Origin of the sequence: Phycisphaera sp. (genome assembly GCA_025916675.1) — a bacterium.
Classification (GTDB): Bacteria; Planctomycetota; Phycisphaerae; order Phycisphaerales; family UBA1924; genus JAHCJI01.
The window spans coordinates 3,398,451-3,456,121 of record CP098402.1 but is presented as its reverse complement, the minus strand read 5'-3'; the positions used below and the strand labels follow the sequence as shown (position 1 = coordinate 3,456,121).

At 65.9% G+C, this 57,671-nt stretch carries 48 protein-coding genes, 3 tRNA genes and 1 pseudogene (2 of these 52 cut by a window edge); 33 read left to right on the top strand and 19 right to left on the bottom strand.

Annotation, left to right across the window (positions count from 1 at the left end; all coding sequences use genetic code 11):
- The 6 genes from dnaJ to groL (NCW75_14805) all read right to left on the bottom strand — a co-directional run.
- Positions 1 to 609, bottom strand: partial view of a molecular chaperone DnaJ gene (gene dnaJ, locus NCW75_14830; GenBank protein UYV12554.1) — the 5' portion only. It extends 543 nt beyond the left edge of the window; 609 of the gene's 1,152 nt are visible here — the first part of the coding sequence; the start codon lies at positions 607 to 609; its stop codon lies off the left edge, out of view.
- Positions 610 to 697: 88 nt separating this feature from the next.
- On the bottom strand, positions 698 to 1,096 hold the full coding sequence (locus tag NCW75_14825) for a GxxExxY protein (protein UYV12553.1): 399 nt from the start codon (positions 1,094 to 1,096) through the stop codon (positions 698 to 700).
- Positions 1,097 to 1,156: 60 nt separating this feature from the next.
- A complete protein-coding gene (gene groL / locus NCW75_14820) occupies positions 1,157 to 2,770 on the bottom strand; it encodes a chaperonin GroEL (GenBank protein ID UYV12552.1) in 1,614 nt (537 codons plus the stop codon).
- A 45-nt stretch (positions 2,771 to 2,815) separates the two neighbouring features.
- The gene (locus NCW75_14815; protein ID UYV12551.1) at positions 2,816 to 3,193 is read right to left on the bottom strand and encodes a four helix bundle protein; all 378 of its coding nucleotides are present in this window, start codon (positions 3,191 to 3,193) and stop codon (positions 2,816 to 2,818) included.
- Positions 3,194 to 3,234: 41 nt separating this feature from the next.
- Positions 3,235 to 3,525, bottom strand: a complete 291-nt coding sequence (locus NCW75_14810) for a co-chaperone GroES (GenBank protein UYV12550.1) — start codon at positions 3,523 to 3,525, stop codon at positions 3,235 to 3,237.
- 75 nt (positions 3,526 to 3,600) lie between these two features.
- The gene (gene groL / locus NCW75_14805; protein ID UYV12549.1) at positions 3,601 to 5,370 is read right to left on the bottom strand and encodes a chaperonin GroEL; all 1,770 of its coding nucleotides are present in this window, start codon (positions 5,368 to 5,370) and stop codon (positions 3,601 to 3,603) included.
- Between the two features lie 385 nt (positions 5,371 to 5,755).
- Between groL (NCW75_14805) and NCW75_14800 the strand changes: the two genes are divergently transcribed.
- The 14 genes and pseudogenes from NCW75_14800 (at position 5,756) to NCW75_14735 (ending at position 17,511) form a co-directional block, all read left to right on the top strand.
- The gene (locus tag NCW75_14800) at positions 5,756 to 6,070 is read left to right on the top strand and encodes an NADH-quinone oxidoreductase subunit A (GenBank protein UYV14202.1); all 315 of its coding nucleotides are present in this window, start codon (positions 5,756 to 5,758) and stop codon (positions 6,068 to 6,070) included.
- Between the two features lie 144 nt (positions 6,071 to 6,214).
- Entirely contained in the window at positions 6,215 to 7,651 is a 1,437-nt protein-coding gene (locus tag NCW75_14795; protein UYV12548.1) for a cell wall metabolism sensor histidine kinase WalK, read from the top strand.
- A 15-nt stretch (positions 7,652 to 7,666) separates the two neighbouring features.
- A complete protein-coding gene (locus tag NCW75_14790) occupies positions 7,667 to 8,002 on the top strand; it encodes an STAS domain-containing protein (protein ID UYV12547.1) in 336 nt (111 codons plus the stop codon).
- Complete coding sequence (gene tadA, locus NCW75_14785) at positions 7,999 to 9,780, top strand: Flp pilus assembly complex ATPase component TadA (protein UYV12546.1); 1,782 nt, start codon at positions 7,999 to 8,001, stop codon at positions 9,778 to 9,780. The genes NCW75_14790 and tadA overlap by 4 nt, the downstream gene beginning before the upstream one ends.
- Complete coding sequence (locus NCW75_14780; GenBank protein UYV12545.1) at positions 9,777 to 10,985, top strand: type II secretion system F family protein; 1,209 nt, start codon at positions 9,777 to 9,779, stop codon at positions 10,983 to 10,985. The genes tadA and NCW75_14780 overlap by 4 nt, the downstream gene beginning before the upstream one ends.
- A gap of 12 nt (positions 10,986 to 10,997) precedes the next feature.
- Positions 10,998 to 11,876 (top strand): hypothetical protein, encoded by an 879-nt coding sequence (locus NCW75_14775; GenBank protein ID UYV12544.1) that lies wholly within the window; start codon positions 10,998 to 11,000, stop codon positions 11,874 to 11,876.
- Complete coding sequence (locus NCW75_14770; GenBank protein UYV12543.1) at positions 11,873 to 12,424, top strand: hypothetical protein; 552 nt, start codon at positions 11,873 to 11,875, stop codon at positions 12,422 to 12,424. The genes NCW75_14775 and NCW75_14770 overlap by 4 nt, the downstream gene beginning before the upstream one ends.
- Entirely contained in the window at positions 12,421 to 13,026 is a 606-nt protein-coding gene (locus NCW75_14765; GenBank protein UYV12542.1) for a hypothetical protein, read from the top strand. The genes NCW75_14770 and NCW75_14765 overlap by 4 nt, the downstream gene beginning before the upstream one ends.
- Positions 13,027 to 13,034: 8 nt before the next feature.
- Positions 13,035 to 13,580 carry a hypothetical protein gene (locus NCW75_14760; GenBank protein ID UYV12541.1) on the top strand — a complete coding sequence of 182 codons (546 nt, stop codon included), beginning with the start codon at positions 13,035 to 13,037 and terminating at the stop codon, positions 13,578 to 13,580.
- A 147-nt stretch (positions 13,581 to 13,727) separates the two neighbouring features.
- Positions 13,728 to 13,820, top strand: a pseudogene (locus NCW75_14755) (prepilin-type N-terminal cleavage/methylation domain-containing protein).
- A 340-nt stretch (positions 13,821 to 14,160) separates the two neighbouring features.
- The gene (locus NCW75_14750) at positions 14,161 to 14,658 is read left to right on the top strand and encodes a prepilin-type N-terminal cleavage/methylation domain-containing protein (protein UYV12540.1); all 498 of its coding nucleotides are present in this window, start codon (positions 14,161 to 14,163) and stop codon (positions 14,656 to 14,658) included.
- Entirely contained in the window at positions 14,655 to 15,602 is a 948-nt protein-coding gene (locus tag NCW75_14745; protein ID UYV12539.1) for a prepilin-type N-terminal cleavage/methylation domain-containing protein, read from the top strand. Before NCW75_14750 ends, NCW75_14745 begins: the two co-directional genes overlap by 4 nt.
- Before the next feature lie 2 nt (positions 15,603 to 15,604).
- On the top strand, positions 15,605 to 16,234 hold the full coding sequence (locus NCW75_14740) for a hypothetical protein (GenBank protein ID UYV12538.1): 630 nt from the start codon (positions 15,605 to 15,607) through the stop codon (positions 16,232 to 16,234).
- Positions 16,231 to 17,511 (top strand): hypothetical protein, encoded by a 1,281-nt coding sequence (locus NCW75_14735; GenBank protein UYV12537.1) that lies wholly within the window; start codon positions 16,231 to 16,233, stop codon positions 17,509 to 17,511. Before NCW75_14740 ends, NCW75_14735 begins: the two co-directional genes overlap by 4 nt.
- A 12-nt stretch (positions 17,512 to 17,523) precedes the next feature.
- Here the strand turns inward: NCW75_14735 and NCW75_14730 are convergent, their stop codons facing one another.
- The gene (locus tag NCW75_14730) at positions 17,524 to 19,092 is read right to left on the bottom strand and encodes an HD domain-containing protein (GenBank protein ID UYV12536.1); all 1,569 of its coding nucleotides are present in this window, start codon (positions 19,090 to 19,092) and stop codon (positions 17,524 to 17,526) included.
- Positions 19,089 to 19,505 (bottom strand): response regulator, encoded by a 417-nt coding sequence (locus tag NCW75_14725; protein ID UYV12535.1) that lies wholly within the window; start codon positions 19,503 to 19,505, stop codon positions 19,089 to 19,091. Before NCW75_14725 ends, NCW75_14730 begins: the two co-directional genes overlap by 4 nt.
- Before the next feature lie 142 nt (positions 19,506 to 19,647).
- Between NCW75_14725 and NCW75_14720 the strand changes: the two genes are divergently transcribed.
- The 14 genes from NCW75_14720 to NCW75_14655 all read left to right on the top strand — a co-directional run bounded on the left by NCW75_14720 (position 19,648) and on the right by NCW75_14655 (position 36,702).
- A tRNA-Ser gene (locus tag NCW75_14720) sits at positions 19,648 to 19,734 on the top strand.
- 190 nt (positions 19,735 to 19,924) lie between these two features.
- Entirely contained in the window at positions 19,925 to 22,099 is a 2,175-nt protein-coding gene (locus NCW75_14715) for a hypothetical protein (protein UYV12534.1), read from the top strand.
- 42 nt (positions 22,100 to 22,141) lie between these two features.
- A complete protein-coding gene (locus tag NCW75_14710; protein ID UYV12533.1) occupies positions 22,142 to 24,319 on the top strand; it encodes a hypothetical protein in 2,178 nt (725 codons plus the stop codon).
- 69 nt (positions 24,320 to 24,388) lie between these two features.
- Complete coding sequence (locus tag NCW75_14705; GenBank protein ID UYV12532.1) at positions 24,389 to 24,820, top strand: PGPGW domain-containing protein; 432 nt, start codon at positions 24,389 to 24,391, stop codon at positions 24,818 to 24,820.
- Between the two features lie 76 nt (positions 24,821 to 24,896).
- Positions 24,897 to 25,202: an autorepressor SdpR family transcription factor gene (locus tag NCW75_14700; GenBank protein UYV12531.1), complete on the top strand. Its 306-nt coding sequence runs from the start codon at positions 24,897 to 24,899 to the stop codon at positions 25,200 to 25,202.
- Positions 25,199 to 25,894: a hypothetical protein gene (locus NCW75_14695; GenBank protein ID UYV12530.1), complete on the top strand. Its 696-nt coding sequence runs from the start codon at positions 25,199 to 25,201 to the stop codon at positions 25,892 to 25,894. The genes NCW75_14700 and NCW75_14695 overlap by 4 nt, the downstream gene beginning before the upstream one ends.
- Positions 25,895 to 25,908: 14 nt before the next feature.
- Positions 25,909 to 27,291 carry a lysophospholipase gene (locus NCW75_14690; GenBank protein UYV12529.1) on the top strand — a complete coding sequence of 461 codons (1,383 nt, stop codon included), beginning with the start codon at positions 25,909 to 25,911 and terminating at the stop codon, positions 27,289 to 27,291.
- A gap of 6 nt (positions 27,292 to 27,297) precedes the next feature.
- A complete protein-coding gene (locus tag NCW75_14685) occupies positions 27,298 to 27,657 on the top strand; it encodes a cupin domain-containing protein (protein ID UYV12528.1) in 360 nt (119 codons plus the stop codon).
- 257 nt (positions 27,658 to 27,914) lie between these two features.
- Positions 27,915 to 30,986 (top strand): tetratricopeptide repeat protein, encoded by a 3,072-nt coding sequence (locus tag NCW75_14680; GenBank protein ID UYV12527.1) that lies wholly within the window; start codon positions 27,915 to 27,917, stop codon positions 30,984 to 30,986.
- A 3-nt stretch (positions 30,987 to 30,989) separates the two neighbouring features.
- Entirely contained in the window at positions 30,990 to 31,724 is a 735-nt protein-coding gene (locus NCW75_14675; protein UYV12526.1) for a MotA/TolQ/ExbB proton channel family protein, read from the top strand.
- Positions 31,725 to 31,727: 3 nt separating this feature from the next.
- Complete coding sequence (locus NCW75_14670; protein UYV12525.1) at positions 31,728 to 32,141, top strand: biopolymer transporter ExbD; 414 nt, start codon at positions 31,728 to 31,730, stop codon at positions 32,139 to 32,141.
- 4 nt (positions 32,142 to 32,145) lie between these two features.
- A complete protein-coding gene (locus NCW75_14665; GenBank protein UYV12524.1) occupies positions 32,146 to 34,962 on the top strand; it encodes a hypothetical protein in 2,817 nt (938 codons plus the stop codon).
- Between the two features lie 65 nt (positions 34,963 to 35,027).
- Entirely contained in the window at positions 35,028 to 35,243 is a 216-nt protein-coding gene (locus NCW75_14660) for a hypothetical protein (GenBank protein UYV12523.1), read from the top strand.
- 337 nt (positions 35,244 to 35,580) lie between these two features.
- A complete protein-coding gene (locus NCW75_14655) occupies positions 35,581 to 36,702 on the top strand; it encodes a TIGR03067 domain-containing protein (protein UYV12522.1) in 1,122 nt (373 codons plus the stop codon).
- Between the two features lie 64 nt (positions 36,703 to 36,766).
- Here the strand turns inward: NCW75_14655 and NCW75_14650 are convergent.
- The 9 genes from NCW75_14650 to NCW75_14610 form a co-directional block, all read right to left on the bottom strand.
- Positions 36,767 to 36,841, bottom strand: a tRNA-Pro gene (locus tag NCW75_14650).
- Positions 36,842 to 37,069: 228 nt separating this feature from the next.
- A complete protein-coding gene (locus NCW75_14645; protein ID UYV12521.1) occupies positions 37,070 to 39,781 on the bottom strand; it encodes a hypothetical protein in 2,712 nt (903 codons plus the stop codon).
- Positions 39,782 to 40,203: 422 nt separating this feature from the next.
- The gene (locus tag NCW75_14640; protein ID UYV12520.1) at positions 40,204 to 43,323 is read right to left on the bottom strand and encodes a S8 family serine peptidase; all 3,120 of its coding nucleotides are present in this window, start codon (positions 43,321 to 43,323) and stop codon (positions 40,204 to 40,206) included.
- A 299-nt stretch (positions 43,324 to 43,622) separates the two neighbouring features.
- Positions 43,623 to 43,704: transfer RNA gene (locus NCW75_14635), tRNA-Tyr, on the bottom strand.
- A 40-nt stretch (positions 43,705 to 43,744) separates the two neighbouring features.
- Positions 43,745 to 44,554 (bottom strand): hypothetical protein, encoded by an 810-nt coding sequence (locus NCW75_14630; protein ID UYV12519.1) that lies wholly within the window; start codon positions 44,552 to 44,554, stop codon positions 43,745 to 43,747.
- A gap of 21 nt (positions 44,555 to 44,575) precedes the next feature.
- Positions 44,576 to 45,205, bottom strand: a complete 630-nt coding sequence (locus NCW75_14625; protein ID UYV12518.1) for a nucleoside monophosphate kinase — start codon at positions 45,203 to 45,205, stop codon at positions 44,576 to 44,578.
- 180 nt (positions 45,206 to 45,385) lie between these two features.
- Complete coding sequence (gene fusA, locus NCW75_14620) at positions 45,386 to 47,506, bottom strand: elongation factor G (GenBank protein ID UYV12517.1); 2,121 nt, start codon at positions 47,504 to 47,506, stop codon at positions 45,386 to 45,388.
- A 395-nt stretch (positions 47,507 to 47,901) separates the two neighbouring features.
- Entirely contained in the window at positions 47,902 to 50,184 is a 2,283-nt protein-coding gene (locus tag NCW75_14615) for an O-antigen ligase family protein (GenBank protein ID UYV12516.1), read from the bottom strand.
- A complete protein-coding gene (locus NCW75_14610; protein ID UYV12515.1) occupies positions 50,177 to 51,262 on the bottom strand; it encodes an undecaprenyl/decaprenyl-phosphate alpha-N-acetylglucosaminyl 1-phosphate transferase in 1,086 nt (361 codons plus the stop codon). The genes NCW75_14615 and NCW75_14610 overlap by 8 nt, the downstream gene beginning before the upstream one ends.
- A gap of 149 nt (positions 51,263 to 51,411) precedes the next feature.
- Here NCW75_14610 and NCW75_14605 point away from each other — a divergent pair, with 149 nt between their 5' ends.
- Both NCW75_14605 and NCW75_14600 read left to right on the top strand, forming a co-directional pair.
- Complete coding sequence (locus NCW75_14605) at positions 51,412 to 51,831, top strand: hypothetical protein (GenBank protein UYV12514.1); 420 nt, start codon at positions 51,412 to 51,414, stop codon at positions 51,829 to 51,831.
- Entirely contained in the window at positions 51,831 to 52,058 is a 228-nt protein-coding gene (locus tag NCW75_14600; protein UYV12513.1) for a helix-turn-helix transcriptional regulator, read from the top strand. Before NCW75_14605 ends, NCW75_14600 begins: the two co-directional genes overlap by 1 nt.
- Here the strand turns inward: NCW75_14600 and NCW75_14595 are convergent.
- Positions 52,055 to 52,630, bottom strand: coding sequence for a hypothetical protein (locus NCW75_14595; GenBank protein ID UYV12512.1), 576 nt, complete (start codon positions 52,628 to 52,630; stop codon positions 52,055 to 52,057). The genes NCW75_14600 and NCW75_14595 overlap by 4 nt on opposite strands.
- Positions 52,631 to 53,310: 680 nt before the next feature.
- Here NCW75_14595 and atpA point away from each other — a divergent pair.
- The 3 genes from atpA (at position 53,311) to NCW75_14580 (ending at position 57,518) form a co-directional block, all read left to right on the top strand.
- Entirely contained in the window at positions 53,311 to 54,882 is a 1,572-nt protein-coding gene (atpA, locus tag NCW75_14590; protein ID UYV14201.1) for a F0F1 ATP synthase subunit alpha, read from the top strand.
- Between the two features lie 171 nt (positions 54,883 to 55,053).
- Positions 55,054 to 56,232: a hypothetical protein gene (locus tag NCW75_14585; GenBank protein UYV12511.1), complete on the top strand. Its 1,179-nt coding sequence runs from the start codon at positions 55,054 to 55,056 to the stop codon at positions 56,230 to 56,232.
- 71 nt (positions 56,233 to 56,303) lie between these two features.
- Positions 56,304 to 57,518 carry a hypothetical protein gene (locus tag NCW75_14580; protein ID UYV12510.1) on the top strand — a complete coding sequence of 405 codons (1,215 nt, stop codon included), beginning with the start codon at positions 56,304 to 56,306 and terminating at the stop codon, positions 57,516 to 57,518.
- Here NCW75_14580 and NCW75_14575 read toward each other — a convergent pair.
- On the bottom strand, positions 57,515 to 57,671 hold the end of the coding sequence (locus tag NCW75_14575) for a hypothetical protein (GenBank protein UYV12509.1). The gene runs 266 nt beyond the window's last position; only the last 157 of its 423 coding nucleotides appear in the window; the start codon falls outside the window, past its right edge — the gene reads right to left on this strand; it ends in the stop codon at positions 57,515 to 57,517. The two genes, NCW75_14580 and NCW75_14575, sit on opposite strands and share 4 nt — an antisense overlap.

The following is a 57,671-nucleotide window of genomic DNA, read 5'->3' as shown; positions in this document are numbered from 1 at the left end:
GATGATCTTCCCCCGACCGCGACAGCTCGGGCACGCCGTCACCATACGGAACATGCCGCCCATGCCGGCCTGCTGCACCTTGCCCTGCCCATCGCAGGTCGGGCACGTCTGCGGCTCGCTGCCGGGCTTCGCGCCGCTGCCCGTACACGTGTCGCACACGTCCAGCCGCGTAAACTCAACGTCGCGCTCCGTGCCGGTCAGCACGTCCTTGAGCTCGATCTCGACCTCGGTCTCCAGGTCGTACCCGCGCGCCACGCGCTGGCGTCCGCCACGGCCGCCGCCCATGCCGCCGAAGCCGCCGCCGCCGAAGATGTCGCTGAACATCGAGAAGATGTCCTCGACGTTCATGTGGCTGAAGTCGTGAGACGCCCCGCCCTGGCCGCGCAGGCCCTCATGCCCGTACTGGTCGTAGCGGGCCTTCTTGTTCGCGTCGCCCAAGACCTCGTACGCCTCGGCCGCCTCCTTGAACTTCGTCTCCGCCTCGGCATCGTCCGGGTTGCGGTCCGGATGGAACTTTAGCGCCAGCCGCCGATACGCGCGCTTGATGTCGTCCTCCGACGCATCACGCTCGATACCGAGAATCTCGTAGTAGTCGCGGGTGGTGGGCATGGAGTCCTTTGTCAGAGGGGGAATAACCACAGAGGCACAGAGGCGCAGAGAAGAGAGTTGACTTGGGAAAAGCAAGAAGAGGTGAGGCTCATGACAAGACCTTCCGGATGATGCCGTCGCGAAGGTACGGCGTATTGAAGTTCAAGATGAGACCTGTTGAGAGCCCAGAGAGCTTGAGATACGTCAAGAGTTGGGCCTCATGGATCAGCAAGAGCTTCTCGATAGCCTTAAGTTCCACGATCACCCGGTCCTTCACCACCAAGTCCATCCGGTACCCGGCTTCGATGCTCCGTCCCTTGAACAACACAGGCAGTGGCACTTGGGCTTGGAACCGGATCCCTCGATCTTCCAACTCGGCGGCAAGGCATGCTTCGTACGCCGACTCCAGCAAGCCGGGACCGAGAGCCCTGTGGACCTCGATCGCCGCCCCAATGATCTCCCGCGTCAGTTCGTCCTTCTCGCCCTCGGCCCTCCAGCTCTCCCCCACATCTTCCCTCCTCTGTGCCTCTGCGCCTCTGTGGTGAGAATTCTCCTCTCCGAATCCGCCTTACGACACCGCCCCCACCACCGGCTCCGTCTCATCCTTGAGCTCGGTAATCAACACATCTGTCGTCAGCATCAACCCCGCCACCGACGCCGCATTCACCAGCGCCGTCCTGGGCACCAGCGCTGCATCGATGATGCCGGCCTTCACCAGATCGAGGTACTCGCCCGTCGCCGCGTCGAAGCCCTCGTTGGCCTTGCTCTCGCGCACGTTTTCGACGACCAGGTCGCCATCAAACCCGGCGTTCTCGGCGATCTGCTTCACGCAGCTCTCCACCGCATCATAAACGATGTCGTAGCCGATCTGCTCGTCGCCCTTGGCCTTCTTGCGGGCCGCCTCGATGGCGTCCTGCGTCCGCAGCAGCGCCACGCCGCCGCCGGCCACGTAGCCCTCCTTGGCCGCCGCCCGGGTCGCCGCCAGCGCGTCCTCGACGAGGTCCTTGCGCTGCTTCATCTCCATCTCGCTTGAGCCACCGACGTGGATAATGCACACGCCGCCGGTCAGCTTGGCGTGACGCTCCATCAGCTTCTCGCGGTCGTACTCGCTGGTCGACGCCTCGTGCTGGGCCTTGATCTGATCGGCCCGCGAAGTAATGTCCTTCTTCTTGCCCGAGCCCTCGATGATGGTCGTGTCGTCCTTGGTGATGACGACCTTCTTGGCCTTGCCGAGCTCGCTCAGCTCGATCGACTCCAGGCTGCGGCCCAGGTCCTCGGCGAAGAACGCGCCGCCGGTGAGGATGGCGATGTCCTGCATCATCGCCTTGCGACGATCGCCGAAGCCCGGCGCCTTGACGGCCGCGATCTTCAGCGAGCCGCGCAGGCGGTTGATCACCAGCGTCGCCAGCGCCTCGTTCTCCATGTCTTCGGCGATGATCAGCAGCGGTTTGCCGGCCGACACGGCCTTGTTCAGCAGCGGCAGCAGGTCGGTCAGGTTGGCGATCTTCTTTTCGTGGATGAGGATCAGGCAGTCCTCGAGCACGCACTCGGCGCTCTTGGGGTCGGTCATGAAGTACGGAGACATGTAGCCCTTGTCGAACTGCATGCCCTCGACGAACTCCAACTCGGTCTCGTTGCCGCGGCCTTCCTCGACCTCGACCACGCCCTCGGCCCCCACCTTGCTGATGGCCTCGGCGATGAGCTCGCCCACCGACGCGTCGTGGTTGGCCGACACGGTCGCCACCTTGCGGTAGTCGTCCTTGCCCTTGCACTTGACGGCGAAGCCCTCAATGGCCGCGCTCGCAGCCTGGGCTGCGGCGTTCACACCACGCTGCACCTGCACCGAGTTCGCACCAGCAACGATGTGCTTGAGCCCGGCGGTAAAGATCGCCTGGGCCAGCACCGTCGCGGTGGTCGTGCCGTCGCCGGCCTTGTCGTTGGTCTTCTTGGCGACCTGGTGCACCATCTTGGCGCCCATCGACTCGAACGGCTCGTGCAGCTCGACCTCGCGGGCCACGCTCACGCCGTCCTTGGTCACCTGCGGGCTGCCAAAGCTCTTCTGGATCACCACGTTGCGGCCGGCCGGCCCCATCGTGCACTTGACGGCGTTGGCCAACCGGTCGACACCCTGCTTCATCTCGTGCAGGGCATCGCTATCGAACATCACTTGCTTGTGGGACATCTGGGACTCCTTCGGAGAAGGGCATCGGGCACCAGGCATCGGGCATCAGGCCGGACTCTTGGTATCGACGCTCTTGATCAAGGCGGCGAGCATGCGCCCGCACTCCTTGAGTTGTTGTTCGACTTCGGCGCGCCCATCCTCGTTCAGAAATCCCAGCCGGGCGGCGATCAAGAGCTGGGTTTCAACTTCGTACAACGATCCACGAGCCACTCGCAAGAACCTCAGATAATCGCTTCGTGTCCCTCGTCCATAGCCCTCGGCGATGTTGGAGGGAATCGAAACCGCAGCCCTGCGAAGCTGACGGGTCAATCCAAAACGCTCGTCGGCCGGAAAAATCTTGGTCAGCCCATACACCGCGAGCGAGATCTCAACGGACGCCTGCCAGACACGCAAGTCTCGATACGACCGGATCTCTCCTGCCATCCGATCCTCCCAATGCCTGATGCCCGGTGCCCGATGCCTCTTCAGCCATCCAAAATGCCCAGCAGCTCGCTCTCGCGCAGGATCAGGTGCTCGTCGCCCTTCACCTCCACCTCGGTGCCGGCGTACTTGCCGAACACCACGGTGTCGCCCTTCTTCACGGTCGGCTTGGCATGCTCGCCGTTGTCCAGGCGCTTGCCCGGGCCAATAGCGATGACCTTGCCGGTCATGGGGCGCTCCTTGCTCGTCTCGGGCAAGAAGATGCCAGACTCGGTCTTGGTCTCTTGCGCCGAGGGGCGAACGACGATTCTGTCATCGAGGGGTTTGACGTTCATTGCTTGTGTGCTCCTGAGCTCAATGGCTCGTGATCAAGTCGTGTTGATTGGCAAACGCGTGCAGCGGGTGTTCGTTTAGAACCCCATCCCACCCATGCCAGGCATACCGCCCATGCCACCCATGCCCGGCATGCCGCCCATACCACCCATGCCGCCCATCGCGTCCATGTCGGGGGCACCGCCCGCGCTGTCGTCGCCGCCGGGCTTGTCGGTGATCAGGCAGTCGGCCGCCAGCAGCACGCCGGCCACGCTCGCGGCGTTCTGCAACGCCGAGCGGTCGACCTTCGCGGGCGTCATCACGCCGGCCTTCACCAGGTCCTCGTAGGTGTCGGTCAGGGCGTTGTACCCAAAGTTGGTCTTGGGGTCGCTCTCGATCTTCTCCTGGATCTTGGCGACCACGACCGAGCCCTTTACGCCCGCGTTGTCGGCGATGGTGCGGGCCGGCACGGTCAGCGCGTCGCGCACCATGTGCATGCCCGACGCCACGTCGTACTTCGCGTGGCCGATCTCGTCGGCCGACACGTCGCGGGCCTTGCCAAACACGGCCTTCCACTCCTTGAGCTTCTCGATGGCGGCGATGGCGTGGATGAAGCTTGTGCCGCCGCCGGGCACGATGCCCTCGGCCACGGCCGCCCGGGTCGCGTGCAGCGCGTCCTCGACGCGGGCCTTGCGCTCCTTCATCTCGGCCTCGCTCGCGGCACCAACCTTGATCTGCGCTACGCCGCCCACCAGCTTGGCCAGCCGCTCCTGCAGCTTCTCGCGGTCGTAATCGCTGCTGGCGTCGTCCACCTCGCGGCGGATCTGGGTCACACGCGCCTGGATATCGCTGGTCTTGCCCGCACCCTCGATGATCGTGGTGTTGTCGGCGTCGATCTCGACCTTCTTGGCCATACCCAGGTCGCCCAGGGTCACCTTCTCCAGGTCCATGCCCAGGTCCTTCATCACGGCGGTCGCGCCGGTCAGCACGGCGATGTCGCCCAGCATGGCCTTGCGCCGGTCGCCATACCCCGGTGCCTTGACGGCGGCGACCTGCAAAGTGCCGCGCAGCTTGTTGATCACCAGGGTCGACAGCGCCTCACCCGTGATATCCTCGGCGATGATCAGCAGCGGCTTCTTGGCGGCCATCACCTTCTCGAGCACGGGAACCAGCGTCTGCACGTTGTCGATCTTGTCCTCGTGGATCAGCACGAGCGCCTTGTCGAACTCGACCCGCATCGCGTCGGCGTCGGTCACGAAGTTGGGTGAGAGGTAGCCGCGGTCGAACTGCATGCCCTCGACCACGGTCACCTCGGTCTCCAGGCCGCGGCCTTCTTCGACGGTGATCACGCCGTCCTTACCGACCTTCTCGAAGGCGTCGGCCATGATCTTGCCGATCTCGCGGTCGTTGTTGGCGCTGATGGTGGCGACGTTCTGGATGTCGGCCTTGCCCTTGATCGGGGTGGCCAGATCATCGATCGCGCCGGTGGCCGCCTCAACCGCCAGACGCATGCCGCGCACAAGGGCGTTGGCATCGACGCCCGCGGCCACGTACCGCAGCCCCTGGCGGAAGATCGCCTCGGCCAGCACGGTGGCGGTGGTCGTGCCATCGCCCGCGTCGTCGCTGGTCTTGCTGGCGGCCTCCTTCACCAGGCGGGCGCCCATGTCCTCGGCAGGATCGCGCAGCTCGATCTCCTCGGCCACGGACACACCGTCCTTGGTCACGGTCGGCCCGCCCCAGGACTTGTCGAGCACCGCGTTTCGGCCCTTGGGGCCCAGGGTGCTCTTGACCGCGCGGGCAAGCTTTTCAACGCCGGCAAGCAGGGCCTGGCGTGCGTCGGTATCGAAGGTCAGCTCTTTGACGGCCATGGGTCGCAGTCTCCGTAGTCGGGGTCGTCGGTCTATCGAACAGCCCGCCGCGGTCGCGGTCGGGACCATCTCTCGCCCCAGTCCTTACAACCCGCGCGCCAACCCCCACCACGTGCACAACACCGCCAAGGCGTCCCAAGAACCTGCCCACCACCCGCCTCGTGCGCGCCAGACCGCCAAAGTGGCACCCGGCAAGCTCCGAACCGAGCCGCGGGCGTGAGCACGCGGCCTTCTGAAGATCGACTGAGGCCGCGTGCTCACGCCCGCGGCTCGGAAAGACGCACCTCACCCCGCCTATCCTCGGCCCATGCTCCTCGGCATCACTGATCCCATCGCTTACCTGCCTTTGGCGGTCATCCTCATGGCCGTCGTTGGCTTCTCGGTGATGAACCTGGTGCTCACTCGTATTCTCGGACCCAACCGAGCCGGCGAGACCAAGGCCCTCACCTACGAGAGCGGCATGGAGCCGATGGGCACGGCCCGCAAACGCTTCAACATCCGCTTCTACCTGATCGCCATGGTGTTCCTGGTGTTCGACGTCGAGGTGGTCTTCCTCTACCCCTGGGCCACCACCTTCGCCAACCTCGAAATGGACTCGACCGACCGCCTTCTCTGGCTCGGTCGCATCTTCTTCTTCCTCTTCACCACGGTCGTGGCCTTCCTCTATGGGCTGCGCAAGGGTGTCTTCCGGTTCGACTGATTCGGCACCCCCTTCTAAAAACCTATCGAAACTGGCGGCCTAGGTTGCCTTGAGTGACCAATCCCCCCTGCCGATACACCTGCTATGGCGTTTCGCCTTGGAAGAATGTACGTCCCAAGTTGGGGCCTGGCAGGGGTTTAGACCATGGGCTGGAAGCTACTACAGCCCCGAGAACGCACGATCCTGGGCTTCGGCCTGGCCACCGTGGGCATCGTCTCGGGTGTTATCGGAGCTTTTATCTGGCTCTTCCTCGATGCGTTGGGTCTGCCGCTTCCCCCCGAAACGTGGATCGCGCTGGGTGCCGTCCCGGCAGGTGCCGGCCTTTGCTTGGTACTCGCTCTCCGCTGGGTGCGCAAACGCATGCTCTCGATGGCCGCACTCCGTGAGGCCGTCATCGCGTCCGAGAACACCAATGCCATGGTCCAAGAACTCGTGCTGGCCGACCAGTTCGGGCGAGAGGCCAAGGCCTGGAATGCCTTGCTCGACCGGTTGACGAGCGGATCCAAGGACGCGACCGACCCCGCGAGCGTGGGCACCGGGGCATCCGCGGCCGATGCCCGGCTGGCCCTCTCAGTGTGCTCCGCGCTGTGGCAGGGCCTCTTGGTGGTCGGGCCCAAGCTCGACATCCGCTACGCCAACCCGGCAGCGGCCATGCTGCTTGGTCTGGACGGGGCCGCCCTGGTCGGCAAGACCGTCACCGAATTGCTTGACATGGCCCCCCTGCTCGACGACACGACCGGCCAGACTCCCAGCCTGCGCCGCGGCACGCTCGAGGTCGACCGCGAGATCGGCGAGGCCACAGCGCACCTCCGCCTGTCCGTTCGAAGCGGGCGCGAGGGAGACGGCAGCGTCGTGGTCATCGAGGACGTCACCCAACTGCGCGCGGCCGAAGATGCGCGTGCGAACTTCATCGCCCACGCCACGCATGAGCTACGCACGCCGTTGACGAACATGCGTCTGTACGCCGAGACCGCACTGGGTGACGATTGCGACGAGGCCATGCTCGGCACCTGCCTGAATGTCATCAACCAGGAAGTCCGCCGCCTCGAGCGCGTGGTCTCGGACATGCTCAGCGTGAGCGAGATGGAAGCTGGCGCGCTGTCGATCCAGGAGGGTGAGGCCCGGCTCGACCAGCTCTTCGAGGAGTTGAAGCAGGAGTTCGAATCCCAGGCCAAGGCCAAGGGCGTCACGCTTAAGTTCACGCTGCCTGGCAAGCTGCCGGTGATCAAGGGCGACCGCGACAAGCTGCTCCAGGCCTACCACAACGTGCTGGGCAACGCCATCAAGTACACACCCGAGGGTGGCCAGGTCACCCTCAGCGCCGACCAGAGCGACGAGGGCCTGACCGTGAGCGTGCGCGACACGGGCGTGGGCATCTCCGAGGCCGACCGCCAGCGTATCTTCGAGCGCTTCTACCGCACCGACGATGTGCGGGCGTCGGGCACGCAAGGGACCGGGCTGGGCCTCACGCTGGCCAAAGAGATCATGTTGTGCCACGAGGGCGTCATCGACGTCGACTCCCAGCCGGGCAAGGGCAGCGTTTTCACGCTGTCGCTGCCCAGCGGACGCCTGGTGGCCTGAGAAGGGAGCGGCACGATGCGCATCGACGAGCAAGTGCGTGGCGCCGTGACGTTCCTCCGGCCCGACGGCGCGATCGCACAGCAGGACTCGGCCGTGTTTCGCACGAAGGTCGTCGAGGCCGCGCGTCGGTCGATGGGCCGCTGTGTTGTCGACGCGACGGCCGTTCCCTTTATGGATAGCAAGGCGCTCGAAGCGTTGCTGGACGCCACCGAAGAACTCAGCTCGGCCGGTCGCGTGCTCAAGCTCTGCGGCCTGAGCGAGACGGTGCGTGAGTGCCTGGAGCTGACGGGCCTGGCCGGACGCTTTGACATCTATGCCGACGGCGTGTCGGCCGCCAGGAGCTTCTTGTGAGCGATGGCAAGGCCGACAACCCCGAGACCCCGCCGGTGCCACCACCCGTGACACGAATCGGTGACGTGCTGCTGCAGAGCGGTGCGATCACCGAGGAGCAGCTCGGTGTCGCGCTCGACCGCCAGCAGGCCGAGGGCACGCTGCTGGGCGAGATCCTCGTCGAAGAGGGCATCATCTCGCCGGCCACGCTGGTCCACACGCTGGGCCAGCACCTGGGCCTCCGCTCGTGCGTGCTGCGGCACGGGCTTGTCGACCCCGAGCTCCTCAAGCTGATCTCCGCCGACGTCGCGCACGAGCTGGGCGTGATGCCCATGTTCAAGATCCGCGACGAGATGACCGTCGCGATGGCCGAGCCCCAGTCGTTGCCCACGATCGACCGGCTGACCGCGATGACCGACTGCCGCATCCGGCCCGTGCTGGCGTTGCGTGGGAACATCGACGAATTCATCGACAAGTACGCCCAGAACCAGGCCGACCTGACGGCCTTCCTCTCGCAGCTCCGCGAGTCGGACGTCGAGGTCTTCGACAGCGAGAAGGTGGACGAGGAGGAAGGCGAGAGCGATCTCGCCAAGATCATCGCGGGCAGCCCGATCGTGAACCTGGTCAACATGGCGGTGCTCACCGCCATCCGAGATCGGGCCAGCGACATCCACATCGAGCCGAGCCACAAGGGCACGCGCATCCGCTATCGCATCGACGGCACCCTCCGAGACCTCATGCGCCCGCCCCAGGGCATGCACTCAGCCATCGCGTCTCGCGTGAAGATCCTGGCTAAGCTGGACATCGCCGAGAAGCGCATGCCCCAGGAGGGCCGCATCCGCATCATGGCCGAGGGGCGCGAGGTGTCGCTTCGCGTGTCCAGCATCCCCACGCTGTTGGGCGAGAAGCTGGTGGTCCGCATCCTCGATCGCGACAACCTGAACTCGAGCCTGGCCGATTTGGGCATCCGCCCGGAGCTGATGCTGACCATCACCAACATGCTGCGCAAGCCGTACGGCCTGTCGCTGGTCACCGGCCCCACGGGCAGCGGCAAGTCGACCACGCTGTACTCGGCACTCGAACTGCTCAGCAGCCCCGAGCGCAACATCGTGACCGTCGAAGACCCCGTCGAGTACCAGATCGATCTGATCAACCAGATCCAGGTGCAAGACTCTCTAGGCTTGAGCTTCGCCCGAGCGCTGCGCAGCATCTTGCGGCAAGACCCCGACGTGATCATGGTCGGCGAGATCCGCGACCAGGACACCGCGCGCGTCGCGACCCAGGCGGCCATCACCGGGCATGTGGTTTTGGCCACCCTGCACACCAACGACGCGCCGGGTGCCGTGGAGCGCTTGCTCGACATGGGCATCGAGCCCTACCTGCTCAGTGGTGCCATCAACGGCGTGATCGCCCAGCGCCTGGCGCGCACCATCTGCCAGCACTGCGCCACGCGGTACTACCCCGATGACAACCTGCTGGCCGAGGCGGGCATCCTCGACGAGCAACGCGCACCGTTCCGGCGCGGCCTTGGCTGCCAGCACTGCCACGACACCGGATTCCAGGGGCGCCTGGGCATCTACGAGGTAATGGAGGTCACCCCCGCTATCAGGCGGCTGGTCCACGCGGGCGCGTCGTCGATGGAACTACGCGAGACGTTCCACAAGGGCGGTGGACTCTCGCTGCGCGAGGAAGCGGTGCTGGTGGCCAAGCGGGGCTCGACCAGCCTGGAAGAAGCCCTGCGCGTGACGCGCAGCGATGACGACCTCGATCAGGCCGAGCCCAAGGAGGCCGCGGCATGAAGTGGCGATTCAAGGGCTATGACACCGCGGGCGGAGCCAAGAACGGCGTGCTCGAAGCGGCCACCGAGGAGGCGGCCCGCGACACGCTGCGCCAGGGCGGCGTGATCGTGCTCGACATTGCCGAGGACACCGGAAGCACACGACCAAAGCGCATCAAGGGACCCAAGGGCAAGCTGGGCGACATCTCGCAGTTCATGCGGCACATGTCGGTGCTCATCGCGTCGGGCACGCCGCTATCCGAGGGCGTCGAAGCCATGGAGGCCCAGACACGCGACGAGAAGTTCCAGAAGGTGCTCAACCGTTTGCGAGGTGAGATCGAATCGGGCATCCCGCTCTCCGAGGCCATGGCCGCCCATCCGGGCTACTTCGATGATGTCTGCCGGGCGATGGTGGCCGCGGGCGAGAGCAGCGGCAAATTGGGGGACATGCTCGAACGCATCGCCTCGCTCATGCGCCAGAAGCTGGCGATGCGCCGGGCGATCGTTGGCGCGATGATCTACCCCGCCATCCTCATCAGCATTGGCTTCATCGTGGTGCTTGTGATGCTCGTCATGGTCTTCCCCCGTTTCGAGGAGATGTTCGAGACTCTCGACACGCCCATCCCGCCCAGCACGCAGATGTTCTTGTGGCTCAGCACGATGTTGCGGCAGTGGTGGTGGGCGTTGCTGGCGGGGGTCGTGCCCGCGGCGTTCATCGTGCGGTTCGCACTGCATCAGCCGGCGGCGGTGAGGGCGATGGAACGCGGCCTGCTCCGCGCGCCGAAGGTGGGCGAGATTGCACAGTCGATCACCAGCGCAAGGCTCGCCCGCATGGTGTCGCTGCTGCTCGAGAGCCACCTGCCGCTGCTCGATGTGCTCTCGCTCTGCGCAGGTTCGATGCGCAGCCCCGAGTACGCGACGCTGCTGACACAGGCCCACGACGCTGTCGAGATCGGCCAGCCCATGAGCACGGTGTTCGAGGACGCCGACCTGCTCCACGGGCTCGTCCGCGAGGGTGTGCGCACGGGTGAGCGGACCGGGCGCATCGGCATGATGCTGGGCAACGTGGCCGACTTCCTGGAGGAAGAGAACGAGGCAACCCTCAAGGCCCTGAGCGCCATCATCGAGCCGCTGCTACTCGTAACGCTCGGCATCGTCGTGGGCGGCATCGCCACAAGCATGTTCTTGCCGCTCTTCGACCTCACGGCTTCGGCTGGCGGGCAATAAGGAGAACCAGGCATGGGCGCTATCCGCACCGGCATCGACATCTCTCCCAAGTCCATCACCGCCGCCCAGGTGCGCCTGGTGGCGTCGGGATGGTCGCTGCTGGCCCACGCCACAATGGCGCGCACGGCCGAGGGCGACACGCTCGAATTGGAAGAGGCGATCGCGCTCGAATCGCTGCTGTTCCGTCGGGGGTTCGCGCCCGCGCCGTGCGTGATCGGCGCCCCCGACACGGCGTTGCGGACGGCCACGATGGAGCTCCCGCCGGCATCCTCGGGTGCTCCCATCGACCAGCTCGCCCGGGCCGAGTTCGCGCGTCGCAACAAGATCGACGAGGGACAATTCGTGTTGTCGTACTGGGACCTGCCCACGCCCGGGCCGGGGATGCAGGTCATGGCCGTCGGCTGCGACGTCGAGGCTACCGACGACGCGATCGAAGCGATTGAGGCCGCGGGCCTGCGCGTCGCCGGCGTGGATGATCCGTCTCGGGCCCTGGGGCGTGTGCTGGCGGGCGTGCCAACGATCGCCACGGTGCGTGTTGGGGCGCGGCTCGACTCGTGGGGGGCCTCGATCGTCGTGCTGCACCACAGCACGCTGCTCTACTCGCGTAAGCCATCGGGCCTCAGCATCAACGGGGACAATCACGCCGAAGCGGCCCAGCGGCTTGGCAGCGAGATCGACGCGTGCATCGCGTTCGCGCGGCACCGCAGCCGATCGCACGCGCCGGCGGCCATCAGCGTGCTGGGCCATGCAGCCCAGAGCACGGTACTCATGGACATGCTGGGCCAGCGGTACGGCGAAGCGTTGGCGCAGCCATTGATGGCCGGTGGCGCACCACTCGAACCGACCCTTGCCGGCGCCATCGGGCTGGCGCTCTTGGAGGACCTGGCATGAGCGGACAGAACCTGCTGCCAAAGGGTCGGCTCGAGGCCTGGAAGCTCCGGCGTGCGATCACGGCGTGGGCCATGGGGCTCTGCGTGCTGGCGATGCTGGTGGGAGGGCTCGTGCTGGGCGCCTTCATGACCCAAGCCCAACCCCAGACCATGCCCGTTGGCCTCAGCGAGCAACTCGACCTTGACAAATCGGAACTCGCGCTCGTGCGCGAACAAGTCCGAACACTCAAGCAGACCAAGCGAGCGCACGAGCTCGCGATGGCCTCGCCGCAGTGGGACGGCCTGCTCGCCGTCCTTTCGCGCGAGGCCGGTGGCCGCGCACAACTTCGGACCATCGTGGTGCAAGCGGGCACGACCGAACCACCCTCATGGTCGCTGTCGATCGGAGGCGTCGCCAACTCGAAGCAAGGCCCGGCGGCTATGGCGGGCAGGCTCGAAGGCACCGGCCTGTTCTCGAGCGTGCGCCACGTGATCTCACCCCAGCAATCCGAGCGCGAGGGAACCGCGTTCAGCATCGAGTGCGTGATCGCTCCGGGAGGCCAGCCATGACGACGAAACCAAGCCGCCCGCAGTTGACCCAGCTGCACGTGCACATCCTCGGTGCGGTCGGCGTTCTCGCCCTCGCGGGCGTTGGTTACGCGCTCGGATACGCACCATCCGCGCGGGCGCAGCACCAGGCCGAACTCCAACGCCAGGCCATCGACAAGGCCAACGACGAGGCCAACGCGACCGCCCAACACATCGAAGCCGCCCGCGTGGAACGCGAGACACTCCGGGCTTCGATCGGAGGGCTCCCCGACGCAGACGCGGATCTCGTGGATGTGCTCACCGACGCGGCGACCGATCACTCGCTGGCGGTCCACAACATCTTTTCGAGCGACGAGGGCACGCGCAACGGGCTCGGGCGCACCAGCATCGTCACCCACACCTCTGGTTCGTTCTCGGACATTGTCGGTTTCATGGCCGATTTGCGGAACGAGCTTCCCGGTGCAGCCATTGATGGCTTTTCGATCATGCCAGATTCCTCGGCCCGCGAGGCGTTGGTGTTCCAGGCGTCGCTGTCGGTATATGCGCCGCAAGCCGCGCGAGCCGATAGCGCGGCATCAGAATCGTCGGGACGTACTCCAGCGGCCACGCCGTCGGTTCGATAGTCCAATCGATGGCACTGACCAAGGAAAGAAAGCTGTTGCTGGGTGCGCTGGGTTCGGCAGGGTTGATCCTGGCCGCCGACCAGGTGCTGCTGGGGCCACCCCGGGGCGCGAACGCGAGCCAGATTGCGCCCATCGAACAGCCGATAGCACCGACCACCACGACAACCCAGGCCCCGAGCGCTCAGCCGGGCGCGATGGAAGTATCCCTGGCATCGGGTGAAGTGCTCGACACGTGGAACGCGCAGTTGGGCGAAGCCACGGCAGGTGATGGGGATAGAGCGACGATAGCCGATCCTTTCTCGATAACAGAGCGACGCGAGACCGGCCCCGCCGACGTGATTTCACCGCAGGCATTCCTGCAGCAGCACAACCTCACTGCTGTCATGATCGGCGGAGAAATCGGCGTCGCACTGATCAACAACAAGCCCGTGCGTATCGGCCAGATGATCGCGGGTTATCGGCTCATCAGTGTGGATGATCGATCGGCCGAGCTTCGAGCCGGTGGCCAGAGCGTGCGCCTGGTTCTGCCCAAGCAGAAGGCGAGTGGGTCGTAATGTGCGTTCTGGAACGGTTATGCGGGCGAGCGTTGGCAAACCGATCCCAATCGAGTGGATTCGCGGATCGCAACGGTCGATGAGGTTGGCAAGCAAGTGATCCGGCCTGGTAGGCCAGCGATCGGAGGTAGCACGATGTTTGCGATGATGGGTACACGCCGGGCTGGGTTCAGCCTGATCGAACTGGTGATCGTGATTGCGATCCTGGGCATTCTGGCTGCGGTAGCGGTACCTCGTATGAGCCGAGGTGCGGCCGGCGCGACGTCGTCGAAGATGCGATCCGACCTGGCGACCATGCGTAGCGCCTTGGAGCTGTATTACGCCGAGCACAACAACAACTACCCGGCGGTCGGCGACTTCGCCAACGCCCTGGTGAACCAGTACTCGGACGTGGACGGCAACCTGAACGCGACCAAGACCGGCGTCTTCATCTACGGCCCGTACCTGAAGGAGGTACCCACCATTCAGGTGGGCGCCCAGAAGGGCAACAACGGCGTCGCCGCCGCCGATGCCGCGGGTATCGCCTGGCTGTACAACGACACTACCGGAGCCATTACTCCGAACACCGGCACGGTCACCGATGACACGGGCACGCTGTACACCAGCTATTGATCGGTGCGGTTCGGGACGAATCGGCTTCACGCTCATCGAGCTGGTCGTCGTCCTGGTCATCATCGGAACGATCGCGGGCCTCGCGCTGCCGGCATACGGCAGCGCGGTGGCCCGGTATCGCTTGCAGTCGGCTGTCCACCAGCTCACCATCGACTTGGACCGTGCCGCCGTGCATGCCCGTGCCACCATGACGGCGGTCACGGTGACCTTCGATCCTGTAACCCACAATGTGACGTTCACGAATCTCCCGTCGCGCAAAGACGCGGCTGTCGATCACGTGCTCGATCTGCAAGAGCATCCCCTCGGGGCCACCATCGTTTCGGCCAACTTCTCGGGCTTCGAGGACTACACCATCTCGGCGTACGGGCTGCCGAGCCGGGGCGGCACCGTCGTGCTGGGCGGGGCGGGTACGACGCGCACGCTGGACATCAATGGCTCCACCGGAGCCGCGAGCTTGTTGCCATGAGCATGCCACACCAACGGCGCGGCTTATCGCTGGTCGAGTTACTCGTCGCGATGGCCATGTCGGCCACGGTGCTGGGCGGGGCCGTGGCCGCGATCGGCCTGAGCGGGCGCACGTTCCAATCGGCGGCCAATGGCATCCAGTCGTCCGGCGCCATCGACGCGCTCGCGCACATGTCATCCGATATCCAACTGTCCCTGTTGGTCACCGAGCGCACGGCCACCGCAACCACGTTCTGGGTACCCGATCGCACAGGCGACGGCGCGCCCGAACAAATCCGGTACGCGTGGTCGGGCACACCAGGCGATCCGATCACCTACTCCATGAACGGCTCGACGCCCGTCGAGATCATCGAAGGCGTCGATGCATTATCGCTTGAGTATCTCGTCGCCAGCGTGCAGGGACAGGCAACGTTCGCGACTCCCGCACCACCCGCACCAATTGACGAGAGCATCTTCGATCGCGCCTACACCGGCACCGGAACAACACACGCCCTGACCACGACCTCTTGGGTTGCGGCGATCATCCAACCCGCTCTCCCTGCCGGTGGAAGCACTTTCCAAGTAACGCGTGTGCAGATCCCGATGGCCAAGGGTGGCGGCGGCAACGTGACCGTATCGCTGCACCGTGTTGACATGCTCACGGCGAGACCCGAGGCCACGGCACTCGCAAGCGACACGTGCCCGGCGAGTCACCTGCCCGCAACGATGGCCGCAGCAGAATTCGATCTCACCAACACCACTACTTTTTCGGCTGGAGACTACATCGCGATCGTGGTGTCACAAGGGGCAGGCGGCTCCTCCGCCGCCGACATCGCGTTGGAGCCTTCGCCGCAATACCTCACCGATGGCTGGATCGCTACGACCGATGCGGTGGGCGTGTGGAGCATCAACGCAACAAAAGACATACCCATAGTGGTTTACGCCGAGATCAACCCGGGGAGCTGATCATGCGTCATCATCGGCTTCTGTCACATCGTGGATTCTCCATCGTCGAAGCAACCCTCGCCGTGCTACTCATCGGCGGGGCCATGGTGGCCGCCATGAACGTCGCAATGACTGCCAGCCGTGCGAACGGTGCCGCAACGCAGCGACGCAAGGCCGAGAAGCTCGCACACACGCTGCTGGCTGAGGCTCTGGCGTTGCCCGCAGCCGGCACCGACAGCACGAACGCGACGGGCGGGGCCCGGCTGAACAACTTCGATCACCTACAAGACTTCGACGGCTTCCGTGAATCCCCGCCAATGACTATCGACGGCCGCGCGTGCGCCCCAACGGGCTGGGCGTGGGAGATTGTCCTGGCCGCACGTGGCACCGACACAATCGATGCGCAATCGCTCGACCTGCGTATGACCCGGGTCACGGCGACCGTCGAACTCCCAGACGGCACAACCGTCTCTGTACAAGGGTTGCGGGGCGATTCGACGGCGGTCGAGCGCGTGCCAGTAGTCGATGGACAGGACATCATACAGACGCTTATCTCGATCCAACTGTCCGACGGGGCCTCGCTCTACGCAGCCCCAGAAACGGGAACCGTGCGGCCTCCAAATTCCGTGCAGCGCACGGGGGTGATCCAATGATGCCCGGGCGAATCGGAAGGTCCCGCCGCGGGGCGGCATACCTCGTCGCACTGCTCGCCGGCTCGATCGTGACGGTGACCGGCCTCGCGGCCCTCTCGATGACCACCAGCCGAGCACGAACGACCTCGATGGCCGACCACGCCGCCCGCGCACGAAACCTGGCCAGCACGGGATTGGAGCACGCCATGTGCGCCCTTGCCGCGCACATGGACGGCGGGGGAACCAGGAGCGACGTTTTTGGTGCGGCCGAGCCCTCGATCTCGTTCGATGGCGGCACCTTCGGCTGGTCGCTCCGCCGGATGGACGGCTCGGCGATCATGAACACCGACGAGCCGATCGTGGTGCGGGCAAAGGCCGAGCACGGGCCGGCCCGGTACGGCATGCAAGCCATCTTCCCGCCATCGGGGGTGCCGTACGACGTGCTCGACACGGGAATGTATGTGGCGGGTGAGCTGCGATTCAGCACCGCCTCAAATTTTACATCCGACAAGGTTGTTGGCACCATCACCGAGGCGTTCGCCACCAGCGCCGCGATCAATGCGCCTGTGGAGAGCGTCGGAGAGATCAACGGATCGCTCTACGCGGGAACCACCAGCCCCGGGGTGGACGCCCGGCAGATGCCCGATCCCACGCTCATTAACTACTATGTTGCTCTCGGAGAACGGATCAATGTTGGCAGCCTCCCAACAACCCTGGGCACGCCGGCACTCAAGCAGGCCCTCCTCAGCCCGACGAGCAACCCATATGGCAGCACCAACGAGTTTGGCATCTACATCATCGACTGCGCGGGCGGGAACCTGATCGTCGAGGAAATCCGGATCGTTGGCACCCTCGTCCTCTTGAATTCCACTGGCACGACGATCATCGGCCGCAACACGCTCATCGAGCCGGCGTACTCGTGGATGCCATCCCTGCTTGTCCAGGGCAACACGAGCTATATGGGCACCAACGCCGGCCCGAGCGAAGTCACGCTGGGCATCAACCTGAACCCCGCCCACACGCCATCGGGCATGGAGTGGGACGCGGCGGCCGACGACACCTATGAGGGCGCTATAAAGGGCGTGTCGTACGTGACTGGTAACGCGTACTTTGCGCTGCCGAGACAAAACATCCGCGGCACAATGATCATCGGTGGCGATGCCCGCGTGTATGGTGGCGTCACGGTGAACATCGAGTACGACGCGAACGTCGCCACGCTCCCGCCATACGGCTTCTTCGAGGACAACGGCGGCCTGGCGATCGATCCCTCGACTGTCACCTGGGGCGTTCCGTTCTAGATTCGCTCTGGCTCAGGCCGCGGGGCGCTGGGCTGCGGTGCCATCGCCATCGCCGCCGCCGAGCCGGAGCAGGCGGTCGAACTCGCTGAAGTCCAACTCCAGGAAGGCCCGGGCCATGCGCGGGTCGAAGTGCGTGCCCGTGCTGCGCCGGATCTCGGCCAGCACCTCTTCACGCGGCAGGGCCTTGCGATACGCACGGTCACTGCTGAGCGCGTCGAACACGTCGGCGACGGCCAGGATGCGCCCGAACAGGCTGATCTCTTCGCCCGTAGCCCCGGTGGGGTAGCCCTTGCCGTCCCACCGCTCGTGGTGGTGCAGCACGCCGGGCAACACGTCTTCGAGGCTCGGGATGCCGCGCAGGATGTCGAAACCGATGCGCGGGTGGCGCTTGATCATGTCGAACTCGTCTTCGGTCAGGCGGCCCTTCTTCGTCAGCACGCTCTCGGGCACGCCGATCTTGCCGATGTCGTGCAGCAGGCCAGCCAGGTGGGCTCGCTCGGCGGCTTCCTCGTCGAGACCGATCGCCCGCGCCAGCTCGCGCGCGCCCCAGGCGACGCGCTCCGAATGACCACGCGTGTACGCGTCCTTGGCATCGATGGCCGCCGTGAGCGAGCCGACGGTACCCAGGAACATGGCCACCTGGTCCTCGTGGCGGCGGAGGTTGTCGTGGAACACGCCCAGCAGGTCGGCCACGGCGTCGAGGATCTGGATGTCAACACTGTCGATGGCGCTCTTGCGACCAGCCTTATTGCCGCACAGCACCATGCCCACGGTGCGCCCACGGTGCGTGATGGGCTCGATGAGCATCTCCACGTCGATCAGCGGGCCCATGATCTGGTCGCTGGAATCGACGACGCGCGTCCAGGCGTCCGATGGATGCGCCTTGGAGTACTCATCGCAGGCCCGCTCGAGCGCAGACTGTGCGAACGGCAGCTCGCCGATCACCGTGGTCGAGCCGGCGATGCTCTGCGCGGCACCACGATCCTCGAGCATCACCATCGCCAGCCAGCCGTACTTCATGGTCCGGCGGACTTCCTGCACGACCGTGCGCACCACGGTCAGCGGGTTGGTCACGTGGTTCATGAATCGGCCCACGAATAGCAGCAGGCTGATGTGCTCGTACGACTCGGAGAGCTGCTCGCTGAACGTGCCGATCAGTTCGTCCCGACCTTGGATGACCTCTTGCTCGCGCGTCCACGCCCACTGCCCGAGCGTGGCCAGACGCAAGACCTCGACGGCTGATACCGGGGAGGTCGCTTCGGCGCGCTCCGTGCTCGTGCAGATCGGCACGCCCGCGCGAACGAATGCCTCGGGGCTTATCGCGAGCACGACGTCGCACTCGCGGCGAGAGGTCGGGTCGCTCCCCTGGCTGAAGGCCACCACCCGCACCCCGGGAACGAGTTGGCCGTTCTGGGTCTCACCCGGGCCCGCATTGGCGATGCGTTCCATGTGATCCTGGGCTTCGGAGCTGACCAGCAACTTCGCGAGCCACGCCGGGCACTTCTCGTTGACGGAAAACCCGTGCAACGATGACCAACTCACGTTCACCAGGCCATCGACCTCACCCGCACGCTCGCTCATGCCGCTTCGCTCCGGCGTTCGCGATAGGCCTTCAGATAGTCGGCTGCGAGTTCCAGCAACTCCGAAGGCCGGAACGGCTTGCGCAGGATGTGCTCAACGCTCGTCTCGACGAGGTCTTCCCGGCTGATGCGGTGCTCGAGGGCGGTCAGGAGGATCACTGGGATGTCGGCGGTCTCGGGATCCTGGGCCAGGCTCTTGACCAGGCCGATGCCATCCATATAAGGCATCTGGTAGTCGCTGATGATCAGGGCTGGTTTGTGCTTCTGCGCGAGTGACAGGGCCGTGCGCCCGTCGGCGGCGGTCAGGATGTGCACGTCGTCGGACTTGAGCTTCCACTCCAGCATGAACCGGATGTGGTGCTCATCGTCGGCGATCAGCACGGTCGGTAGATTTGTCGCACCAGCGTCGTCCACGGACAGCCCCTTCCACAGTAGCTATCGACCAAAGAAGACCGGCGGTGGAGCCCGTCTTTACGGTTCGTTCCGCGCTTGCCGCGTGGCCTGGCGGTTCTCGGGCCCATCCGGGGCACCTACGCTTGTCGCAACAGAGATCTCGGGTGCGGTGGCCGAGCGGTTGAAGGCGTTGGTCTTGAAAACCAATGAGCCCGTTAGGGTTCCGTGGGTTCGAATCCCACCCGCACCGTTTCAAAAGCGTGCTCATCGACCCCCCAATCTGGGGGAAGTTCCGAGAAGAGTGCGCTTTCGGGCATCCCCGGCCCCATCTTGTGCGGATCGGCACCCAGGCGAGGGTCTGGGTTGACCCTGGCTTTGGAGATCCCGTCCGCACTCGTGGGCTCGTTCTAGCCCCGATAACCCAAGAGGAGAGAACCGAGATGCGCAACGCGTTTTCGATCGGTACCGCTGTCGCCATGACGCTGGCCCTTGCCGGCACCGCCATGGCCGGACCCGACGCCACCTGCCGCGCCGACCTCGACGGCGACGGGGAGCTCACCGTCTTTGACTTCCTCGAATTCCAGAACCTGTTCAGCGCGGGCGACCTGGCCGCCGACTTTGATGGCGACGGGGCCCTGACGGTCTTCGACTTCCTGGAGTTCCAGAACGACTTCGTCCGGGGCTGCCCGGTCGAGCCCATCGGCCTGCACATGGCCGGCGTGCCGCTGGATGGGTATCCCCACTTCGAGGCCACGCGCGCCTTCAACGCGGGCGACACGGTGTACCTGGCCATCGATCCCGACCGCTTCCCGGGCATCGTCGGCGAATCGGGCGACATCTACATCGTCGCCAGCAAGACCGAAGCGCAGTGGACCAGCGACCCGTCGCTCACCGACGTGCGCGGCACGCCGCAGGCGCACACGTTCAGCGCTCTGTCGATCGATGGCGCCGAGGTCGCACTCACGGGCAGCGAGACGCTCGCGTCGGCCAGCGGCCTTGATATCTCGAGCGGCTACGACCTCGTTGTCGACCTCGACGGCGATGGCGAATTGGGCGAGGGTGACTTCATCGACGGGCTGGGCCTGCTGCCGGCAGACGCCAATGGCTTCAGCGTCTTTACCGACATGACGCAGATGGGCCCGCTGACGCCCACGATGATCGACACCAGCACCTCGCGCGGCTCGATCCGCCTGAATTATCCGTCAGAATTGGCCAGCGAGGGCCCGCTGCCGGTGGTCGTGATCGTGCATGGCGGAGGCCACGACTATCGCTGGTACGACTACCTCCAGGATCACCTCTCGAGCTGGGGCTGGGTGAGCATCAGCATCCGCAACGACTTCGGCGGCACGGGCAACAGCCCGCTGCTGCAAACACAAGCACTGATCGCCGAGCAGGGCAGCATCGCCGGCGGCGTGCTCGACGGCCTCATCGACACCTCACGCATCGTGTGGATCGGCCACAGCCTGGGCGGGCGTGAGGTTGTGATCGGTGCCGAGCGGCTGTACCGCGGGCTGTTCACGCCCAGCAACTACACGATCGACGACATCACGCTGGTGAGTTCGATCGGTGCCAACAGCGTGGGCGACTTCGGCTCGCTCGTAGCCGATCCCGGACCGCTGACCTTCCACATGATCTGGGGCTCGGCCGATGGCGATCGCAGCGGCGCGCCCGGCTCGCAGACAACGGCCTTCCGCCACTACGACCGTGCCTTTGGCTACAAGCATTCGACCTACATCCAGGGTGCCGACCACAACGTGTTCAACTGCTGCGGCTTCCGCAACTTCACGGGCCCCCCCGGCACCGAGATCGGTCGCCCCGAGGCGCAGCGCATCGCCAAGACGATCTGGCTCTCGCTCATCAAGCACTACGGCGAGGGCAACGGCGACGCCATCGATTATCTCACCCGTGCGTGGGACGGCTTCAAGCCCTCCGGCGTGTCGCAGGCCACAACCCTCGCCCACATGTACCGCCCCGACCCGGTCGCGCAGGACAGCCGCGTGATCGAGGACTTCCAGACCAACCCCAGCGTGAGCCAGAGCAGCTCGGGCGGCTCGGTGACGCTCAACACGTCCAACACCGTCGAGGTGCGCCAGCGCGACGCCGACAGCAGCTTCAGCTGGACCCCCACCGACCCGGCCAATGGCATGACCTACGCCTGGCACCCGAGCGACACGTCTCGCGGTCTGGTGTTCGACTACGACAGCTCGGCGTTCATCGAATTCGAGGTGCTCCCCAGCCTGGGCAACCTGCTGGGCTACGACCACCTGAGCTTCCGCGTGTGCCAGGGCACGCGCCACCCCAACACGATCGCCGAGCTCGCGCCGGTGACCTTCAACGTGTCGCTCGTCGACGGCGCCGGCACGACCAGCACCATCCACATCGGTGAGTATTCGGCCGGCGCGACCGAGCCCTACCAGCGCACCGGCGTCGGCTCTGGCGCGGGCTGGCAGAACGAGTACAACACCATCCGCGTCCGCCTGAGCGACTTCCTGGCCCAGAACACCGGTGTCGACCTGACCGACGTGGCCGCCATCCGGTTCGATTTCGCCCAGGGCAATGGCTCGACCATCGGCCGCCTGGGCCTGGACGAGATCGAGTTCACCGTCGACCCGTAAGCCAGACACGAATCGAGAGATGCACAATCGGAGGATACCGAAATGCCCATGAAAACGACCGGATTCGCATTGGCCGCCGCCGGCTTGCTCGCCCTGGCGGGCACGGCGATGGCCCAGGCCACCTGCCGCGCCGACCTCGACGGGGACGGCGAGCTGACCGTTTTTGACTTCCTTGAGTTCCAGAACCTGTTCAGTGCGGGCGACCTGGCCGCCGATTTCGACGGCGACGGCGCTCTGACCGTGTTCGATTTCCTTGAGTTCCAGAACGACTTCGTCCGCGGGTGCCCGGACGACCCAATCTCGCTCCAGATGGCCGGCGTGCCGCTGGGCGAGTACCCGTTCTTCGAGGCCACCCGCGCGTTCAATTCGGGCGACACCGCGTACCTGGCGATCGACCCGGACCGCTTCCCATCGATCCGGGGTGCGACCGGCGACATCTACATCGTCGCCAGCAAGACGAATACCGAGTGGACCGGCGACCCCTCGCTGACCGACGTGCGCGGCATGCCCCAGGCCCACACGTTCAGCGCCCTCTCGATCGAAGGCGCCGAGGTGGCGCTCACCGACAGCGAGACGCTCGCGTCGGCCGACGGGCTGAACGTGTCGACCGGGTACGACCTGGTGGTCGACCTCGACCAGGACGGCCAACTCGGCGATGGCGACTTCATCGACGGGCTCGCGTTGCGACCCGCCGACGCTAACGGCTTCAGCGTGTTCACCAACATCTCGGAGATGGGCCCGCTCACGCCGGTCATGGTCGACAGCAGTAGCTCGCAGGGCGTGCTCCGGCTGAACTACCCGGCCGAGTTGGCGACCGAAGGGCCGCTGCCGATCGTGGTCATCGTCCACGGCGGCGGCCACGATTATCGCTGGTACGACTACCTGCAAGACCAGCTCAGCAGCTGGGGCTGGGTGAGCATCAGCGTGCAGAATGATTTCAGCGGCACGGGCAACCGCCCGCTGCGCCACACCGACGCGCTCATCGGCGAGCAGGCCACCATCGCGGGCGGCGTGCTGAACGGGCTCATCGACAGCTCACGCATCGTGTGGATCGGCCACAGCCTGGGCGGCCGCGAGTGCAACATCGGCTCGGAGCGTTTGTCCGAAGGCTCGTTCACCCCAGCCAATTACAGCGCCGATGACATGGTGCTGGTCAGCTCCATCGCAGCCAACAGCAGCGGCGGCAGCGGCTTCGAGGCCGACCCAGGCGACATCAACTTCCACATGATCTGGGGCTCGGCCGACGGTGATATCAGCGGCAGCCCGAGCAGCTTCGGCGGGCAGACCATCCCCTTCCGCAACTACGACCGCGCCGACGGCAACAAGCACTCGACCTACGTGCATGGCGCCGATCACAACGTTTTCAATTGCTGTGGCTTCCGCAATTTCCGGGGCCCGGTCTCCACGGAGATCGGTCGCACCGAGGCCCAGCAGATCGCCAAGGCAACCTGGACCGCGCTCATCAAGCACTACGGCGAGGGCAACGGCGACGCCATCGATTACGTCACCCGCGCGTGGGACAGCTTCAAGCCCCTGGGCGTGATCGACACCACCACGCTCGTGCACATGTACCGCCCCAGCACCATCGACGCGGACAGCCGCGTGATTGACGACTTCCAGAGCAACCCCAGCGTGAGCCAGAGCAGTTCGGGCGGCAGCGTCACCCTCGGTGTCAGCAACGCCGCAGAGGTGCGCCAGAACGACGCCAACGGCACCCTGACGTGGACGGGCACCGAGCCCTCCAATGGCATGAACTACGCGTTCCTTTCCAGCGACCGGTCGTCCGGTCTGGTGTTCGACTTCAACAGCCCGGCGTCCATCGAGTTCGAGGTGTTGCCGCCGCTCGGGGATGTCTCGGGGTACGACCACCTCAGCTTCCGCACGTGCCAGGGCACACGCCACCCCAACACCATCGCCGAACTCGGAGCGCTGACGTTCAACGTCACGCTCGTCGACGGCGATGGCGACCGCAGCACCATTCACACCGGCGCGTACGAGGCCGGCGCGTCCGAGCCCTACCAGCGCACCGGCGCCGGGTCGGGCACCGGCTGGCAAAACGAGTACGGCACCATCCGCATCCGCCTGAGCGACTTCCTCGCCCAGAACAGCGGGCTGGACCTGGCCGACGTCACCGCCATCCGCTTCGAGTTCGCCCAGGGCGACGGTTCGTCCATCGGCCGCCTGGGTCTCGACGAGGTCGAGTTCACGGTCGATCGCTGATCGTCACTCGATGCAGGTCCATAGCGAGCGGCGGCCGGGGGCAACCTCGCGCCGCCGCTACTCTTTTGGGTGCCCGATTGGATTGCCGAGAATCAGCAGGTCTTCTGGATCCTGGGCGTCGCCTCGGTCGTCGTCTTCGTGGCCAGCCTGCTCTTGATGCCGGCGTTGATCGTCCGCATCCCGATGGACTACTTCGCCCACGAGACCCGGCCGCCGAGCCGATGGGCCAAGCGGAACCCCGCGGTGCGGCTGGCCATCCTCATCGCCAAGAACGTGCTCGGTGTCGCCCTCGTCCTTGGCGGCATCGCCATGCTGGTCCTGCCCGGCCAGGGGCTGCTGACCATCTTCGCCGGCGTCGTGCTGCTCGACTTCCCTCGCAAGTACGCCTTCGAGCGGTGGCTCATCCGCAGGCGATGGGTCCACCGCCCGGTGAACTGGCTTCGCCGCCGGCGTCATCGCGAGCCGCTCCTGATTGAGCCGTCCCGAATCCCGAATATTTAGCCCAATAACGAATTATTTTTGCCCCTCCAGCACAAATGGCCTTGACAACACTTTGATAATTGGCTAAATATCAAACATGAACGCCGTGTTCAAGGCACTCTCCGATCCCACCCGCCGCCGCGTGCTCCAGCTGTTGCGTGCCGGCCCGATGACCGCCGGCGACCTCGCTCAACACTTCGAGGTCTCCAAGCCCACGATGTCGGCCCACTTCACGGTGCTGCGCGAGGCCGACCTGATCGAGGCCGACAAGACCGGCCGCACCATCACGTACCGCCTGAAGATGTCCGTGCTCGAGGACGCCCTCATGGGCTTCGCCGGCGCGGTCGGGCTCGGGATCGAACGCGAGGAGCCCAAGTCCCAAGAAGGGGTAAATCCGCAATGAATGAGCACCACGACCAACATCGGAATCCGTTCGGCCATCCGCCCGAAGACGCCACACCCAAGGCCCACCGAGCCAATGGAGCCATTGTCGCCGCTCTTGCGGCGGCCATTACCAACATCGTGCTGGGCTTCGTCCTTATGAGCGAGACGACCAGGGGCGCGTGGTTCCTGCTGATCGTGATGGGCTTCGTGCCCGTCGCCGGCGGCGCAATCCTGCTCTTGCGTCGTCTGGCACCGCGAGCGTGCTCCTGCCGCTCGGGCGACCTGGCGTACTCGCTCGCGCTGGCTGGCTGGTACTTGGCCAGCACCCTCGGCCTGAAGCTCATTGAGAAATGGGAATTCATCGGCGATCCATTGGCCGACGACCTGGGCGCCGCGATGCTTGGTGTGTTCTTCATCATCAGCGGGAACCGGCTACCCAAGATCCTGACGCCACTCTCGGCCTCGAAGTGCGATCCGGTGCGTACGCAGCGCGTGCAACGCTTCGTGGGCTGGGCCTTCGTGCTGGCCGGGCTCGCGCTCATTGGCATCGCGATGCTCGCCCCCGACGAGATCCAGAAGGCCCTCACGCTGGCCACGATGGTGTCGGCCATGATCGCCGTGGTCGTACGTAAGCTGACGCTACCCGAACGCATCGCAACCCAACCCAAGAACAACACGGCCGCCATGGCGACCACCCACCCCGGCAACTGAAGCGGAGACCACCAATGCCCAGGTTCTTCACCATCCTGCTCGTGCTCCTTGCCCTTGCGATCCCCGCACACGCACAAGAGACCGAGGGCGACTGGCACGGCATACTCGAAACACCAATGGGTTCGCTCACCCTGATCATCCGCATTACCGCCGACAACACCGGCACACTGGCCGGCACGCTCGAGAGCCCGGACCAGGCCCCCGGTGCGCTGATGCCGCTGACCAGCATTCGTGCACAGGACCAGAACCTGGAGTTCACGCTCCAGGCGGCCAACATCCGCTACGAGGCGACGTGGGAAGATGGCGTCTGGGTCGGCACGTTCCACCAGGGCGGGCAACTGCCACTCACGCTCGAGCCGGGCCTGCCCGCGCCCCGCGCGAAGCGCGCGCAGGAGCCCGAGGGCCCGCTCCCCTACGACTCGTTCGGCGCAACGATCGAGAACCCGCGCGCCGAGGGTGTGACCCTCGCCGGCACGCTCACCACGCCGCGCGGCGAAGGCCCCTTCCCGGGCGTCGTGCTCATCACCGGCTCGGGCGCGCAAGATCGCGACCAGTCGCTCATGGGCCACAAGCCCTTCCTCGTGCTGGCCGACCAGCTCACCCGCCGCGGCATCGCCGTGTTGCGGTATGACGATCGTGGGTTTGCCCACTCGACCGGCCAGTTTGCTGGTGCGACGTCGACCGATTTCGCACTCGACGCCCGCGCCGCGATGGAGTACCTCCGCCGGCACCCCAAGGTGCGCACCGATGCGGTAGGACTGGTTGGTCACAGCGAGGGCGGCATCGTCGCGCCGCTGGTCGTCGAGGCCGGAGGTGACCCGAACTTTCTCGTGCTGCTGGCCGGCCCGGGCACCGACATGATCCAGCTCCTGGTCAGCCAATCCCGCCTTATGGGCCTTGCCGAGGGTGAGGATGCGGAGGTCCTGGAAGAGCGAGAGCCGATCCTGCGCGAGTTGTTCGAGGCCACCGCGAGCGCCGGCGACGAGGAAGAAGCCGCCGAACGCCTCGAAGAACTGTTGACCGATGAGATCGTTTCCGCACTGGGGGCCACGCCCGAGCAGCGACCGATGCTGATCGGGGCACTCTCGGCAACATGGATGCGCGCCCTGCTGTCGCACGATCCGGCGGGCCCGCTCTCGAAGGTTCGCGTTCCGGTGCTGGCTCTCAATGGAGGGCTGGATCTGCAGGTGCCGCCCAAAGAGAACCTCGAAGCCATCGCCAGCGCCTTGCGTGACAACCCTGACGCAACGACAACTGAGTTGCCCGGGCTGAACCACCTCTTCCAGCCCGCGACAACCGGCGCGCTGAGCGAGTATGCCCAGATCGAAACGACCTTCGATCCCGCCACCATCGAGCTGATCGCGACGTGGATTAACACCCGGTTTGGCGAGGAGTAGCACCCCATGGAAGCCATCAATCTCGTTGACAAACTTGGCCAGTTCTCCGACACCTGGTCGCCACGAATCATCGCGGCGCTGAATGGCCAGTTGGTCAAGCTCGCCAAGCTCGAGGGCGAGTTCGTGTGGCACGCCCACGCCGACGAGGACGAGCTGTTCTACATCGTCGAGGGTGAACTCATCATGAAGCTGCGCGATCGTGAGGTGCCCCTGAAAGCGGGGGATGTGTTCGTGGTGCCGCGTGGTGTCGAACATTGTCCGTACGCACCGAAGGGCGCATCGGTCTTGCTCTTCGAGCCGGAAAAGACCAGGCACACCGGGCAGGTCGAGCACGAGCGCACCGTCCACGATCAGGCCTGGATCTAACGAACACCCGCCGATCAAAGAATCTCAATCGCATTCCCTTATCACCAAGACCCGAACGAGCGCAAAGCCCCGCACTCCAATTGCTTGCGAAGCGATCACAAACTTACGTTCGCATTCTGGCAGCCTGTCGACAAAAACAATTTGTTCGACACCTGAAGCGCGACGGGCCCAACTCCCCAATGACTCTCGGTGGAGAGGGCCGATCGCATGGAAGCGGTCGGCGGAGATCTGGTGGCTCGTCTTGTCGGGAGGTGCCCATGCGCGCCGTGCTCGCGATCGCTGTGGTGGCCTTCCTGACGCACGCGACCCTCGCCCAAGACGGCGATCGGTCGCTGCGTACCGCGAACGGACTCCTCCAGCGTGGCCTGCACGCCGAGGCCGCTGCCGAGTACTCCACCGCGCTGCGTTCCCTCGACAACGCCGCCTCACGCGACGAAGCCCGCTATGGCCTGGCGATGGCCGAGTACAACCTGGGCCGGGACGCCGACGCCCTCCGGACGCTCTCCGGCTTGGAAACCGGCTCGCGCTTCGCATTCCGAGCCGACGCGGACGTCCTTCGCACGCACCTGTACTTCCGCCAAAAGGACTACCCACGCGCCGCCGACGCTGCCCGAGCTGCGGTCGCCCATCGAGACCACGCCGCATGGGCTGGCACCGCTTCGCTGCTGATCGAGAGTTCGCACCGCGCGGGCCGCCACGAGCAGGCGATCGAGAGCTACTCCAGCCTGGCCGATCGCATGAGCCGCGACCGCGACGCCTACCGCCGCGCGTCTTTCTTCGCCGGCCTATCCCAGACCATCCGAGCCAAACGCGAGAGAGATCACGCGCAGGCCGCCGAATGGTTCGAGCGCGCCCTACCTCCCCGAGGGCGCGACGAGCTGGGCGACCTGGCCATGCTCCATCAGGCACAGGCACTCCGTCGCGCTGGCCGCACCGCCGACGCGATCAGCACCTACCAGCGCGCCGTGGCGCGGGGTGGCGAACGCACCAAACCGGACGCGATGCTGCAACTGGCCGCCATCTTGCGAGCCGAGGGACGCTCCGGCGAGGCCGCCAATGTGCTGCGGATGCTCGCCGACGACAGCCCGCGGCACCAGCCGGCACGCGTGCAGTTCGAGCTCGGCCTTGCCCTGCTCGACATCGACGAACTCGCCGACGCGGCCCGCGCACTGGATCGTGCCGAACGGGCGGGCGACACGGAACTGGCCGACGACATCGCGTACTGGCGGGCGAAGACCGATCTGCGGCGCGACCGCGCCAGCAACGCCGCCGAGCGTCTGAAGACCGCCCTCGAGCGGCACTCGCGTAGCCCATTGGCCGCCGAGATGCGGTACGACCTGGCCGTCGCGCTGCAGCGCGACGGGGAAGGCACCGCCGCATCGCGTGCGTTCGCGCAATTCTTTTCGGCCCATCCCGACCACGCGATGGCGCCCGACGCGTTGTACGCCATGGCCTCGCTCGCGCTCGACGCCGGTGACACCGAGCAGGCCTCGGAGCTCGCGAGCCAGTTTACGTCAACCTTCTCACGGCACCCGTTGGCGACGAACGCCCGATTCATCCAGGGCGAGGCCGCGTATCGCAAGGGCGAGTATCGCGCCGCGTCGCGGGCGTTTGCTCCCCTGATTGAGGCACCCGATGGCTCGCTCGCGCAGCAGGCCCGGTATCGCCTGGGCATGAGCCTGCACGCCCAGGGTCAGAGCGACGAGGCGACCAAGCACCTTCGCGTCATCACCGAAGGGCGGCGCACGCGGGCCGAATTCCTGCCCGCATTGTTCACACTGGCCGACATCGCGTTCGAAGCGGGCGAGTGGCAGGAGGCCGAGCGGGGCTTCGGACAATACGTTCAGGCGGCGGGGGAAGACGGCGAGGGCAGCGACGCCGCCACGATGAAGGTCGCGCTGGCGCAGCTCCGCCAGAACAATACCAATGAGGCCATCGAGACGCTCGACACCCTGCTCTCGACATGGCCGCGCAGCGGGCACGTGCCGCACGCGTTGTTCGAGCTGGCCCAGGCTCATGTCTCGCAAGGCAACGACGCTCGCGCGCAACGCGGCTTCGAGCGACTGCTTGAACAACACGGCGACACGCGCTTCGCGCCCCACGCGCTGCGGCACATGGCCGCCATCGCCAGCCGAGCGGGGGAGGCCCAGCGCGCCGCAGACCTCTACGCCCAAGCCGCCGAGCGTGGCGGGAGCGCGCTCGCCATCGATATCGCCCTCGAACGCGCCCGAGCGCTCATCAACGCGGGTCGACCACAGGACGCCGCGAATCTACTGCGGGGCATGGATGGCCCCGCCCGGGCGTGGCGCGTGATCGCGCTCAGCCGGGCGGGCGAGCACGGGGAAGCCGTCACGCTCGCCAACAGGCTGGGCACGTCCGGGCTCGATGCCGAGAGCGCGAGTCTGTACCAATACGCTTTGGCCACCAGCCTTCGGAACACCGGCGAATCCGAACGTGCCTCGCGCGTTCTCGCCACACTGTCCTCCTCGGACAGCCCGACTTCGGCCAACGCCGCGGTCGACCTGGCCGACCTGCTGATCGCGAGCAAGGACTATGCCCAGGCCGCCGACCTGCTCGAACCGTTCGCATCCCACGATTCGCTCGGCACGACGGCGATGTACAAGGCCGCGTGGGCACGCTATCAGTTGAACGACCACCGCAGGGTCGTCGCATTGCTCGACGACAAGAACCTCGGCGAACTCACCGGCCCCGGCGCGATGCTGCTGGGTGAATCCCTGCTCGAGCTCAAGCGGGGCCGCGAGGCCGCCGAGCAGTTCGAGGTCGCCCTTCAACACGCTGGCGATGGCGTCGAACCCGAGGCCGCACTCTTGCGGCTTGGCGAGGCCCATGCCGCCGCACAGGATTGGCGCAAGAGCCAAGCCGCTTACGAGCGTCACCGCCGCGAGCATGCGAGGTCGCCGCGCTGGTACATGGCCGAGTTCGGTGTTGGCTGGGCGCTGGAGAATTCTGGCAAACCCCGCGAGGCGATGCCGCACTACAAGGCCGTCACCGACAAGCACAAGGGCGACACCGCGGCCCGCGCGCAGTTCCAACTGGGCGAGTGCCTGTTCGCCCTCAAAGAACACGAAGAAGCCGTCCGTGAGTTGCTACGGGTCGACATCCTGCACGCGTCACCCACCTGGAGCGCCGCGGCGTTATACGAGGCTGGTCGCTGCTTCGAGGCGATGGGCAAGGTGGGCGAGGCGCGGGCCCAGTACCGCGCCGTCCGGGAACGATTTGCCGAGAGCGACTGGGCCACGGCGGCGGGCGAGCGGCTCGCCGCCATCGCGGGGCCGGGCGGGACCAGAACCAGCGGGCGAGGAGGCTGAGCCATGACGATTTCTTACTTGCTCGCGCAGAGCGGAACACCCTCGGTATTCGAGCTGGCCACCAAGGGCGGCATCATGATGATCCCCATCGTGCTGTGCTCGCTGGTGGTCGTTGCTGTCGTACTCGAACGCCTGGCGGTGCTGCGCAAGCCGCGCGTTGTGCCTCCGGGCTTCGAGAAGAAGCTGCACGCCGCGATGCAATCCGGTGGGCCGGCCGAAGCAACGGAAGCCTGCAAGAAGAACCAGAGCCCCGCCGCCCGCATCATCGCAGCAGGTCTCGACAAGCTGGGCCACGCGCACGAGATCGTCGAGAAGCATCTGACCGCCCAGGGCGAGCACGAGCTGTTCCTGCTCCGCAAACGCCTGCGCATGCTCACGGTCATCGCCGCCATCGCGCCGCTGCTGGGCCTGACGGGCACCATCTTCGGCATGATCCGCGCCTTCCAGACGGTCGCGATGTCGGGCGAGAGCCTGGGCAAGGCCGAACTGCTGGCCGGCGGTATCTACGAGGCCATGATCACGACAGCCGCTGGCCTGCTGGTGGCGATCCCGACGATCATCTTCTACCACTGGCTTGTATCACGCGTCGACATCATCGCCCGCGAGCTCGACCGCGTGGCCGTCGACTTCGTCGAGCGGTACGTGCTCGAACCGGGCCAACACCCGAGGAATCTGCCCTCGCATAGCAACGGCGCAACGACTCGGGCACCGGCCGTCGCCGCGGGCGCGGAGGCATAATCCGTGCTCATCGGCAAGAAACAAGACGAGGCGGGCCCGAGCATCGAGATGACGCCGATCATCGACATGGTGTTCCTGCTGCTCATCTTCTTCCTGGTGGCGACGACCTACCAGCAGAGCGAGCGGGAACTGGCGATCGCGCTGCCCGAGGCCGAGGCCGCCGGCCCGATCTCAACGATGCTGCGCGAGATCATCATTAATATCGACAGCGAGGGCACCATCATCATCGGTGGGCAGACGCACACGCTCGAAGAGCTGCGCTCGCTCGTCGCCGACGCCGTCCGCGTGAACCCCGATCAGAAGGTTTCGGTGCGAGGCGATAAGGACATCGCCTACGGCACCATCGCTCGTGTGCTGGACGTCTGCAAGGCCGCGGGCGTGCAGCAGCCATTCCTCGACACCGTGCCGCTCGGATAACGCCATGCCCACGCGATCACGTTTCATCCTGACGATGCTCGCCCTGGGCGCACTCGCGTGCGGCGTGGTTGCGGCCTGGTGGTGGTTCGACGCCGATCGGCAAGCGTTCTACACCGATGACTCGGCCATACGAACCTCGGTCGTCGATGCGCCCGTGCGAGACATCCTGTGGCGTCCACCAGAACCACTTCGCTCGGTCGCGGGCGATCCGATTGTCGGTCGCGACCCGGTCATCTCAGCCGACGGCGACACGCTGCTGCTCACGCGCATCAGCGACACGGGCGACGCCGATCTGTTCATCGCCGGCCGCGTGGGTAATGCCTGGACCGAGCCGCGCTCCCTCGCCCAGCTCAACACGATCGACAACGAACTGTCACCGTCGCTCTCGGCTGATGGACAACGCCTCTACTTCGCGAGCGATCGCCCCGGTGGTGCGGGTGGTCTCGATATCTGGATATCCCTTCGCGAAGGCGACCTCTGGCTGGCACCATCGCCCCTGGGCTTCAACACGCGCGATGACGAAACAGACCCGCACCCATTCATCCGTTCCAGCGGTGCCGAGGCGGTGCTGTTCTCGTCCGATCGTCCGCGTGATGGCGAGGTCGGCGAGCCGCCACTGACTGATTTTGATCTGTACCTTGCCGACATCGATTCTACAAGCCCTCGCCATCTGCACGAGTTCTCCAGTCCCGCGCGCGACGCTGGCCCGGCGATCACAACAGCAGGCGATTTTGTATACTTCACATCCGATCGTGAGACCGGCACCGGCGGATACGACCTCTACCGCGCACGCATCCGCACTGACTCAACCTCAGAGGTCATTTTCGATACTGCCCGCTCGCTTGGTACCTCTATCAACACGACGAGCGACGAACTCGACCCATCCCTGAGCCTCGAAGGCTTCGCGATCCAGTTCGCCACGATGGTCGACGACCAGCCACGCCTGATGCGTGCGGTGTCAAAGGAAGTCTACCTCGCCCGCAGCACCACACGCGGCAGCCTGCTCGGGCTCATCCCGTGGATCCTGTTGGCGCTGGCGATCGTGCTGCTGCTCGCGTTGCTCCGCCGCACGGTCCGAGACGCGCAGTGGCAGGCACGCATCGCCACGCTGGGCTTGATGGCCAAGTACGCCCTGGTCAGCCTGGTCATCCACGCCGGCATCATGGCCTTGCTCGCGGCGCTCCAGGTGCCCCCCACCGCCGGCCAGCCCAATGGAAAGCCCGAGGGGTTGCAGGTCGCGCTCTCCTCATCAGCCCTGCGATCGTCGGTCAGCGACCAGATGCGTGGCTCGTCAGCGCCGGCCGCACTCGCGCAGGCGTCAACCCCAGCGCCCGTCGCGCCGGCTGTCTCGACCGCAACCTCGTCGAGTTCCATCACCTTCCAGCCCCAGAGCACGCCCGCACCAACCGGCTCGCCCTTGCAGCCAAGCACGACCGTGCGGGAGAGTTCCGTCGCGACACCAGCAATCCAGATCGCCGACGCCGGCACGCCCGACCTGCCCGCCATCCAGGCACAAACACCCGCGCTGGGCATGCCCGAGGCCCCCGCCGCCGAACCACTGGCGCAAGCCGAGACCGGCATCGACGCGCCAGCACTGGCCAGCAGCTCGCGGACCTCGCAAGCCACTGACATCGAGATCGCTTCGGGTTCGACGCCGAACACCGTAACACTCGACGCCGCCGAGGCTTCCATCACCGACGGCTCGCTCTTCTCGCCGAGCGCGACAGTCGGCGAGGCGAGCCCTTCGGGCACCGAACCGACCCAGCTCGACGCGCTCACCGGCGAGTCGATTGAGTTGCCCGAACTCGACGCCCTCGGCCCGACGCTCGCCATGCCATCTACCGGCGAAGCCGAAGCGGCCCCCGCCGAGCAAGGCTCGAGAACGCTCGAACTGGCCGAGGCGGACACGCGAGCCGTCCCGGCACCGGTCGCCGGCGATGTCGCCGTGCCCCTCACAGACTTCGACGCAACATCCACCACGCTGGACATCCCCGAAGCGAGCCTCGCGGTCGATGCCGAAGACTTCACGCCGGCGAGCAGCCCGCCCGAACCGACGCTCGCCCTCGACCTCGCACCGCCGACACTCGCCGCGCCGCAACTGAATCTACCCGAGACCATCGCCCACCGCTTCGAGCTGCTCGGCATTGTCATCGATGAGGAGACCGAACAACCCCTCGCCAACGCGCAGGTCCGTCTCGACCTTGAGGGCACCGCCGACCTCACCGAAACCACCAACGACGACGGCACGTTCGCCCTGGGCTTCGACGAGATTCCCGACAATGCCGCGCTGACGGCGGTCCACGAGGGCTACACGCCAGGCGCCGTCAACATCGCCCAGCGCGACCTGCGCGCCGGCCGTCGCGTGGTCGTCCGCCTCCGCAAGATCGACCCGTTCGTGATCGTCATGGAAGCCGAGCCGGAGGTCCACCACCTGGGCAACGACGAGTTCAGCGGCAGCATCAACAGCCAGTTCCAACGCCGTAGCGAGGGGCTCGTGCTCAAGCTGCCCTTCGAGATGACCCGCGACCACGCCCAGCTCCGCCTGCGGGGTGCCGAGCTGCGCGTACTGGTCAAGGGCACCCAGGCCCCGAACCCGGTGCGCATCAACGGCCGCCAGATCGCGACACTCGCACAGTCGCCAAGGGACGGCAGCTTCCGCGAGCAGGTGCTCACCATCCCGTCGGGCCTCCTGCGCCTCGGCCGCAACGTGCTCGAGTTCGAATCGGTCGCACGCCCTGGCTCCGACAAGGACGACTACGAGTTCGTCAACCCCCGTGTGGTGCTGCTGGTGGATGAAGAGGCCGAGGCCGACCCCATCTAGGCATACCTCCACCCGCCCAGGCGAAGCCAGAGTGGCCTCAAGGCGGTGTAACCGGTGTGGTTTCTTTGGTTTCCTTCATCACCACCGCGTGCAGCCTTGCCTACGAGATCGTCGTCGCCGACGACGCCTCGGACGATCGGACCTCGCCCGATACCCTCGAACGCCGAGTAGACTTCCGCCATGATCTCATCATGTTCGACACGATCGCGACCGCATCCGCTCTCGTGCGGCACGCACGCCAGCTTTCAACGGTGCACCACGAACTCGAACACAAAAAATAGCCCCGCAAGCACGAGGCTTGCGGGGCTTTACTCCCAAATCAGGGTGACAGGACACCAGTTGAACTTTTTGTAACCCTGATGGGCCTCTGGAATCCAAACGCGGCGTTCGCATTGAATGGAGTGAGCCAAGCGACAGGCGGGCATTTCGTGCACCCGCCGGAAGCCGTCGGCCCTCAGAGTTGAGCGAGCGTGTGCCGACTGGTATTCTTCTCATAGGCTTGAAGACGCCTCCGGACCCGCGGGAAGGGTTTAACCCACTTCCAAATCACACCCAGATTCTGCACGCTTCTTCGTGCCACCTGAATGCGGGTCCAGGTGAATTGCATGGAGAAACGTCATGAGCAAGCCGCTCCCCCACCGTCCGAATCTCGACCACCTCCGTCGCCAGGCCAAGACCCTCCTCGCAGGGATCCGGGCCGGAGACCCAGACGCGGTTCAACTCCTTACCAAGCACCTGCCTTCCGCAAAGGGCATGACCGGGAAAGCCGCTGCCGCCGCGGGCATCCGCCTCGCCGATGCTCAGTTTGCGATCGCACGCAGCACAGGCTTCGGCAGCTGGCCAAAGCTGTCCCAGCACGTCGAGTTGCTGCGCAGCCTGGAGGGGACCTGGACCTTCGAGTCCCTCGAAGTCGGTGGCAACCAAGTCCCCGCCGCACACACCCAGCATTCACGCATCCTGATCGACGGCGATCGGTTCCGAACAGAGTCCCCCGAGGCGATCTACGAGGGCGTCTTCAACATCGACGCCGAAGCCTCGCCGCAGCACATCGATATCGAGTTCACCGAGGGCCCGGAAGCGGGGAATTGGAACCACGGCATCTTCAAACTCGACGGCGACAAACTCGAGATCTGCCTCGATATGACCGGCGAGCCGCGCCCTCGAGAGTTCGACACCGAGGCGGGCCGCGGCCATGCGTACGAGGTGCTCATCCGGCAACCGGGCACATCGCCGAAAACCCTCAAAGACACAGGTGCCCAGACCGTTTCTGATCTCCACAGCCCCGAGGAAACGCCCGCTGCCCCCTCCGGCTGCGGATGCGCCGCGTCGATCAACCGGCTGGTCCCATACGTGCATGTTGCGGATGTCGAAGCGTCGTTGGCGTTTTACACAATGCTCGGCTTCACGCCCGTCAAAGCGATGGCAGACGACGATGGAAAGATGTTCTGGGTGCTCGCACGCAGCGCAGCCGCCGAGATCATGCTCGCTCAGTCGTCCGGCCCAATCGACGCCGAGCAACAGGCGGTGCTGTTCTACATGTACAGCCCCGACCTGAGCGCCCTGCGAGCGAACCTGATCGAACGAGGGTTACGAGATGCGGGCGCCTATAGCGGAGCACGCAGCCCGGACGACACGACACGCATGGTCCACGAGATCGCCCATCCCCACCACATGAAAAGTGGTGAGATGCGCATCATCGATCCCGATGGCTACGTGATTCTCGTCGGGCAGCTGGATTGAGCATCTCTACGTGACAGAACGACAAGACCCCTCAGGGCACAGCCCAGCGGGGTCTTTATCGAAATCGGGGTGAGAGGATTCGAACCTCCGACCTTTTGACCCCCAGTCAAACGCGCTAACCAAGCTGCGCCACACCCCGAAACATCCGCATCCGAACCCATCGCTTCCACTTCGGGCCGGCTGGGGGCCGGCCCACGCTGGGCCCCCATGGTATGCCCGCAGCCCACGCCGCGACTGGCCACCCGTCCCCCCGGAAACCAACGAAATAGGCCCTCCCGATACTCGGGAGGGCCCTTGGATTCGCTCGCCGTGGCGATTCAGGGTCGTCGGGGACTGCTTCTCAGCCCCAAACGGCTCGAGGCGTGGCTTACGGGCAGCCGGCCGCGAACTCGTTCTGGAACGCCAGGAAGTCGAAGATGTTCAACGCGCCGTCACCGTCGAAGTCGGCGGCCAGGTCACCAGCATCGAAGGCGTTCTGGAACGCCAGGAAATCAAAGATGGTCAGGTCGCCGTCGCCATCGAAGTCGGCCCGGCAGGACGACCCGCCATCAACGATGATGCTGAACGCGTCGACGCCTGCCTCGGTCACCGAGTTGTTCGGGTTGTCGGTGGCGAGGAACCGAACGCGGAAACCATCGGTCACATCGACCACATCCGAAACCCGAATAGCCGCAACCACCCAGCCAGCGGGCGTGTCGGCGACATTCTCGGCCAGCGACCAAGTCAAGCCGCCGTTGTCAGAGAATTCGATACGCAGGCGATCCTCGTCGCCATCATCGTTGCGGAACCAGCGAGCGTACGACACGATTGCATCGTCGTAGGCCGACAGGTCGAACTCTGGACTAATCAGGGTGGTCGGCCCGCCATCGACGTCAGAGTTGTCAGCCGCGCGATCGGTCAGGAATGCGCTGCCCGAGCCATCAAAGTCGGTGGGCGGATCCTCGACGCGGTCATCGCCCGCACCCAGCGGAACGCCACGATCCCAGGCGCCGTCTTCAACGGCAGTGTTCTCCACCGTCCAGCCCGGTGCCGCCTCAAAGTCAAGGCTGACGAGCAACTCGCCCACCAGCACCGGGAAGCCGCCCTCGCTCGGCACGCGGATGGTGTCACCCGTATCAGCGTCGGCGGTGATGAAGTACGCCACATCGGTCAGGCCTGGCTGGCCCGGGATCGTGCCGACATACTCGTCGCCGCCATCGGCCGTCAGCGACACGAGTTGCGTGTCGCCGTCGATGATCAGGCCGAGCATCTGCGAGCCGTCGACAAGTCCGGCGGTTGACTCGGTGATGCTCACGCGGACCTGGCCGCTCTGACCCGACTCAAGCGTATCGGGCGCGTCGACCACGCTGATGCTCAGCAGGTCGAGCTCGGGGCAGTCGATGCCGTGGCGATCGAAGGCCTCGCAAATCTCAGTGTAGTTCGGCGTGCCGTTGCCGATGATGCCGTCGTCGTCATCGACCGTCAGCACCTCGATGGCCGTGCGCGGCGTCGCCGAGTCGCTGCCATCGCCGCCCAGGGTAATCATCGACCACGCCACAAAATTGTCTTGGACGCGTTCGAGCGCGGGGCCCGAACCGAGAGTGCTGGTCATATTCAGACGCATCCAGCGCCACGAACCGCCCAGCACCTGGCCGCAGGTGTGGATGGCCGAACCGCAGGGGAACTGCTGGCGGGCGGCCTCGGGGTTGCGCACCGCGCCGCCACCGATGAACCGCTCTCCGACGATGCCGGTGTCGTACAGGTTGATGGCTACCGAATCGCCATAGCCCTCACCAAACGCGCCCTGCGAAAGGCCAAGGCGGTTCACGATGAAGTGGCCATACTCGTGGGCAACAACCGTCGAGTACGCCGTGTTCACGCAGCCTCCACCGGCCGTGAAGAAGTTGATCGATAGGTCGCCACCGCTGAAGAATGCGTTGCAGTTGTCACTGATGTTGACGTTGGCGGGCGTCTGGCGATCGAGCCCGGTAAAGCCCGGAGCACGCGACTTCATGAAATCGTACGACAGGTTCGTGTGCAGGAAGGCGTTGACCTGGGCCGTCGTGAACTGGCTCGGGCTCGGATTGAAGAGCAAGTCGGCCGGGCCGGGAGGCGTCGTGACCACGCTGGCCGAGAGTTCGGGACCGGAGACGTCGTTTACACGCACCCATGGACCGACCAACTCGCCGTCGACCGTCACGCTCGACGTGCCCGAGTGGGGGATGGTGAACTCACCGTTTAGGTCGCTCAGCGCATCGGCCCCTCCGCGTAACACGACTTCGAGCAAAGGTAATCGTTGATCGGTCGGCGGGTTGCTGGCCTCGTCGGGAAGCAGGCCCGGCGTTGCACGGCCGGACACGGTGCCATCCACATCGACGTGCGCGATCACCGACTGAACGAGCAACTGCTCGCCCGTTTCGGCATCAACGAACACCTCGAACGCCTGATCGACAACCGGGAAACTCACGTGCTCGGCCGTCACGCGATATGCCGGGCGTGTCTGGCCAGCTTCTTCGCCCTGGCCGCCGCCGTAGTACGCAACCAACTCGGGCTGGCTGAAGTTCACGAAGTTCGTGAAACGCATGTCGTTACGAACGATCGCCGTTGCCTGAGCCGGGGTCAGGAACACGAGGTCTTGCAGATCACCCTCGGCGTTCTGCGCGAGGTTGCCAGCAGCGTATACCACGGCGTGATCGACGCCGCGATCGAGCACCAAAACACGACCGATGCCCAGGTGGACGGGCAGGCCGTCGATCGTCTGGTTGAATAAGAACGCCGTGAACTTGCCGTCACGAACGCTGGTCTGGTGAGCCACATCGAGCGTGAGCTCGCCCACGCCGAACTCGTCGCCGTGCAGGGCGAGGAAGTCCATCGCGGCCTGCTCGGCCGTCACGCCGGTGGTCATGGGCACGCCATAGAACGCCTCGACGCGGCCAGACTCTTGCTCAAGCGTGCGAACGCCCGGATAGGTGTCGGCGAGGCTGTCGCCGATGATGATCACATCGTCCGCCATTGCTGGCGCAACCGCCAGGCCCATCATTCCGATCGTCAGGCCCGCGGCCGCACGCAACAGCACGGCATTGTTCTTGCTTCCTCGCATATGGGATTCTCCCCTGTTCTCGCGTGATAGTGAAACACCACAGGACGCCGGCCGGATCAGCAGCCAGAAAACGCCTCATGCAGTAGACCCGACCGCCAAACGCCGAGGCAGCGGGCGTAGACGGGACACTCCGATATACCCAACGGCCCGGGAGCGCGTTACGGGCAAAATCTGCCCCCGATACGCCCTTCATGCAAGCTCGGGTCCGCCTTTGGCCATTCGTAAGGCACGATCGCACCCGTTTGGTCGAACAAGCCACCCAGAACGTGCAACTTACCCCGATAATCAGGCCGATTGCCCCAGAGGGAAACCCTGAACTAAAAACCAAAACAAAAGAAAGGAGCCGCCCTCCTCAGGCGGCTCCTCGCGTCATCGGGCTAGGCCGGGAACGGGCCCATCACCCGACAGGATCGAGTCTCGGCTTACGGGCAGCCAGCAGCGAACTCGTTCTGGAACGCCAGGAAGTCGAAGATGTTCAGCGAACCATCACCGTCGAAGTCGGCACGGAGATCGCCGCTCGAGAACAGGTTCTGGAACTCAAGGAAATCGAAGATGGTCAGATCACCATCGCCGTCGAGGTCCGCTCGGCAGCTGTCACCGCAGCGGAAGCCCGTCACGCTGGCGGCATCGACCGCAGCCTCGGTACGAGAATCGTTGGGGCTGTCGGTGACACTAAACCGCAGTTGCACCTGGTTGGTGAGCGAAACGTGGTCCGCCACCGTGATAACCACCTCGCCCCACTCCTCGCCGGCGATGTCGTGATCGATGATCTCGAGCGTCTCCCAGCCAGAACCGTCGGTGATCTCCACCGTCAGGCGATCGGCATCAGCCCGGCCCGCACGCTGGTCATCGTTGTAGAACCAGCGGGCGTACCGCAACTCCGTGCCGTCGGGAGCACCCGCGAGTTGGAACATCGGCGAAGTCAGAATCGTCGGACCGCCGTCCACGTCTTCCTCGACATCGGCGCCGGTCACGAACGCCTGGCCCGAGCCATCGAAGTCGGCGTCGGGAGCGCCGCGGACGCCATCGGGCGTCGCGACTGCCCAATCTCCGGTCGCCGGCGTGCCCGACGCCATCCACCCCGCGGGAGTCTCGAAGTCGAAGGTTCCGAAGTCCAGATCCTCACCAACCCGGTCGATGTCGTACGGGCCATCAGCACCAAGGGCGGGCAGCGTCACGGTCGTGCCGCCATCGCCGGTGACCTCGGTGTAGAAAGCCGGGGTCGTACCGCAAGCGGCCGCGGGAAGCTGGAACTCCCAGGTGTCACCATTCAGGGTCATGTCGGCCTGGGTGAAGCCAGAGCCGGTCATGTCGTAGTAGATCTGGGGCGTGCCATCGAGCATCTCGTCGCCCTCGATCACTTCGATCTGGACGTCGACCTGCGTACCGGGCAGCACGATATCGGGCACGTCCGACACCAGCGACATGCCGATGGCCGGGGTGACGCCCGCGACAACCAGCGAGTACACCGCGTCGAGCTCGGGAGTGGCCGGGTTGCCATCCTGGTTGATCTCATCGCCGCTCACCTCAACGGTCCACACGCCACCCTCGGGCGACGTGACGAACACGTTCTCCACGTTGTCAATGTCGTTGGGCGAGCCACCGGGCGTCGACTCGTTGCCATTCGTCAGGCCGTTGTTGCCGTAGTAGACATCACCGCTCGGCGAGGTGACCTTCAGGGTGAGGTCGTTGATGCGGTGCTTGGTGGCCGAGGTCGTGCCGCTGGGATCGCGGTAGACCATCGTCACGCGCAGGTCGGGCTCGTCGCTGGCAACCTTCAGCGGGTAGCTGTTGGCACCCAGGGGCGACACCGGCTCGTTGGCATCAACGATGAAGAAGCGCTCTCGCTCATCGTACAGCTTGCCAACGTCGGCAAGGCCCCAGCCCTGACGCATCCGGTTCAGGTCGCCCGACGGGCCCGTGAAATCGTACATGAGGCCCGTGTTGATCATGAAAGCCTTGGCCGTGCTCGACACGGGACGGTTCTCGAACACCGTACCACCGGGCACCGCCACCGGGCCGAACACGCCCTCGTTCCACATCTGGAAGAACAGGCCGAAGTGGCCCGCGGTGATGGGCGTCGCGCCCGAAGTACCGCCGAACTGCGTGTACGACGTCGGTGCGCCGGTCGTTGCCGCGATCGTCGAGTCGTAGAAGTGGCTCAGGTCGGGCTTGATGCGACCATCAGCCGCCGGACCCGTGCTGCCCGCGCTGCCGCCGTGGCGGTCGTCGCTGCGGTCGAGCGTGCCAAAGTGGTTGATGCCACCGACGGCCACAATGTTCTTCGCCCAGGCCTGGGGACGCGAAGGCGTGCTGCCTGAGTTCGACTGGCTCTGGGTGATGATGATGTCGTGATCGAACAGGATGTCGTCCATCTCGGCCGACACAGTCTCGTACGCGGTCGTGCGCGGGCCACCCCAACTGTTGGTCTGGAACACCGCGCGGTACGGGCCGGTCGGATCAACCAGACGCGCCGTGTGCGCGTACCGATCGCCCAACGCCGGGTAGCCAGCGGCGATCGTCTGCTCGGCGTCGGGCAGGAAGCCACGAGCCTGGGGGTTCACACCGGGCGCGAACACGATGCTGAACACCGACGTGCCGTGCGACGCGCTGATCACCGAGCCGTGCAGCAGCGGGGCCGGACTCATGCTCGAAAATTCCTGGTGGCCCGTAAACAGGCCGCTGTCCATGACCTCGGCCCGAACGCCCTCTCCGCTGAAGCCAGCGACGCTCTCGATGTAATCGGCGCCACCGATCATGCGAGCGATATCGACGTCGAGCTCGGGTTCGCCGCGGAAGTCCATAAACAGCACGTCGCTGCGCTGAGCCACCGCGAGGACCTGATCGTCGGTGAGCCACGCTTCGAGGCGGCCAACAGGATGGGACTCGAGATCGATCGGGGCACCCATCTCACGAACCTGCTGGGCAAGGCCGTCGAGCGAGCCATCACCGCGGCGCAGGGTCTGGATCGAATACCGCTGGTACACCGGAGCATCGCCGGCGCTGCCGAGCGTCAGCCGTTGCAGCTCAGGATCGTCCAGCTTGTAAGCGGGGTGGTACGCGCCAACCCACCGCACGAACGGCAGGGCCCGCACGTCGTCAACCATGTCCGCGTCGATCGTCACGATCTGTGCCTGGTCGGGCAGGAAGCGTTCCACCGTGCCGCCCAGGCGGGCGATCGCGTCGCCGTACGCCTCGAGCGGCTGGCTGATGTACTGCACGATGAACGCCCGGTTGCCACCAATCGCCTGGAGGTTCTGGGGCACAGCAGGGATGACCCCGGCCGGATCAAACTCGGCGTAGCGCAGCATCACCGTGCCACGCTGCTCGACCACACGCTGCTCGGCAAAGCCGTCGAGGCTGATCGCCACCATCGGCTGGCCGGCATCAATCCACGTCCGGACGTAGCCGTCGCCCACACGCACCGTCTGGGTCTGGGTCGGCTTGGCCAACGATTGCGAGGCGAGCGCAAGCCCGCTGCTGGCCAGCAACACCGCCGCCGAAGCGGCCACGACCGTCCATCGAGTAGTACCACGCTGCATGTGTCGTCCTCTTCCTTAAATAGGCTCTTGGATCTCGCCCGAAACTGTTCCCGCCGGGCAAGCAAGGCGACGCCGGGCACTCCAGCGCCATCCACGTACCAATACGACGCACCGGGCTGGTGCGTAACTGACCTTTGGGATCCTTATACAATGACGGAAAACACGCCAAACCACAAGCGAAAATCCAAGGGATTCCACGGCGATATCACGCCAAACCGGCCATTCGGTCCGAATAACAATTTTCTTCGGTTTTCAGTTGGTTGACCACCGGCCACAGAGAGCCCGGAACGGGCCGGAAATGGGCGAGGAGGGATTCGAACCCCCGAAGGCTATGCCAGCAGATTTACAGTCTGCCCCCGTTGTCCACTTGGGTACTCGCCCGCTTGGGCCACGATCGTAGCCGCAATAGCCGCTTGAGGCATCATTCTTCCGCGTTGGCCTCCTCCGAAGCATCGGCTTCGAACTCCAACGGCGGTGGGTCGGCTGGCTTCCCACGACGCTGCGGCAGCGCCACGGACTGGGCTTGCCCCCCAAGCACGACAGGCACCAGCAAGGGCTGGCCCGCACGGGGATCTCCTCCCATCCACGCCACCAGGTCCCGCACTGGACCGCCTTGAGCGAAGTCGAACTGCCGGTACGCCTGCCGCGGCGGCCCTCGCCGGATGTCACCACTCCCGATCCCATTGGCAGCCAGGAACCCGCCGACGGCCTCGATCACCGCCTCGTGGGGCGCCCCACCGCCCGGCTCGTGCAAGAACGCGCACGGGCACGATCCCGAGAGCACCTGCCCGGGTGCCGCCAAGTACAGATCTCCGGCGAACCCCATTGCCTCAAGAAGCCCGGCCAGCTCCGCCGGGTGCTCCAGGCTGCCCTGTTCAGCGTCAACGCACCATTCCAGGCCGGACGCTCCAGCATCGGCCAACGCGCGGCGAGCATCCTCGAGGAGCTCGTGCAACTCATCGGGCCACGGCTCGTCGTCCCACACCTTGGCGAGGGTTCTTGCATGCCGATCGATACCCACCGAAGCGGTATCGATCGCCAGCGATCGGTCCTCGTCCAGCTCGTGACCGTCGAGGTCGCCTAAAGCCATGGCGATGGCCTGCAGGCCAATGATCGCCGGTACGCTCTCGCGCCACCGCCCGCCGGCACCCTCGGTGGGCAGCGCCACCGCCGAGCGCGCAAACTCGGTCCACCGCGCCAGCAGCATCGCCCATGTCATCGCTTCGGCCATGCCTCAAGCGTATGCGGACGGCTAGATCTCGCCGTCCATTTCCTGCTGGCCGAATAGCCGGTCATGGATGGGCGCCAGTGCTTCGAGCGTGTGCTGGAGCACCTGCACCGGCGTGCCGATGGCGTCGACCTCGTGGATGAGTTTGTCGGGGTAGAAGTCCAGCACCGGGCGGGTCTCACTCTCGTAGACCTCCCAGCGGCGGCGGATCACGTCCTCGCGGGCATCGTCGGCCCGATTCTCACGCAGCGCCCGCTTGCGGAGCCGCATGAGCATCGCGCTCATGTCGCGGCACACCAGGTGGACGATGGCCTTGACCTCGACGTGCTCTTCGAGCAGCCTGGCCTGCTTGACGTTCCGGGGGATGCCGTCGAGCACCAGGATCTCGGCGTGGGGCTTGTAGTAGCTCAGCGTCATCTGGGCGTGGAGGTTCTCCTTCCACATGTCCACCGTCACGTCGTCGGGCACGAGGTTGCCCTTGGACGAATACTCGTAGAACGTCCGCCCCAGCGGGGTGTGGATATCCAGCGTTCGGAACACCTCGCCGCAGGACAAGTGGTAGAACCCGGGGATCTGCCCCAGGATCTTGCCCTGGGTTCCCTTGCCCGCACCGGGGGCACCGAAAAGCAACGCGGTTGGAACACGATCGGCCATCGTGGCCTCCCCTTCCCTGGACCCATGGCGGGCCGCACAAGCCCCGCCGGAATCTGACGACCCCAAGCATAACGCCCACGCGTGTCGGAGGCCGGTTTCGGGGCCTTCGGAGCGTGGGCGTTTGCACTTTTTGCGGATATTTCGGGCCGTGCCCAGTCCCAATCGGTCCCGATGGTCCGATCAGCCGGCGGCGATCACTTCCTGCATCAGGTTCGCGGGCATCGCACGGTACTCCAGGAACTCCATCGAGGCCGCCGCCCGGCCCTGGCTCATGCCGCGGAGCGTGGTCGTGTAGCCGAACATCTCGCTGAGCGGGCACTCGCAGGTGATCTGGCGGATGCCAGAGCCACGATCCTCGGTGTCGATGATCATGCCGCGGCGGCCCGAGATATCGCCGGTCACGTTGCCGAAGAACTCTTCGGGCGTGATGATCACGACCTTCATGATCGGCTCGAGCAGCACGCTGCGGGCCTTGGTGACCGCCTCACGGAGCGCCAGGCGTGCGGCCTGCTCGAAGGCGACCTGCGAGCTATCCACTTGGTGGTACGAGCCGTCGACCAGTTCGGCTTTGATGTTGATCAAGGGGTAGTTGGCGCTCACGCCCGTGGCGGCCGTCTGGCGGATGCCCGTCTCCACCGAGGGGATGAACTCCTTGGGGATCGAGCCGCCGACGATCTTGTTCTCGAAGGCCACGCCGTTGACGAACTTGATGCCGTCTTCCTCGGCCTCTTCCTTGGTGTAGGGGCGCAGGTTGATCGTCACGTCGCCGAACTGGCCGCGACCACCGGTCTGCTTCACGAACTTGCCGCGGACGTCCTTGGCCTCGCCCTGGATGGCCTCTCGGTAGCTCACGCGGGGCTTGCCGACCTGCACGCCGATCTTCATGTCACGGGTCAGCTTGTTCTTGATGATCTCAAGGTGCAACTCGCCCATGCCGGCGATGATGGTCTGGCCGGTCTCTTCGTCGTAGTGGCTCTGGAAGCTGGGATCCTCGCGACGGATGGTCACGAGCGCCTCGCTCAGCTTGCGCTTGTCGTCGCTGGTGTTGGGCTCGATGGACATCGAGATCACCGGATCGGGGAAGTCCATCCGCTCGAGCAGGATCGGGTTGCTGGCATCACACAGGGTGTCGCCCGTGATCGAGTCCTTGATGCCGATCACGGCGACGATCATGCCCGCGTGGGCCACGTCCATCGCCTCGCGCGTCTTGGCCTGCATCTGGTAGATGCGGCTGACGATCTCCTTCTTGCCGTTGCCGGGGTTCAGCACGCGGCTGCCCTTCTCGAGCGAACCCGAGTAGATGCGCGTATAGGTCAGGTCGCCGTGGCTGTCGGCTACCACCTTGAACACCAGGGCCGAGAACGGCGCGCTCTTGTCGTGCGGCCGAGTCAGCTTCTTCTCGGGATCCTTCGGGTCGACGCCCTGCACCTCGGGAACCTCGGTGGGGTTGGGCAGGTAGTCGATCACGCCGTCCAGCAAACGCTGCACCCCGATGTTCTTCAGGGCCGAGCCGCAGAAGACCGGGTTGCACTGCAGGCTCAGCGTGCCCTTCCGCAAGGCCTTGCGGATGTCGTCGACCGTTACCGAGTTCTCGTCTTCGAGGTACTTCTCGGTCAGGTCGTCGTCCAGGGCGCTGGCGGCATCGACCAACTCATGGCGCCACTTCTCGGCCTCTTCCTGGAGTTCGGCGGGGATGTCCTTCTCGGTCACCACCGCGCCCTGCTCGTTGGCGTCGAAGTAGAACGCCCGCATGCCCAGCAGGTCGATGATGCCCTCGAGATCGTGGCCCGCGCCGATGGGGATCTGCACGGCGATGGCGTTGGCACCCAAGCGCTTTTTGATGCTCTTGAAGCTGAAGTCGAAGTTCGCGCCGGTCTTATCCATCTTGTTGATGTAGCAGATGCGCGGCACGCGATACCGGTCGGCCTGGCGCCACACGGTCTCGCTCTGGGCCTCGACGCCCTCCTTGCCGTCGAACACCGCCACCGCGCCGTCGAGCACGCGGAGCGAACGCTCGACCTCGATGGTGAAGTCCACGTGGCCCGGGGTGTCGATCAGGTTGATCTGGTACTCGATATCGCTGCGCGTCCAGGCGCAGGTCGTCGCGGCCGACTGGATCGTGATGCCACGCTCCTGCTCTTCCTGCAGGAAGTCCATGGTCGCGGTGCCCTCGTGCACCTCGCCCAGTTTGTGGGTCTTGCCCGCGTAGAACAGGATGCGCTCGGTGACCGTGGTCTTGCCCGCGTCGATGTGGGCGGCGATCCCGATGTTCCGAACCCTGTTGAGTGGCATCTCGGCCATGGCGTCGTCCTCGCGTCTCGGTCTGCTCGCCCGCTCGGTCGAGCGGATCCGTCACCGATCACCTTGCCCGCGTACAAGCCCGGGGTCGGCACTCGGTGGCCCGCCCAGACCTGCGTGTTGGGGGCGAGCGTTTGTAATCTGGTACTCATCGGCCCATCAGGGTTGCCCCTTCAGACCGATACTCTCGAATCGAACCTCGGCCCGGCTCGCGATTGCCGCCTTCCGCAGTGGTGGTCTCCCGTGTCGCGAACGCCGATCGCCAGACCCGAAAAAGGGCCCTGCCCTGGCTTCCATCAACACCCTGACCACGCACCAACACCACCGGCGGTTATCAAAGCCCGTGGGCCGAAGGGTAATGCTAGAACCCAGCCGCTGTCCGTCAAGCGACAGGCGGCTCAGCGGCCCTCTAAATAAGCCCCGATCTGGGCCCGCTGGTCGTCGCTCAGGCCCGCCCCGAGAGGGTCGAGCCGCATCCGCTCATCGGCCGCGAGCGCGTTTCGGGCGCTCCGCTCGGCCCAGTCACCCAGGCCCGCCTCACGGGCGATCTGGAACTGGCGGAACTTGAGCTGGGGGCTGGCCGGGTTCAAGGCCTCGGCTTGGGCCAACGCCTCCAGGATCGCCTCGACGTTCGAGCCATCGCCATCGAGGGCCGCCAGCACGGTTGCCAGGTGGCTGGAGTTCTGGCCCGAGACCGGCTCGCTCTCGGTCGCCCGCCTGGCCAGCGCCAGGGACCACTCGGCCGCCCGGGAATCTCCAAAGAGCGCGACCACGAGCCAGGCCCGCGAGGCCGCCCGGAGCGTTGGACCATCGGCGGGTGCCACCTCGACCGCCCGGTCCATTTCCTGAGCCGCGGCCAGCGAGGACTGCCGAGCCAACTCGCCCAGACCTTCCGCCAAGCCGCCCGCGTTGACCGACCGGTTCAGCGCGGCGGACAGTTCCTCGGCCACGGCCCGGAACACCCTGGGGTCTCCCCCGCTGGCGTCCAGCATCGCGCGGAACTCCGCCGGCTGGCGCGCGTGGACGGCCGCCCGCGTCACCGCGCCCTGCCAGGCCCAGAGCCCCGGAAGGATGAGCAAGGCAATGGCCAGTGCAAGCAGGGCCGGAACGACTCCGACAAACCGAGCACCAAGCGGGAACGCCGCGTCTCCATCCGCCCCATCGCGCGCGCACGCCACGCCCAGCCACGCCGCCCAGAGCGAGGCCGACCCGATGAGCACAGGGGTCATCTCGATCTGCCCGTGGGCGACGAGCACTAGGGCCGCCGCGCCCGCGCCAAGCACGAGCCCGCGCGTCGGCCCGTGCCACACCGCCCACGCGAGCGCGACCCAGCCGACCAGCCCGCACAGCCAGGCGATCGCCAGCGCCAGGGTCAGGCCGCCAACGGCTTGCAGCTCGAAGCGGGCCCCGATCGCCACGGCCAGCGCGGGGCCGGCGATCAACGCGAGGCGCGGGAGGGGCGTCGGCTCCTCCGGCCGTGCGTCCTGATCCAACACCGCGCGCGCCGCCCGCCAGGCCGCGAAGAGCAGGAACGCCAGCACCGCCAGGCCAACAACCACCCCCATGGTCGCTATCGCATCGAACATCACGCTGTGGGGGCTCGCGGCGTTCTCGGGGCTGATGGGGTTCTTGGCCAGCGCGTAGGCGTCCTTGAACCCGCCAGGGCCGACACCCATCAGCGGGTTGGCGATCGTGATGCGCGTGGACGCCTCAACATAGAACCAGCGGAAGAGCAGGCTGAGCTCGCCCACGCGCTCGCCGACCATGCCGCGCGCGACCAGCACGAGCAGCGGCCCGAGCACCACGACACCCGCCAGAGCGCCCGCCAGCCGCGCGCGACCGCGGCCCTCGCGCCACGTTTTTGGTGCGAATCGCCCGAGCGCCACGCACGCCAGGCCGAGGACGCCGGCGGTCATCGCGCCCTTACTGCCGCCATAGATGACAAGGCAGATCGCCACGAATGCGCCCACGCCGGCGATCGCGCTCACGACCTTCCGATTGCCCAGGGCCACCGCCGCCAATGCCACGCCACCCGCCGCCAGGAACGAGGCCACGACATTCGAGAACCCGATCCACCCCGTGATCTCGGGCTGGCGCAGCCGCCGCTCGAACGCACGCGCGCCCGACGACCCAGCTTCCAGCCCCTGGGCGGCCAGCATCTGTTGCTCGTTGGCCTCGAACTGGGCGACCGTCGCCGGGTGCTCGACAAGCAATTGCACCAGGCCCTTGGCGACGAGCATCGCCGTGAAGCCCGCGAGCAACGCGAGCACGGCGCGGCGTGTGCTGGCGTGTGCGCCGCCGCGGGCGATGGCCCCCGCGCCCGCGAGGGCCGCGAGCCAGGCCAGCGCGGGCGAGAGGTCGGCCGTCCGCGGGCCATCGGGCAACCCATGCACGAGCCCAACGAGCGCGATCAGCACCAACGCAACGGCCCAGCCGGCCCATGCCTTCCACTTCGATGGCGGCGCGAGTAGCAGCACGAGGCCGCCCAGCAGCAGCGTCAGCACGTCCATGATGGCCGCCTCGCGCGGGCCAAAAGCGCCCGCGGGGGCGGCGATCGAGTACGGGTCGAGCCCCCAGCCGGGCATCGGATCGAACGCCAGCATCGCGCGCACGCAGGCGAGCAGGGCGACGATGATGGTCAGGCCGTGTGTGAGCGCGTTGGCGCGCGTCGCGCTAGCCATGGGCCTTGCCCCTGGGCCAGAACTCCAGCACCCCAAGCACGCCCATGAGCACCACCGCCTGCACGCCGATGATGATCGCGCCCGTGGCGTTGACGGTCAGCAACAGCAAGCCCGACGCGCCGGCGATCATCGAGAACGCCCACAGCACCAGCACCGCGCCGCGTCGGCCGAGCCCGCGAGCCGCGAGCCTGTGGCTCACATGCTGCAAGTCGCCCACCAGCGGGCTCTTGCCCTGGCTCAGGCGCAGGCCGACGACGGTGGTCAGGTCGTACAACGGTACGGCCAGAACTAATACCGGCAGCAGTACGCCCCACCATTGCGACCCGCCCTCGGTCATGTACGTGCCGCGCACGCTCAGGAAGCCCAGCACGAACCCCAGCACCAGCGACCCGCCGTCGCCCATGAAGACGCGGGCCCTCGGGAAATTATGCGGCATGAAGCCCAGGCACGCCCCCACCACGCACGCGCTCAGGCCCGCGACGAACCACTGGCCGGCCAGCAGCATCGCGGCGGTCAGGAACGCCCCGGCGACGGCCGCCACGCCCGCGCTCAGCCCATCCATGTTGTCCAGGAAGTTCATCGCGTTGGTCATCGCCAGCAGCCATAGCGCGGTGATGGCGACGCTCAATGCCTCGCCACCCGGATAGGCGTCCAGCAGCGTGAGCAAGCGCGAATCGGTCAGCAGCGGTATGGCGACGGCGGGCAACGCCATCAGGCCCAGCTTGATGAGCGGTCCCAGGGGCTTGCGGTCGTCGACGAGCCCCAGCACGTGCAGCAGCGCGATGGCGGCCAGCAGGATGATCGCGTCGAGCACCACCGCCGAGGGATCGGTCGCCTCGCGGTGCGGGCCGTCGATGATCGGGGCGAGCACCAGGGCACCGACGATGGGCACCACCAGCCCGGCTACCACACCGATGCCGCCGATGTTGGGCACCCGCCGAGCGTCGGCCTTCACCTGCCCGGCCACACCCGCGGCGTCCAGGGCGTTCAGCCGGCGGCCCAGCCGCGTGGCGAGCCCCGTGGCGAACAGGCTCACGAGCAACGCCACGACACCTAGGGCCAGCACGAGCAGGGACATGGCGGGTTGTAGGCCGAGGGAGGCCCCCCACGGCGGCTGATCGTTGATCTTCAACCGACTTGTCAAGTTTGCTTGACAAGTCGATGATGTCAAATATACTTGACTTCATGTCCAAAACACTTGACACCAAACGCAAGAGGAGATCGGCCATGGTGCCATCGTTTGAGGAACGCAGCGCCTGGGTGCAACTGGTCGCCTTGGGGCTCGGGCTGGGCGGATACTTCGCAACGGCCGGGCGGCTGCTGGCCAGCGGGGTGATGGAAATGCCGCCGTACATCGCGGTGTTTGCGGTGTCCGTCGTGCTGTTGATCATGGTGATGATCGCCGGCCACGTCCTGGCGGCGATGCTCGGCACACCCGAGGACGCCGACGAGCGCGACCGGCTGATCGGGTGGAAGGCCGAGGCCCGGTCGTCGTGGGTGCTGGGAGCGGGAGTGTTCTGCGCCATCACCGCGCTGGCGTTCGACGTGGAGGCCGTGTGGGTGGCCAACGGCCTGCTGCTGTCGATGTTCGCAAGCGAGATGCTCAAGCTCGTGCTGCAGGTGGTCAGCTACCGCCGGGGCGCGTGATGGCGGGTACGCAAGATGGTCGTGTCATCAACCATATTCGCGTGCTGCGCGCGGCCGCCGGGGGTGGCCTGACTCAGGGCGACCTGGCCACGCGCGTCGGCGTCAGCCGGCAGACGCTCAACGCCATCGAGGGCGGCAAGTACGCCCCCTCGCTCGAGGTCGCCTTCAAGATCGCACGCGAGCTTGGGAGGCCGTTGGCCGAGGTGTTCGAGTTCGTCGAGGGCTAGCGGCGGCGGCGCATCGCGAGCAGGCCCAACGCCAGCAGCGACGCCGAGGCCGGGGCGGGGATGACGTGGATGGTGGCCGAGCCTTCGGTGAGTTCGGCGAGGCGGGATTCGGACAGAGACGACGACCTCTCGACATACACGTCGTACTTCGTTGTCATCGTCGACAGATCGATGTCAAACGGTGCCATGACCTCCATCGGAGCGGTGTACGTCACCTCCCAGAACGGTATCGGGTTCGTCGAATCGGCATAGGTGCTATGGAAATTGGTCTGGCCAGCCAGAATCCCGTCGTACCCGGTCGCCGAGGGGGCGCCGGCCGATGTGCCAGGCCCATTCATGGGCGCGACCACAGCGGCGTCGCTCAGTCCGACCGAGCCGGTCGAGGCCACGAAGTCGGTCATGACCGCGGCGATGGCGTACTTGCTGGGATCGAAGCCGGCAAGCATCGTCACCGTTGTGCTCTCGCCCGGCAGGAGCGTGGGGTTCTCCACATCGATCGTGATCTCATACTGGGCCAGGGCAGCGGTGGGCAGGGCCAGAGCGGCGAGGATGGTGGCAGGGCGGGTGGTCATGCGTGGTCTCCCGTGGATTGGCCTGGCCAGAGCGGCCCAGTTCTATATAGCAAGATACCGCAGAACGGTCCCGGCCCCAAAACGATCTCGCGCGGATTCGAGCGAGGGTCTTCCCGGCTCCCAACCAGGCCCCTAAACACCAGAACAAAGTCCACGGGGGCGAAAATGGGCCTCCGGGGCCGGTTTTCGACCCGGCAAAGTCCGGATATGGGTCCCCGGATGTTCCATCCGGGTTGCCTGATACGACATCCGGGGACCCGGACAAGACATCAGGCAGCCCGGACACGACATCCGGGGACCCTGACAAGGCATCGGGCAGCCCGATTGCGGCATCCCGGGCCCCTGACACGACGCCAGGAAGCCCGGACACGAGTTCCGGGGCCCTTGGCATGACCTCGGGCCGCCCGGACACGGCATCCGGCGGCCCGGCACGAGATCGGGATGGCCGCGCGTCGCTCACCCCCACACCCCCTTCCTTCACCTGCCCAGATCCCATACCCCACCACGGAGTGGCCGAGACAATCGGGGCCAGCGCCGCTACCCTTGGCACCCGTCCGGGCAACCGAACCGGGCGGATGCCCGGCGGTGGTGGCCGGGACAAGAAAACCAGAAGCCAGAGAGCCTCCTTACTAAAGGGACAGCCCGCCGTGAAGATCCGAACCGACGAGATCGCCAGCGTCATCCGTACCGAGCTCGAGCAGTACTCGAACGAACTCGAAGTCTCCGAGGTCGGCCGCGTGGTCGAGGTCGGCGACGGCATCGCCCGCGTCTACGGCCTGGCCAACGCCATGGCCGGCGAGCTGCTCGAGTTCCAGACCGAGAAGGGCGCCGTCATGGGCCAGGTGATGAACCTGGAGATGGACACCGTGGGCGCCGTCATCTACGGCGATTACCTGCTGGTGAAGGAGGGCGACCTGGTCAAGAGCACCAGCCGCCTGCTCGAGGTGCCCGTGGGCGAGAGCCTGCTGGGCCGCGTGGTCGATCCCTTGGGCCGTCCGATTGATGATGGCCCCGCCATCGAGGCCGCCGAGTACCGCAAGGTCGACATCATCGCCCCGGGCATCGCCGACCGCCAGCCGGTGAGCGAGCCGCTGCAGTTCGGCATCAAGGCCGTCGACGCGATGATTCCTGTCGGGCGTGGCCAGCGCGAGCTGGTCATCGGCGACCGCAAGACCGGCAAGACGGCGGTGTGCATCGACGCGATCATCAACCAGAAGCAGTACTGGGGCACCGACGAGGCCGTCGTGTGCATCTACGTCGCGGTTGGTCAGAAGGAATCGACCGTCGCCAGCGTGGTCGAGAAGCTCCGCAAGCACGGCGCGATGGACTACACCATCGTCGTGAACGCGTCGAGCAGCGACCCCGCTCCCATGCAGTACGTGGCCCCATATTCGGGCTGTGCGATGGGCGAGTACTTCATGTGGCAGGGCAAAGAAGGCAACGGCAAGCCCAAGCACGCCTTGCTCGTCTACGACGACCTGAGCAAGCAGGCCGTGGCCTATCGCCAGTTGTCGCTGCTTCTCCGCCGCCCGCCCGGCCGCGAGGCCTACCCCGGCGACGTGTTCTACCTCCATAGCCGCCTGCTGGAGCGCGCCACCAAGCTGAGCGACGAGAACGGCGGCGGCAGCCTGACCGCCCTGCCGATCATCGAGACGCAGGAAGGCGACGTGTCGGCGTACATCCCCACCAACGTGATCTCGATCACCGATGGGCAGATCTACCTCGAGCCGGAACTGTTCTTCAGTGGTGTGCGTCCGGCCATCAACGTGGGCATCTCGGTGAGCCGCGTGGGTGGCGCCGCCCAGATCGGCGCGATGAAGAAGATCGCCGGCTCGCTGCGACTCGACCTTGCGGCCTACCGCGAGCTCGAGGCCTTCGCCCAGCTCGGCACCGAGCTCGACAAGGCGACGCAGAACCAGCTCGACCGCGGTGCCCGCATGGTCGAGCTGCTCAAGCAGCCCGAGTTCACACCCTTCCACGTGGTCGACCAGGTCATCTCGATGTTCGCCGGCACGCGTGGCTACCTCGACGAGGTGGCCCTCAAGGACGTGCGGCAGTTCGAGAAGGATTTGCTGGAGGCCTTCCAGACCAGCTACAAGCCGCTCTGGGACAAGATCAACGAGCAGCGCAAGCTGACCGACGAGATCAACGCCGAACTCGAGGACGCCCTCAAGGCCTTCAGCGGCGACTGGGTGCGGACCCAGAAGAGCGGCACCAAGCCGGCGGGCGAGCCGGTGGCCGCGGGCGCATAGGCATCGGCCACTGATCGAAACCGCCGGACTCGATTCAAGCCCGCCAGAACGGCGGGCTTTTCGTTGGGGATGGCAAATGGGCACCAAGATAGGTAAGTTCTGGCGTTATCGGTTGCGTCATTTCGCCCGAATCGGGGGGTGCCAACCGATCCTCCCGACTATCTTTGCGGCATGGCACGCCACCTCATCGCCACCGTGGGCATCGCGGTCGGTTCCCCGGCCGCGCTCGCCCAGTACGCCGTCCACGAGTTGCTGCCACCACCCGGCGGCACGGCCACCATCGCCACGAGCATCGATGAGCAGGGCCGCATCGTCGGGTCGAGCCAGCTCGCCATCGGCCTTGTGGCGGTCTCGTGGGCGTCGTTCGATGCCGAGCCGGTGGTGCTGGGCACGCTCGATGGCGGCTTGACGAGCGAAGCCGTCTCCATCGCCAGCGGCCTGGTCGTGGGCACGAGCGACCGTGATTGCGGCACGCCCGGATCGTTCTTGTGGACGACCTCGGGCGGGCTCGTGCCCATCGGCCCGGACACGTGCAACACGGTCACGCCCGTCAGCGTCAACGGCTCAGGCGACGTGCTCATGCAAGTGGGGTCGCCGTTGCTGCCGCTCATCTGGCCGCTCGGACCGGGCTCGCCGCGTGTGCTCGAGACCTGGGGCCAGCCCGCGACCGTGCTGCGCATCGATGCCGTAGGGCGCGTGGTTGGGACGTCACGCCACCACCCCGAGGCCGAGGGCGTGTGGCGGGCCATCGAATGGCCGGCAGCCGGCGAACCACGGCTTCTGGACCGCCTGGAACCGGGGCTCACCGGTGTCGACGCCGCGTACGACCGCAACGCCTCGGGGCTCATCGTCGGCTTCGCGCGCGCGGGCTCGGTGACTCGCGCGACCGTATGGGATGCCGCGGGCGATCCCATCGACGCGGGTGAGGCGCTCGGCCCGGGCATGACCTCGCAGTTGGTCCGTATCAACGCCGGTGGGCAGGCCGTCGGTAGTTCGGGGCTTGGCGCGATCCTGTGGACTCAGGACGACGGCGCGCGTGCGCTCTCGAGCATGGTCGATGCCACCGGCGACGGCTGGATGCTGACGACCGCCCAGGATATCAACGATGCCGGCATCATCCTGGGCAACGGAACGAATCCTTCCGGAGAGGCACGCGCGTTCGTGCTCGCCCATGGCGGCCCCGCGTGCGTTGCCGACCTCGACGGTGACGGCGCGCTCACCATCTTCGACTTCCTGGCCTTCCAGAACCTGTTCGACGGCGGGGATCTCAGGGCCGACCTCGATGGCGACGGCACGCTGACGATCTTCGATTTTCTGGAGTTCCAGAATCTGTTCGATGCGGGATGCTGAAGCGCTTGCAACCCGATCGCTCCTCGCTCGTAGAGTTCAGTAGAAGCAAGGCCTGAGATGGGGGTAATGGCATGGAAATGCGAACATACGCGTGCGCCCTCGCGGCGTGGTTTCTCATCGCCGTGAACGCCATGGGCCAGTGGGCCGCCCAGCCGCTCCATCCTTCCGGCCAATCCTCGTCGGGCGCGTTCGCTATCGACGAAGACGTATTCGGACCCTGGCCCAGGCCAATCATCGCCGGCTACGCGCAATCGGCCGACGTCCTTGCGGGGACGTGGGCGTTCAGCTTTCCGTACATGTTCGCATCGGTCCATCCAGCCGGATGGGATGACTCGCAATGTTTGGATGTGCAGGGCGGGCAGAGTGTCGGCACAACAGCGAGCGGCGTGGGCTTTGATATCTTCCGCGCGGCGTTGTGGCATGGCGATCCCGCGATGTACGTCAATCTGCATCCCGACGGCGCTCTGGCCTCCGCAGCTATGAGTGTGTACGAGGGCCAGCAAGCCGGCTTTGCGAGGTACGCCTCGGGCGATCGCGCCGGCTTCTGGATGGGAGAACCCGCGTCGTGGACCGAGTTACACCCTGCCGAGGCCGTCGAGTCAGAAGCCTGGGCCGCGGGCGCTGATGCCGACGGGCCCGTGCAAGCGGGCTGGGTGCAATACGAAGAAGACGCCGCCCGCGCTGCACTCTGGCGCGGTACACCCGAGTCGCTATCGAGCCTGCACCCAGTGGGCTTCGATCAATCCTGGATCAACGCCGTAGGTGACGACCTGCAAGTCGGTGTGGTAGCGGTCTCGGGTTTTCGCACACTACGGGCGGCAATGTGGCGTGGCACAGCCGACTCGTTCCTCTCGCTCCACCCGGCCTGGGCCGAGGACTCGATCGCCTATGGCGTGTGGGGCCGGTATCAGGTTGGGATGGCCAGGGACAGCGTCACATCTCGCGCGATGCTGTGGCGTTCGAGGATCGACCGCGTAGAAGACTTGCACGAAATCCTGCCATCAAGATTCGAACACTCCGAGGCACGCGGGGTGTGGAGCGATGGGCGGTCTATCTTCGTTGCGGGTTTCGGCTATACGGCGAGCGGTGCCGAGGCCCTGCTTTGGTCGCGCGCGGTGTCCTGCGATGTCGATCTCGACGGGGACGGCGAACTCACTGTCTTTGATTTCTTGACCTTCCAGAACCTCTTTCTGGCTGGCGACTACCACGCCGACTTCGATGGCGATGGTGAATTGACACTCTTCGATTTTCTGGCTTTCCAGAGGGAATTTGCCCTGGGCTGCTAGGCCGAAAGCCCACCGCTCACCATCTCGTAGCGCCCGCCCGACAGGCCCAGGGCCTTTGGCAGATCGCATGCTACGTGCAACGGCCGATCGGCGTTGTCGGCATCAATCACGGCGACCGCGATCGGTGCGGCTTCGACGATCAGGAGCCCCTTG

Excerpts from the sequence above, each read along its gene's own strand:
- NCW75_14625 (UYV12518.1), bottom strand. The coding sequence starts at position 45,205 with ATGGCCGATCGTGTTCCAACCGCGTTGCTTTTCGGTGCCCCCGGTGCG.
- groL (UYV12552.1), bottom strand. The coding sequence starts at position 2,770 with ATGTCCCACAAGCAAGTGATGTTCGATAGCGATGCCCTGCACGAGATG.
- NCW75_14810 (UYV12550.1), bottom strand. The coding sequence starts at position 3,525 with ATGAACGTCAAACCCCTCGATGACAGAATCGTCGTTCGCCCCTCGGCG.
- NCW75_14645 (UYV12521.1), bottom strand. The coding sequence starts at position 39,781 with ATGCGAGGAAGCAAGAACAATGCCGTGCTGTTGCGTGCGGCCGCGGGC.
- NCW75_14730 (UYV12536.1), bottom strand. The coding sequence starts at position 19,092 with ATGAGCGAGCGTGCGGGTGAGGTCGATGGCCTGGTGAACGTGAGTTGG.
- NCW75_14630 (UYV12519.1), bottom strand. The coding sequence starts at position 44,554 with ATGGCCGAAGCGATGACATGGGCGATGCTGCTGGCGCGGTGGACCGAG.
- NCW75_14770 (UYV12543.1), top strand. The coding sequence starts at position 11,873 with ATGAGCGGACAGAACCTGCTGCCAAAGGGTCGGCTCGAGGCCTGGAAG.
- NCW75_14585 (UYV12511.1), top strand. The coding sequence starts at position 55,054 with ATGGCACGCCACCTCATCGCCACCGTGGGCATCGCGGTCGGTTCCCCG.
- NCW75_14680 (UYV12527.1), top strand. The coding sequence starts at position 27,915 with ATGCGCGCCGTGCTCGCGATCGCTGTGGTGGCCTTCCTGACGCACGCG.
- NCW75_14615 (UYV12516.1), bottom strand. The coding sequence starts at position 50,184 with ATGGCTAGCGCGACGCGCGCCAACGCGCTCACACACGGCCTGACCATC.
- NCW75_14710 (UYV12533.1), top strand. The coding sequence starts at position 22,142 with ATGCCCATGAAAACGACCGGATTCGCATTGGCCGCCGCCGGCTTGCTC.
- NCW75_14750 (UYV12540.1), top strand. The coding sequence starts at position 14,161 with ATGACACGGGCACGCTGTACACCAGCTATTGATCGGTGCGGTTCGGGA.
- NCW75_14780 (UYV12545.1), top strand. The coding sequence starts at position 9,777 with ATGAAGTGGCGATTCAAGGGCTATGACACCGCGGGCGGAGCCAAGAAC.
- NCW75_14745 (UYV12539.1), top strand. The coding sequence starts at position 14,655 with ATGAGCATGCCACACCAACGGCGCGGCTTATCGCTGGTCGAGTTACTC.
- NCW75_14695 (UYV12530.1), top strand. The coding sequence starts at position 25,199 with ATGAATGAGCACCACGACCAACATCGGAATCCGTTCGGCCATCCGCCC.
- NCW75_14715 (UYV12534.1), top strand. The coding sequence starts at position 19,925 with ATGCGCAACGCGTTTTCGATCGGTACCGCTGTCGCCATGACGCTGGCC.
- fusA (UYV12517.1), bottom strand. The coding sequence starts at position 47,506 with ATGGCCGAGATGCCACTCAACAGGGTTCGGAACATCGGGATCGCCGCC.
- groL (UYV12549.1), bottom strand. The coding sequence starts at position 5,370 with ATGGCCGTCAAAGAGCTGACCTTCGATACCGACGCACGCCAGGCCCTG.
- NCW75_14765 (UYV12542.1), top strand. The coding sequence starts at position 12,421 with ATGACGACGAAACCAAGCCGCCCGCAGTTGACCCAGCTGCACGTGCAC.
- NCW75_14580 (UYV12510.1), top strand. The coding sequence starts at position 56,304 with ATGGAAATGCGAACATACGCGTGCGCCCTCGCGGCGTGGTTTCTCATC.
- NCW75_14600 (UYV12513.1), top strand. The coding sequence starts at position 51,831 with ATGGCGGGTACGCAAGATGGTCGTGTCATCAACCATATTCGCGTGCTG.
- NCW75_14675 (UYV12526.1), top strand. The coding sequence starts at position 30,990 with ATGACGATTTCTTACTTGCTCGCGCAGAGCGGAACACCCTCGGTATTC.
- NCW75_14815 (UYV12551.1), bottom strand. The coding sequence starts at position 3,193 with ATGGCAGGAGAGATCCGGTCGTATCGAGACTTGCGTGTCTGGCAGGCG.
- NCW75_14640 (UYV12520.1), bottom strand. The coding sequence starts at position 43,323 with ATGCAGCGTGGTACTACTCGATGGACGGTCGTGGCCGCTTCGGCGGCG.
- NCW75_14685 (UYV12528.1), top strand. The coding sequence starts at position 27,298 with ATGGAAGCCATCAATCTCGTTGACAAACTTGGCCAGTTCTCCGACACC.
- NCW75_14740 (UYV12538.1), top strand. The coding sequence starts at position 15,605 with ATGCGTCATCATCGGCTTCTGTCACATCGTGGATTCTCCATCGTCGAA.
- NCW75_14735 (UYV12537.1), top strand. The coding sequence starts at position 16,231 with ATGATGCCCGGGCGAATCGGAAGGTCCCGCCGCGGGGCGGCATACCTC.
- NCW75_14700 (UYV12531.1), top strand. The coding sequence starts at position 24,897 with ATGAACGCCGTGTTCAAGGCACTCTCCGATCCCACCCGCCGCCGCGTG.
- NCW75_14790 (UYV12547.1), top strand. The coding sequence starts at position 7,667 with ATGCGCATCGACGAGCAAGTGCGTGGCGCCGTGACGTTCCTCCGGCCC.
- NCW75_14595 (UYV12512.1), bottom strand. The coding sequence starts at position 52,630 with ATGACCACCCGCCCTGCCACCATCCTCGCCGCTCTGGCCCTGCCCACC.
- NCW75_14795 (UYV12548.1), top strand. The coding sequence starts at position 6,215 with ATGGGCTGGAAGCTACTACAGCCCCGAGAACGCACGATCCTGGGCTTC.
- NCW75_14690 (UYV12529.1), top strand. The coding sequence starts at position 25,909 with ATGCCCAGGTTCTTCACCATCCTGCTCGTGCTCCTTGCCCTTGCGATC.
- NCW75_14760 (UYV12541.1), top strand. The coding sequence starts at position 13,035 with ATGGCACTGACCAAGGAAAGAAAGCTGTTGCTGGGTGCGCTGGGTTCG.
- NCW75_14665 (UYV12524.1), top strand. The coding sequence starts at position 32,146 with ATGCCCACGCGATCACGTTTCATCCTGACGATGCTCGCCCTGGGCGCA.
- NCW75_14655 (UYV12522.1), top strand. The coding sequence starts at position 35,581 with ATGAGCAAGCCGCTCCCCCACCGTCCGAATCTCGACCACCTCCGTCGC.
- NCW75_14800 (UYV14202.1), top strand. The coding sequence starts at position 5,756 with ATGAACCTGGTGCTCACTCGTATTCTCGGACCCAACCGAGCCGGCGAG.
- NCW75_14605 (UYV12514.1), top strand. The coding sequence starts at position 51,412 with ATGGTGCCATCGTTTGAGGAACGCAGCGCCTGGGTGCAACTGGTCGCC.
- NCW75_14610 (UYV12515.1), bottom strand. The coding sequence starts at position 51,262 with ATGTCCCTGCTCGTGCTGGCCCTAGGTGTCGTGGCGTTGCTCGTGAGC.
- NCW75_14775 (UYV12544.1), top strand. The coding sequence starts at position 10,998 with ATGGGCGCTATCCGCACCGGCATCGACATCTCTCCCAAGTCCATCACC.